44 protein-coding genes are annotated in these 51,237 nt (G+C 67.4%); 23 read left to right on the forward strand and 21 right to left on the reverse strand.

Annotated elements, in window-relative coordinates; genetic code table 11:
• The 4 genes from VGV37_RS15980 to gcvA all read left to right on the forward strand — a co-directional run.
• Positions 1 to 690 (forward strand): FHIPEP family type III secretion protein (locus VGV37_RS15980; RefSeq protein WP_326880690.1); only part of this gene is annotated, 690 nt, incomplete at its 5' end.
• Between the two features lies 1 nt (position 691).
• Entirely contained in the window at positions 692 to 2,068 is a 1,377-nt protein-coding gene (locus VGV37_RS15985) for a type II and III secretion system protein family protein (protein WP_326880691.1), read from the forward strand.
• Positions 2,069 to 2,080: 12 nt separating this feature from the next.
• Entirely contained in the window at positions 2,081 to 2,719 is a 639-nt protein-coding gene (locus VGV37_RS15990; protein WP_326880692.1) for a hypothetical protein, read from the forward strand.
• A 260-nt stretch (positions 2,720 to 2,979) separates the two neighbouring features.
• A complete protein-coding gene (gcvA, locus tag VGV37_RS15995) occupies positions 2,980 to 3,879 on the forward strand; it encodes a transcriptional regulator GcvA (protein WP_326880693.1) in 900 nt (299 codons plus the stop codon).
• 18 nt (positions 3,880 to 3,897) lie between these two features.
• On the opposite strand, the gene VGV37_RS16000 is transcribed toward gcvA, so the two are convergent.
• Positions 3,898 to 6,084 carry a hybrid sensor histidine kinase/response regulator gene (locus VGV37_RS16000; RefSeq protein WP_326880694.1) on the reverse strand — a complete coding sequence of 729 codons (2,187 nt, stop codon included), beginning with the start codon at positions 6,082 to 6,084 and terminating at the stop codon, positions 3,898 to 3,900.
• A gap of 173 nt (positions 6,085 to 6,257) precedes the next feature.
• Here VGV37_RS16000 and VGV37_RS16005 point away from each other — a divergent pair, with 173 nt between their 5' ends.
• Positions 6,258 to 6,638 carry a tautomerase family protein gene (locus tag VGV37_RS16005; protein WP_326880695.1) on the forward strand — a complete coding sequence of 127 codons (381 nt, stop codon included), beginning with the start codon at positions 6,258 to 6,260 and terminating at the stop codon, positions 6,636 to 6,638.
• A 283-nt stretch (positions 6,639 to 6,921) separates the two neighbouring features.
• Positions 6,922 to 7,863: an NAD-dependent epimerase/dehydratase family protein gene (locus VGV37_RS16010; RefSeq protein ID WP_326880696.1), complete on the forward strand. Its 942-nt coding sequence runs from the start codon at positions 6,922 to 6,924 to the stop codon at positions 7,861 to 7,863.
• Positions 7,864 to 7,898: 35 nt separating this feature from the next.
• Here VGV37_RS16010 and VGV37_RS16015 read toward each other — a convergent pair whose 3' ends face one another.
• The 6 genes from VGV37_RS16015 to VGV37_RS16040 all read right to left on the reverse strand — a co-directional run bounded on the left by VGV37_RS16015 (position 7,899) and on the right by VGV37_RS16040 (position 16,195).
• Positions 7,899 to 8,918, reverse strand: a complete 1,020-nt coding sequence (locus VGV37_RS16015; protein ID WP_326880697.1) for a DUF2235 domain-containing protein — start codon at positions 8,916 to 8,918, stop codon at positions 7,899 to 7,901.
• A gap of 67 nt (positions 8,919 to 8,985) precedes the next feature.
• Positions 8,986 to 10,386, reverse strand: coding sequence for an MFS transporter (locus tag VGV37_RS16020; protein WP_326880698.1), 1,401 nt, complete (start codon positions 10,384 to 10,386; stop codon positions 8,986 to 8,988).
• A 129-nt stretch (positions 10,387 to 10,515) separates the two neighbouring features.
• Positions 10,516 to 12,852 (reverse strand): xanthine dehydrogenase family protein molybdopterin-binding subunit, encoded by a 2,337-nt coding sequence (locus VGV37_RS16025; protein WP_326880699.1) that lies wholly within the window; start codon positions 12,850 to 12,852, stop codon positions 10,516 to 10,518.
• A gap of 39 nt (positions 12,853 to 12,891) precedes the next feature.
• A complete protein-coding gene (maiA, locus tag VGV37_RS16030) occupies positions 12,892 to 13,545 on the reverse strand; it encodes a maleylacetoacetate isomerase (RefSeq protein ID WP_326880700.1) in 654 nt (217 codons plus the stop codon).
• 140 nt (positions 13,546 to 13,685) lie between these two features.
• Positions 13,686 to 14,888: an ABC transporter substrate-binding protein gene (locus VGV37_RS16035; RefSeq protein WP_326880701.1), complete on the reverse strand. Its 1,203-nt coding sequence runs from the start codon at positions 14,886 to 14,888 to the stop codon at positions 13,686 to 13,688.
• Between the two features lie 35 nt (positions 14,889 to 14,923).
• The gene (locus VGV37_RS16040; protein WP_326880702.1) at positions 14,924 to 16,195 is read right to left on the reverse strand and encodes a hydroxymethylglutaryl-CoA reductase, degradative; all 1,272 of its coding nucleotides are present in this window, start codon (positions 16,193 to 16,195) and stop codon (positions 14,924 to 14,926) included.
• Positions 16,196 to 16,410: 215 nt separating this feature from the next.
• Here VGV37_RS16040 and VGV37_RS16045 point away from each other — a divergent pair, with 215 nt between their 5' ends.
• Positions 16,411 to 17,802: a PLP-dependent aminotransferase family protein gene (locus VGV37_RS16045; protein WP_326880703.1), complete on the forward strand. Its 1,392-nt coding sequence runs from the start codon at positions 16,411 to 16,413 to the stop codon at positions 17,800 to 17,802.
• A gap of 1 nt (position 17,803) precedes the next feature.
• On the opposite strand, the gene VGV37_RS16050 is transcribed toward VGV37_RS16045, so the two are convergent.
• Positions 17,804 to 18,388: a TetR/AcrR family transcriptional regulator gene (locus VGV37_RS16050; protein ID WP_326880704.1), complete on the reverse strand. Its 585-nt coding sequence runs from the start codon at positions 18,386 to 18,388 to the stop codon at positions 17,804 to 17,806.
• Positions 18,389 to 18,745: 357 nt separating this feature from the next.
• Between VGV37_RS16050 and VGV37_RS16055 the strand changes: the two genes are divergently transcribed.
• The 4 genes from VGV37_RS16055 (at position 18,746) to VGV37_RS16070 (ending at position 25,088) form a co-directional block, all read left to right on the forward strand.
• On the forward strand, positions 18,746 to 19,879 hold the full coding sequence (locus tag VGV37_RS16055; protein WP_326880705.1) for an efflux RND transporter periplasmic adaptor subunit: 1,134 nt from the start codon (positions 18,746 to 18,748) through the stop codon (positions 19,877 to 19,879).
• Positions 19,880 to 19,950: 71 nt separating this feature from the next.
• Complete coding sequence (locus tag VGV37_RS16060) at positions 19,951 to 23,139, forward strand: multidrug efflux RND transporter permease subunit (protein WP_326880706.1); 3,189 nt, start codon at positions 19,951 to 19,953, stop codon at positions 23,137 to 23,139.
• 8 nt (positions 23,140 to 23,147) lie between these two features.
• On the forward strand, positions 23,148 to 24,542 hold the full coding sequence (locus tag VGV37_RS16065; RefSeq protein WP_326880707.1) for an efflux transporter outer membrane subunit: 1,395 nt from the start codon (positions 23,148 to 23,150) through the stop codon (positions 24,540 to 24,542).
• Between the two features lie 39 nt (positions 24,543 to 24,581).
• Positions 24,582 to 25,088, forward strand: a complete 507-nt coding sequence (locus VGV37_RS16070; protein WP_326880708.1) for a DUF1993 domain-containing protein — start codon at positions 24,582 to 24,584, stop codon at positions 25,086 to 25,088.
• A gap of 106 nt (positions 25,089 to 25,194) precedes the next feature.
• On the opposite strand, the gene VGV37_RS16075 is transcribed toward VGV37_RS16070, so the two are convergent.
• The 4 genes from VGV37_RS16075 to VGV37_RS16090 form a co-directional block, all read right to left on the reverse strand.
• Positions 25,195 to 25,968 carry an anti-sigma factor gene (locus tag VGV37_RS16075; protein WP_326880709.1) on the reverse strand — a complete coding sequence of 258 codons (774 nt, stop codon included), beginning with the start codon at positions 25,966 to 25,968 and terminating at the stop codon, positions 25,195 to 25,197.
• Positions 25,965 to 26,489, reverse strand: a complete 525-nt coding sequence (locus VGV37_RS16080; RefSeq protein ID WP_326880710.1) for a sigma-70 family RNA polymerase sigma factor — start codon at positions 26,487 to 26,489, stop codon at positions 25,965 to 25,967. Before VGV37_RS16080 ends, VGV37_RS16075 begins: the two co-directional genes overlap by 4 nt.
• Before the next feature lie 93 nt (positions 26,490 to 26,582).
• Positions 26,583 to 28,037: a YncE family protein gene (locus VGV37_RS16085; RefSeq protein ID WP_326880711.1), complete on the reverse strand. Its 1,455-nt coding sequence runs from the start codon at positions 28,035 to 28,037 to the stop codon at positions 26,583 to 26,585.
• Between the two features lies 1 nt (position 28,038).
• On the reverse strand, positions 28,039 to 28,431 hold the full coding sequence (locus VGV37_RS16090; RefSeq protein ID WP_326880712.1) for a DUF305 domain-containing protein: 393 nt from the start codon (positions 28,429 to 28,431) through the stop codon (positions 28,039 to 28,041).
• A 34-nt stretch (positions 28,432 to 28,465) separates the two neighbouring features.
• Here VGV37_RS16090 and VGV37_RS16095 point away from each other — a divergent pair, with 34 nt between their 5' ends.
• Together VGV37_RS16095 and VGV37_RS16100 are read left to right on the forward strand one after the other, a co-directional pair.
• Positions 28,466 to 28,807 (forward strand): hypothetical protein, encoded by a 342-nt coding sequence (locus tag VGV37_RS16095; protein ID WP_326880713.1) that lies wholly within the window; start codon positions 28,466 to 28,468, stop codon positions 28,805 to 28,807.
• The gene (locus VGV37_RS16100) at positions 28,807 to 29,211 is read left to right on the forward strand and encodes a type II toxin-antitoxin system VapC family toxin (RefSeq protein ID WP_326880715.1); all 405 of its coding nucleotides are present in this window, start codon (positions 28,807 to 28,809) and stop codon (positions 29,209 to 29,211) included. Before VGV37_RS16095 ends, VGV37_RS16100 begins: the two co-directional genes overlap by 1 nt.
• Before the next feature lie 4 nt (positions 29,212 to 29,215).
• On the opposite strand, the gene lpdA is transcribed toward VGV37_RS16100, so the two are convergent.
• From lpdA to VGV37_RS16120, 4 genes are read right to left on the reverse strand one after another with little or no spacing between them, the layout of a single operon-like run.
• Positions 29,216 to 30,622, reverse strand: coding sequence for a dihydrolipoyl dehydrogenase (lpdA, locus tag VGV37_RS16105; RefSeq protein WP_326880716.1), 1,407 nt, complete (start codon positions 30,620 to 30,622; stop codon positions 29,216 to 29,218).
• Between the two features lie 4 nt (positions 30,623 to 30,626).
• Positions 30,627 to 31,919 (reverse strand): dihydrolipoamide acetyltransferase family protein, encoded by a 1,293-nt coding sequence (locus VGV37_RS16110; RefSeq protein ID WP_326880718.1) that lies wholly within the window; start codon positions 31,917 to 31,919, stop codon positions 30,627 to 30,629.
• A 2-nt stretch (positions 31,920 to 31,921) separates the two neighbouring features.
• Entirely contained in the window at positions 31,922 to 32,935 is a 1,014-nt protein-coding gene (locus tag VGV37_RS16115) for an alpha-ketoacid dehydrogenase subunit beta (RefSeq protein ID WP_326880719.1), read from the reverse strand.
• Positions 32,936 to 32,938: 3 nt separating this feature from the next.
• Positions 32,939 to 34,171 (reverse strand): 3-methyl-2-oxobutanoate dehydrogenase (2-methylpropanoyl-transferring) subunit alpha, encoded by a 1,233-nt coding sequence (locus VGV37_RS16120; RefSeq protein WP_326880720.1) that lies wholly within the window; start codon positions 34,169 to 34,171, stop codon positions 32,939 to 32,941.
• A gap of 196 nt (positions 34,172 to 34,367) precedes the next feature.
• Between VGV37_RS16120 and VGV37_RS16125 the strand changes: the two genes are divergently transcribed.
• Entirely contained in the window at positions 34,368 to 34,835 is a 468-nt protein-coding gene (locus tag VGV37_RS16125) for an Lrp/AsnC family transcriptional regulator (RefSeq protein WP_326880721.1), read from the forward strand.
• 40 nt (positions 34,836 to 34,875) lie between these two features.
• Here VGV37_RS16125 and VGV37_RS16130 read toward each other — a convergent pair whose 3' ends face one another.
• Positions 34,876 to 35,277, reverse strand: coding sequence for a VOC family protein (locus tag VGV37_RS16130; protein WP_326880722.1), 402 nt, complete (start codon positions 35,275 to 35,277; stop codon positions 34,876 to 34,878).
• Between the two features lie 418 nt (positions 35,278 to 35,695).
• Between VGV37_RS16130 and VGV37_RS16135 the strand changes: the two genes are divergently transcribed.
• Positions 35,696 to 36,103, forward strand: coding sequence for a DUF6481 family protein (locus VGV37_RS16135; RefSeq protein WP_326880723.1), 408 nt, complete (start codon positions 35,696 to 35,698; stop codon positions 36,101 to 36,103).
• A gap of 3 nt (positions 36,104 to 36,106) precedes the next feature.
• Here VGV37_RS16135 and VGV37_RS16140 read toward each other — a convergent pair whose 3' ends face one another.
• Positions 36,107 to 37,795, reverse strand: a complete 1,689-nt coding sequence (locus tag VGV37_RS16140; RefSeq protein WP_326880724.1) for a methyl-accepting chemotaxis protein — start codon at positions 37,793 to 37,795, stop codon at positions 36,107 to 36,109.
• A gap of 229 nt (positions 37,796 to 38,024) precedes the next feature.
• On the opposite strand from VGV37_RS16140, the gene VGV37_RS16145 reads away from it, so the two are divergent.
• The 5 genes from VGV37_RS16145 (at position 38,025) to VGV37_RS16165 (ending at position 43,196) form a co-directional block, all read left to right on the forward strand.
• Positions 38,025 to 38,375 (forward strand): response regulator, encoded by a 351-nt coding sequence (locus VGV37_RS16145; protein ID WP_326880725.1) that lies wholly within the window; start codon positions 38,025 to 38,027, stop codon positions 38,373 to 38,375.
• Positions 38,376 to 38,387: 12 nt separating this feature from the next.
• A complete protein-coding gene (locus VGV37_RS16150; RefSeq protein ID WP_326880726.1) occupies positions 38,388 to 38,996 on the forward strand; it encodes a chemotaxis protein CheC in 609 nt (202 codons plus the stop codon).
• 10 nt (positions 38,997 to 39,006) lie between these two features.
• Entirely contained in the window at positions 39,007 to 41,010 is a 2,004-nt protein-coding gene (locus VGV37_RS16155) for a response regulator (protein ID WP_326880727.1), read from the forward strand.
• Positions 41,007 to 41,873, forward strand: coding sequence for a helix-turn-helix domain-containing protein (locus tag VGV37_RS16160; RefSeq protein WP_326880728.1), 867 nt, complete (start codon positions 41,007 to 41,009; stop codon positions 41,871 to 41,873). The genes VGV37_RS16155 and VGV37_RS16160 overlap by 4 nt, the downstream gene beginning before the upstream one ends.
• A 78-nt stretch (positions 41,874 to 41,951) precedes the next feature.
• A complete protein-coding gene (locus VGV37_RS16165; RefSeq protein WP_326880729.1) occupies positions 41,952 to 43,196 on the forward strand; it encodes a TCR/Tet family MFS transporter in 1,245 nt (414 codons plus the stop codon).
• Here VGV37_RS16165 and VGV37_RS16170 read toward each other — a convergent pair.
• The 3 genes from VGV37_RS16170 to VGV37_RS16180 all read right to left on the reverse strand — a co-directional run bounded on the left by VGV37_RS16170 (position 43,189) and on the right by VGV37_RS16180 (position 47,124).
• Positions 43,189 to 45,051 (reverse strand): TRAP transporter large permease subunit, encoded by a 1,863-nt coding sequence (locus VGV37_RS16170; protein WP_326880730.1) that lies wholly within the window; start codon positions 45,049 to 45,051, stop codon positions 43,189 to 43,191. The genes VGV37_RS16165 and VGV37_RS16170 overlap by 8 nt on opposite strands.
• A gap of 51 nt (positions 45,052 to 45,102) precedes the next feature.
• The gene (locus VGV37_RS16175; RefSeq protein WP_326880731.1) at positions 45,103 to 46,122 is read right to left on the reverse strand and encodes a TRAP transporter substrate-binding protein; all 1,020 of its coding nucleotides are present in this window, start codon (positions 46,120 to 46,122) and stop codon (positions 45,103 to 45,105) included.
• Positions 46,123 to 46,230: 108 nt separating this feature from the next.
• Positions 46,231 to 47,124 carry an SMP-30/gluconolactonase/LRE family protein gene (locus VGV37_RS16180; RefSeq protein WP_326880732.1) on the reverse strand — a complete coding sequence of 298 codons (894 nt, stop codon included), beginning with the start codon at positions 47,122 to 47,124 and terminating at the stop codon, positions 46,231 to 46,233.
• Between the two features lie 162 nt (positions 47,125 to 47,286).
• On the opposite strand from VGV37_RS16180, the gene VGV37_RS16185 reads away from it, so the two are divergent.
• The 3 genes from VGV37_RS16185 to VGV37_RS16195 form a co-directional block, all read left to right on the forward strand.
• Positions 47,287 to 47,988, forward strand: coding sequence for a FadR/GntR family transcriptional regulator (locus tag VGV37_RS16185; protein ID WP_326880736.1), 702 nt, complete (start codon positions 47,287 to 47,289; stop codon positions 47,986 to 47,988).
• 24 nt (positions 47,989 to 48,012) lie between these two features.
• Positions 48,013 to 48,810: a shikimate dehydrogenase gene (locus VGV37_RS16190; protein ID WP_326880733.1), complete on the forward strand. Its 798-nt coding sequence runs from the start codon at positions 48,013 to 48,015 to the stop codon at positions 48,808 to 48,810.
• 287 nt (positions 48,811 to 49,097) lie between these two features.
• On the forward strand, positions 49,098 to 51,237 hold a 2,140-nt coding region (locus tag VGV37_RS16195; RefSeq protein ID WP_326880734.1), incomplete at its 3' end, for a HAMP domain-containing methyl-accepting chemotaxis protein.

Genomic DNA, 51,237 nt, shown 5'->3' on the forward strand with positions numbered 1-51,237 from the left:
GCGCTGGGTCTCTGCCTGGAGCGGATCATCGGAGGGGCGCTCGGCCATTTCATGGGCATCCAGGAGGCGCGCCAGCTCCTGACCGGCGCCGAGGCGGACTATCGCGACCTCGTCCAGGAAGCCCAGCGCATCGTGCCGGCACAGACCATCGCCGACGTGTTCCGCCGCCTGGTCGACGAGCGGGTCGCCCTGAAACCGATCCGCCTCATCCTCGGCGCGCTGGTCGAGGCCGGCCCGCGCGAACAGGATCCGGGCCTGCTGACCGAACATGTGCGCGCGGCCCTGCGCCGGCAGATCTCCCACAGCCACGCCGTCGCAGGGCGCCTGCTGCCGGTCCTCGTCGTCGAGCGCGAGGCCGAGGACCTGATCCGCGCCTCGGTCCGCGAAACCCCGATCGGCCCCTATCTCTCCCTGCCCGAGGACGCGCTCGCCATGCTGCTCGACGATATCCGCCGACCGCTGCAGGACGGCGCCCACCCGGCCCTCCTCACCTCGTTCGACGTCCGGCGCCTGCTGCGCGGCCTGCTCGTCCGCCACGAAATCGACCTGCCGGTGCTGTCCTACCAGGACCTCTCCTCCGAAATCTCGGTGCAGCCCATGGGCTCGATCAATTGCGTGGCCCGCCCCCCCGGCGCCAAGCCACTCCATCTCGTCACCGGGGCCGCAGACAGCTCCAATGCCGCAGAATAGGATGGGCCTGACACCCGTCCGGCGCCGCCCGGCAGCGCGGCGGCTCGCCGCTCTCGCGATCCTTTGTCTGTCCCTGCTAGGCGGAGCCGTTCCCGTACCGGCCGGCGCCCAGACGGTCGATCCACCGTCGCCGGCCAGCCAGGGCACCGTCATGCTCGGCCTCGGCCATGGCCGGATCTTCCGCTTCGCCGAACCGGTCGAGACCGCGATCATCGGCGATCCCCATATCGCCGACCTGCGCATCGTCTCGCCCCAGCTCATCTACGTCTTCGGCAGCGCGGTCGGCACCACCAACCTGCTCGCCGTCGGCGCCGGCAACAAGCAACTGGGCTCGATCGACCTGCAGGTCGCCCGCGATGCCGCGACCGCCAAGACCGCGATGCAGGGGCTGCAACCGCGATCGACGGTCGATCTCCGCTTCCTGGGCGACCATCTGGTCGTCACCGGCGCCGCCCACAGCGTCGGCGAGGCGATCGACGACAGCATGGTCGCCGCCAATGCCGTGCCCGACGCGAAGGAGCCGATCGACCGCTCCTCCCTCGCGGCCGCGACCCAGATCAATCTCAGGGTCCGGTTTGCGGAAGTGTCGCGCACCAGCATCCGCAATCTTGGCATCAACTGGCAGGCCATGCTCAATCCCGGCAACTTCCTGGTCGGCCTCACGACCGGCAGCTTCCTGCCGGGCGGCGCCAACACCACGACCAATACCTTCGGCACCGTCACCGGCGGCTTCCATGCCGGCTCGACCAATATCGACGTGCTGCTCGACGCCCTGCAGCGCGAACAGGCGCTGACCATGCTGGCGGAACCCAACCTCACGACGGTCAGCGGACAGACCGCGAGCTTCCTCGCCGGCGGCGAGGTGCCGATCCCGGTGCCGCAGGGCAACCAGGTGGTGAGCATCGAATACAAGCCGTTCGGCATCTCGCTCGCCTTCACCCCGACCCTGCTCGACCACGACCGCATCGGCATCCGGGTGAAGCCCGAGGTGAGCTCGATCGTCCAGAACAGCACGGTGACCGTGAACGGCTTCAACGCGCCCACCTTCTCGGTCCGGCGCGCCGAGACCACGGTCGAGCTCGGCAGCGGCCAGAGCTTCGCGATCGCCGGCCTGTTCCAGCACAATGTCAGCGACAATCTCGACAAGCTGCCGGGCGTCGGCGACCTGCCGGTGCTGGGCGCGCTGTTCCGCTCCTCGCAATACCAGCGCGACGAAAGCGAACTCGTCATCCTGATCACCGCCTACCTGGTCCACCCCGTGGCGGAGCCGCGACTGGCGGAACCGACCGACCGGATCGATCCGCTCGCCGATGCGACGCTCAATCCGCGCCAGCAGAGCCTGCCGGGCGCCGGGCTCGCCGGCTTCATCATCAACTGAGCGAGACTCCCGATGCCGCGGCTTTCCTTCATCGTCGGACTGATGCCGCTCGTGGCCCTGCTCGGCGCCTGCGTGCCGGTGGCTGAGGCGCCGCCCGACGACGCGTTCCATGCCGAACGGATCGAGGTGCGCCATCAGGCCATCCTGGCGGACGGAGGCGCGGCGCTGGCCCCGGGCGAAGACGCGGCCCTCGCCACTTTCCTCGCGCACAACGGCGCGAGCGATGCCGCGATCCGCGTCGATGCGACCGGGCCGTCGGCCGCGGCCGCCCAGGCGACCATGCTCCGCGCTGTCAAGCGCACCGGCGCCATCGCCGTGCCGGGGGACTTGGCCGCCGGCCCGATCGACCAAGCCGTCGTGATCGTTGCGCGCAAGGCCTACGTCTCGGCCGCCTGCGCCGTCGACGCAGCACCCATGCTCGGCGGCCTGCGCCCGGCAGGCTGCAGCAACGCCCTCAATCTGCGGGCAATGGTCGATGCCCCCGGCGACCTGGTTCACGGCCGCGCCCCGGGACCCGCCCCGGCCGGCCCGATCGGCCACGCAGCGCTCCGCTACCTGAAAGACGGCGGCGAGGCGACCATGAGCCCCGATGCCGCCGCCAACCTCGCCACCAACACATCCCAAACCGCGGCCCCGACAACCCCGCATTGACATCCCAGGCGAGATGGGCGGGGCGAACCGTAACGACCAGCCCACCGTGAAACAGCCGATCCGGCGATGACGTCGAACCCATGGACACCCCCGTCGCCCATGGATGGCAGCTTTATGCCTTCGACTAAGGCCAGCTAATTCGATCCGTGTCGGCCGGGCACCGACATCTTGGGTCTCCGCGGCCGCTCCGGTTCGAAATGATGTTGCAAACCGGTCGACGGCACCACAGATCTTCCAAGGAACCAGCGTCAGGAAAACTAATGTCCGGCCACAAGCTGCCGCCACTGAACGCGCTCCGCGCCTTCGAAGCCACGGCGCGGCATCTTTCCGTGAAGAACGCTGCGGAAGAATTATGCGTCACGCCGGGTGCCGTCAGCCAGATGCTGAAGACCCTCGAGCTGCATTTCGGCGTCGCCCTGTTCCGGCGGGTCAACCGGGGCATTCTCCTGACCGACGCCGGCCAGAACTACCTGCCGCCGGTGCGCAACGCTTTCCGGCAGATCGTCGAGGCCAGCCGACGCGTGACCCCGGCGGCCGACACCGGGATCCTGACCGTCAGCGTCACGCCGTTCTTCGCCACCGCCTGGCTGGTGCCTCGCCTGACGACGTTCCAGGACGCCCACCCCGACATCGATCTGCAGCTGGTCACGGGGCCGGCGCTCGTGGATTTTTCACGAGACGGGGTCGATCTCGCGGTTCGCCATGGCCTCGGTCGTTACCCGGGCCTGCGCAGTGAGCGCGTTTTGACGGTCGAAGTGGTGCCGGTCGCCGCCCCGGGGCTGGTGGCGCGCCATGGCCATCCGGAACGCCCCGCCGACTTGGTGCGCTGGCCCCATGTCCATGACGCGGATCGCAAGGGCTGGCACCTGTGGTTCCAGGCGCAGGATGTGGACGAGATCGGGGCGCCGCGCGGACCCGCATTCGACGATCCGGGCCTGTTGCTGCAGGCCGTGCTCGGCGGCCAGGGGGCCGGCATGCTGCCCGCCGCGATGGTGGCGCTCGAACTCGCGGAGGGACGGCTGGTCAAGCTGGCCGATGCGGCGTGGCTCGAGGATTTCGCCTATTACCTTGTCTATCCGGAAGGCAATCGCCGCCAATCCAAGGTCGCTGCCTTCCGCAGCTGGATCCTGGACGCCGCGAATGGTCCGGTCCCGGCGTGAGCGATTGCGGATCGCCGGTCAGGATCGGGCGGCGTCGGCGACCTGGCCTGGCAAAGCGAGGCGCAGCTTCGCGGCGAGCCCGTCCCGGCGAAAGGGCTTTTGCAGGACCCAGGCCTCGCCCCGCAGGCTTTCGACATCCGCGAAGCCGGTGACGAAGATGATCGGCAGGCCGGGCCGCATGTGACGGGCGCACCGCGCGACTTCCGCGCCGTTCAGCTCGGGCATGGCAAAATCGGTGATGACGAGGTCGATCGACCGGTCGGCCGCGAGATGGTCGAGCGCCTGATGGCCATTCTCCGCCGACAGGACCGAAAATCCCAGGCTGTCGACCATTTCCGCCACGGTCTCCCGGACGCTCGGATCGTCGTCGACGACCAGGATCCTGGTCGGCCTGGGATCCATGGACGCCGTCGGGGCCGGGGTGACGATGGGCGCCTCGGCCGTCGCCGCCACGATGCGCGGCAGGTAGATCCGGACGATCGTGCCCTGGTCGACCGCCGTTTCGATGCGGATGCCGCCGCTCGACTGCTGGACCATGCCGTAGACCTGGCTGAGGCCGAGCCCGGTGCCCTTGCCCGGCGGCTTGGTCGTGAAGAACGGGTCGAACGCGCGCGCCAGTACGTCGTCGGTCATGCCGGTGCCGGTGTCGCCCACGGAGATCAGCACATATTCGCCTGCCGGCAGATCGTCGTGCCGCACGGGCTCGCCGATCGCCGCATTGTCGGTCGCGATGGTCAGCACGCCGCCGGCGGGCATGGCGTCGCGGGCATTGATCGCCAGATTGAGCACGACCAGTTCGATCTGCACCGGATCGACCAGGGCGCGCCACAGGTCCGCACGCAGCGCCAGCTCGACCCGGATCGTGCCGCCCAGCGTGCTGCGCAGCATCTCGGTCATGTTGCCGATCAGCCCGTTCAAGTCGACCGCTTCGGGCGATAAATGCTGCTTGCGGGAAAAGGCCAGCAACTGGCCGGTCAGCGTGGCGGCCCGATCGACCGCCTTCTGGATCGCCGCGAGCGACCGTTCGGTTCGCGCGCTCTGCTTCTCGAAATTCAGGAATTCGAGATTGCCCATGATCGCGGTCAGCAGGTTGTTGAAATCATGGGCGATGCCCGTGGTCAACTGACCGACCGCATCGAGCTTCTGCGACTGGTAGAGCTGGCCCTCGGCGCGTTCGCGAGCGAGCACGGCTTCGGCCTTCTCGCCCAACGCGCGGCTCAGGCTCTCGTAGGTGCCGAATTGGCGGGCCAGCGCCCAGGCGACCAGGGCGACGGCGAGGGCGCACAGGATGCCGGCGACGCCGATGACGCTCGACGTTTGCCGCCAGTCGGCCAGGATATCGTCGAGCGAACGGGTGACGTTCACGACCATCGGATAGTCCCGCAAGGCGCGAGTCGCCACGATCCGGCTGTAGCCGTCGATCGAGGCAGCGGTCTCGTAGACGCCGACGTCGCTGTGCAACAATGTCTCGGTGAAGGATTTGATCTGAAAGATCTTGCCGATGCCCTCGATCGAGGGGTAGCGCGCCAGCAGGATGCCGTCCCGACGCCACAAGCTGATGCCGCTGCCCGGTCCCAGCTGCAGAGCCTTATACAGATCCTCGAAATAGCTGAGGTTGATCGCCCCCAGCACCAGGCCGACGAACCGGCCCGAGGGATCGCTGATCCGGCGCGCGACATAGAGCGTCCAGGTCCCCGTGCCGCGATTCTCGACCGGTGCGCTCAGGTAGGGGCGGGATGTCGCCGTGTCGCGCAACGCCTGGAAATAATCGCGGTCGGCCACGTTGACCGTGGGGATGGGGTAGTAACGGGAAAAATTGATCAGATGGCCGTCGGCCGCGATCATGGTCACCGCGTCGAGCTGCGGCACGTCGGCCGCCCGGGCCTTCAACTGCCGATAGGTCATGGAGCCCGCTTCGACCCGTTCGAAATCCTCGGCCGACTCCACGCCGTCAGCCTTCACCTGATCGACGATGCCGCCGAGGATGAGGTCGACCCCCTGGATCGCCCGCGCCGTCTGTTCGGCCAGCGACAGGTTGAGCGTCATCAATTCGCGCTTGGAGTCGGCGATCTCCTTGGCGCGGGTTTCCAGGATGACGAACAGGGTGGTCGCCAGGACCAGCATCGCCAGAAAGGCGCCGCCTGCGATCGCCCAGCGGGTCGGCCGGCTGTCGCGCCATTGACGAGCCCAGTCGCGGCCCGTCATCGGCACGATCCCCGTCTTTCCATTCCCGTCTTCATCCGAGGCCGCTCCAGATCGGGCATGGCCATATCATACCGATACAGGGCAGACCCTGTCTCGGTACGCGTTTCGCGATCATGGCGGCTGGCTTATGATCCGCTACCTCGATCCATCGTTTCGTTTCTCAGGAGAAGCCCATGCCCCTCGTCCGCATCGACCTTCCGGCCGGCAGACCGGCGGAATATCACGCCGCCGTCGGGGACGTGATCTATACGGCCATGCTCGAGACCATCAACGTGCCGAAGAACGACCGTTTCCAGATCATCACTGAACATGCCGTGGGCGATCTCGTCATCGATCCGACCTACCTGGACATTCAGCGCTCGAAGGACGCGATCATCATCCAGGTGACGCTCAACGAGGGGCGCACCCTCGAAATGAAGAAAGCGTTCTACAAGGCGGTCGCCGACGGGCTGCACCAGCGCATCGGCCTGCGCCGTGAGGACGTCTTCATCGGTCTGGTCGAGGTGAAAAAGGAAAACTGGTCGTTCGGCAACGGCGAGGCGCAATACGCCTGAACCCGGTCAACCCGGCGGCCCGTCCAGCTTCAGATGATCGGCCGCCTGCCCGACCGCGCTCGAGATCAGCGATGCCGCGGTCGCGGTCCGCGGGAGGTGGAATTGGGGGCCGTCGCGCAGGCGGCAAGACCGGCGGATACGACCGCGGCCGTTAAGAATTTTCGCACCGACCCCTCGCTATAAGGCTGGGCGGGCGCACTGCCGCGGGGAAGCGTTCCTTGGCGCAGACGTCGCAGCCCGTGGCATTCCGGTACCGCCGGCGATCGGCCAGAGGAGAATTCGCATGGGGAAATATCTGGTTACCGGAGGCTGCGGCTTCATCGGATCCCACCTGATCGAAAGCCTGGAGCGGGACGGCCATACGGTCCGGGTGCTCGACGACCTGTCAACGGGCAAGCGCGAGAACCTGCCGCCGACGGCCGAACTCGTCGTCGGCGACGTCGCCAACGCCACGCTCGTGCGCCAGGCGATGGTGGGGGTCGACGGCTGCTTCCATCTGGCGGCGATCGCGTCGGTCGAGCGTGGCAACCTCGATTGGCTGGGGACCCACGCGGCGAACCTGACCGGCGCCATCGCCGTGTTCGATGCGGCACGGGTGCCGGGCGGCACGGGTATCCCGGTGGTCTATGCTTCGTCGGCCGCGGTCTATGGCGACGAGCCGGCCATGCCGCTGACCGAGCAGTCGCCGACCCGCCCGCTGTCGGCGTATGGCGCCGACAAGTTCGGGTGCGAGCTGCATGCCCGGGTCGCCGGCGTGGTCCATGGCGTGCCGACCGCCGGCATGCGCTTCTTCAACGTCTATGGCCCGCGCCAGGACCCGAAGTCGCCCTATTCCGGCGTCATCTCGATCTTCTGCGACCGGCTGGGCGCGCACCGGCCGATCACGATCTTCGGCGACGGTCAACAGACGCGCGACTTCGTCTATGTGCTCGATGTCGTGGCGAGCCTGCGCGCCGCCATGACGGGCATCGCGGGTAAACCCGGCGTCGCGACCGGCGTCTACAACGTCTGCACCGGCCGATCGACTTCGGTCGTCGACCTGGCCCGGACCATTGCCGGCCTGTGCGGCATCGACGCCGAGATCACGTTCGCGACGCCGCGCGCCGGCGAGATCCGGGTCTCGCTGGGCGCGCCCGACAAGCTTCGCTCGGAACTCGGCATCGACTGTCGCACCGAGATCGCCGATGGTTTGCGCGCGACGCTCGACAGCCTCAAGAATCGATAGCGGGACGAGGGCGGTACCCCCGCCCTCGTCCCGCATCAGGGTGTGGGAAAGTTCGGCGGCAGGTTGGACGGCCGATAGGTCGTATCGCCTTGCCAGCGCGCCACCACATGGGTCGAGATCACCGCCCCCGGGGGAATCGGCCGGGTTGCCGGCGGACCCCAGACGACCGTCCAGGCGTCATGGATCGGCCCCAGCGCAAGTTTGGGGTCGAGCGTCGTGTAGCGCTGGTACATCGCGGGATCGATCAGCACGCCCTGCGACTGCGCGCGCTCCATCATCCAGCCGAGGGTCAGGTCCGACAGACCACTGTCGGGCCAGCCGCCGCCGACATCGCCGTGGTTGCCGGCAAACCATTGCTGGTCGATCGTCTGCCCGGGTGCGGGCGCCGATGTCCACAGGGTCGCCGGAAACTCGAACCGGCGCTCGTTGATCGATACGGCGTGGTAGGCGGCCTTGACGTCCGGATGCAGCGAGGTGTCGAGAAAGCCGTAGAACTGGGCGTTGAAGCCCTGGAAGATGTCGCCCGGAATGCCCAGCGCCCCGACCGTGTCCCAGACGCCGACGACGGCAATGTCGATGTTTCCGGCGGTACCGCCGATTCTGTTGCCGTATTTGGCCCCGAGTGCCTCGAGCAGGGCTCGCCGGTTCGTGCCTGCCCGATAGGCGTCGAATGCATCCTCGGTCGTCTGGTCGACGAATTTGTCCGGATCGGGCAGGCCACAGACGGCGACCATGCCGGCCAGGCTGCGCGCGGTATAGGCGCCGCGGCTGAAGCCGAAGATGAAGATCTGGTCGCCGTCCTGGTAGCTATGGGCGATCTTGGTGTAGCCGTCCTTGATCTTGCCGAACAACCCGTCGCCGATCGCGCCACCGGCCAAACGCTCGAAGGCCGTTCCGTCGACGCCGACGCCATCGTCGTAGAACGGCAGCTGGTTCGAGCTGGTGACGAGGCTCTTGTAGAGCTTGTAGACGTTGGTATCGGCCGGTTGACCATCCGCCGTCTGGTCTGGATGGTTCCAGGTGCCATCCAAGCAAACGACGATATTCTTCGCCATCAACGCCTCCCCCGCAGGTTTATCCTACGATAGTACGCGGAAAGTGCGCATCTTCAATGACGGCGATCTATCGGGTCGGCACCGGCTCGGACGGCACCAGGCGCAGGAAGCTGGCGATGCTGGCGGCACCGGCGAATCCGGCGCCCAGCGCCAAGGCCAGGGCGGCACCCTGAGTGGACGAAAGGCCGAAGCACAGTGCCACCAGGGCGGCGCCCGTGCTCTGGCCCAGCAGCCGGGCGGTGGCGACGATGCCGCTCGCCCCGCCGCTGCGGCCGGGCGGCGCGCTCGCCATCAGCGCCTTGAGGTTGGGCGACTGGAAAAAGCCGAAGCCGAAGCCGCAGATCGCCATGCGCCAGCCGATGTCGAGCACGGTCGGATGGACCGGCAAGAGCGCCAGCAGCGCCATGCCCAGGCACAGCATCGCCAGGCCGAAGCCGCCGAGGATAGCCGGCGAATAGCGGTCGGACATCCGCCCGGCGATCGGCACGACGATGGCGACGACCACGGGCCAGGGCGTCATCAGCAACCCGGTCTCGACCTGGGTGCGGCCGAGCGCACCCTGGAAATAGAACGGCAAGGAGACGAATGCCAGGCCCTGGGCCGCGAAGGAACAGACGGCGGTCACGGCCGAAAGCGCGAACACCGGCCGGCGGAACAGGTCGACCGGCAGCATCGGCGCCGGATGGGCAGCCTGCCGGCGCAGCAGGAACAGGCCGAACAGGCCGGCGCCCAGGAATTCCGCCACGATCGAAGTCGGCGAGGCCTGATGGCCGGCCTCGCCGATCGCGACGATCAGCAGGCCGAAGGTGCCGGCGTTCAGGACTGCGCTCGCGATGTCGAACCGGTAGGTCGCCCGGTCGGAATGGGGCAGGGCCGGGATGGCGAGTGCGATCGCGAACAGGCCCAGTGGCACGTTGACCGCGAACAGCCATTGCCACGATGCGACCGACAGGATGGCCGAGGCGACCGTGGGACCGATGGCGAAGGACACGGCGACGACGAGCGCATTGAAGCCCACGCCGCGACCGAGCGATCGGGACGGGTAGATGAAGCGGATCAGCGCCGTGTTGACGCTCATGATGCCGCTGGCGCCGAAACCCTGGAACACGCGTGCGGCGGCCAGGGTCGGCAGCGACCAGGAGGCGGCGCAGACCAGCGAGGCGAGCGTGAAGACGGCGAGCCCGGCGATATAGATCCGCCGATAGCCGAGGATGTCGCCGAGCGAGGCCAGCGGCAGCAGGGAGACCATCAGGGCCAGCTGATAGGCATTGACCACCCAGATCGAGGCGGCGGGGCTCGCATTCAGATCGGCGGCGATGGTCGGCAGCGCGGTATTGGCGATCGCCGTGTCCAGCGTCGCCATGCCGACCGCGATGACCAGGGTCGTAACCGCCCAGCGCCGCCGCGCCGGTGGCAGACCGTCCGCCGCGACAGGCGGCGCGGCGGGCGTCTCGTCCAGTTCGTCCATCGATCACCGTGCGGGCCCAAGCGGCGGAAACTTGCATTTGCATTGATCCATGGGGCCCCACCGATGGCGAGATCGAAAAACGCAACGCTGGGTGCGGGTTGCCGGTTTTCGAGTGGCGTGAACGAACGGTTACGTGTGCTGCCGTATTGCCTGCCACACCCTTTCCGGCGTCGCCGGCATGTCGAAATGTCGGACGCCGAAGGGCGCCAGCGCGTCGACCAGAGCGTTCATCACGGCCGGCAGCGCCCCGGCGCAGCCGGCCTCGCCGCAGCCCTTTACGCCCAGCGGGTTGGTCGTGGCGGGCACCGGGTGGCTGGCGAAACGGAACGGCGGCGCGTGGATCGCACGCGGCATGGCGTAGTCCATGAACGAGCCGGTCAGCAACTGGCCCTGCTCGTCATAGACAGTGTGCTCCAGCAGCGCCTGGCCGATGCCCTGCAGCACGCCGCCATGGAGCTGGCCTTCGACCAGCAGCGGGTTGATGACCGTGCCGAAATCATTGACCATGGCATAGGCCGCGACCTCGACCACGCCGGTCTCCGGATCGATCTCGACCTCCGCCACGTGGCAACCGTTCGGGAAGGCGGAGGGTGGGTTGTCGGAGACATGGGCGACGTCGAGCGTCTCTGGCAGTTCCGGCGGCGCCTTGCCGGCCGCGACCAGCGTGCGGACCTGGCGCGCCAGCTCGATCAGCCCGATGCGCCGGTCGGTTCCGACGATGCCGAAGCCGCCGTCGGCGAATTCGATGTCGACGCTCGCCGCCTCCAGCACGAAGGCGGCGGCCTCGCGGCCCTTCTCGATCACCAGTTCGGCCGCTTCGAGCAGCGCTGTGCCGCTGGCGTTGGTCGAGCGTGAGCCGCCGGTGCCGCCGCCGGCGAGCAACTGGTCGCTGTCGCCCTGCATCAGGCGCAGCGTCTCGAACGGCACGCCAAGGTGCTCGACGACGATCTGGGCGAAGGTCGCGGCATGGCCCTGGCCATAGTCGAGCGTGCCGGTGACCATGGTGATGGTGCCGTCTTCTTCGAAGCGAAGGCCGCCCATCTCCTTGGACGGCGGCGCATTGACCTCGAGATAGCTGCCCAGGCCCCGCCCGCGCAGCCGCCCCCGGGCGGCGCTGTCCCGCCGACGCGCCTCGAACCCGTCCCAATCGGCAAGCTCCAGCGCCTGGTCGAGCAGGGCGCCGAATTCACCCGTGTCATAGGCCATGCCGGAGGGCGAGCTGTAAGGCATGGCCTCGGGTGCTATATGGTTGCGTCGACGCAGCTCGATCCGGTCGATACCCATCTCGGCAGCCGCCGTGTCGATCAGGCGCTCCATGTAGTAGTTGCCCTCGGGCCGGCCGGCGCCGCGATAGGGGCCGACCGTCGAGGTGTTGGTGAAGACGCTCTTTGAAGAGACCTCGATCAGCGGCGTGCGGTAGACGCCGAGGATGTTCTTGACCGCGTTCATGGTGATCGGCAGCGGCAGGCCCGGATAGGCCCCGGCATTGCCGTAGCCGGTCATCCGAACCGCGAGGAATCGGCCGTCGGCATCGAGCGCCAGCTCCGCATCGATGTCGTGGGCCCGGCCGTGATTGTCGGACATGAAGCTTTCCGACCGTTCGTCGGTCCATTTCACCGGCCGGCCCAGCGCACGCGCCGCATGCAGGATGCAGACATATTCCGGATAGACCCCGGCCTTCATGCCGAACGACCCGCCGACCTGGCCGGTCAGCACCCGGACCTGGGACGGCGGCACGCCCAGCACGTCGGCGGCCAGCGAATTGCGCAAGCCGAACACGCCCTGGCATCCGACGTTGAGGACCCAGCGGCCGTCCTCGATCTGGTATCGTCCGATCGCCGAGCGCGGCTCCATCGCGTTGACGATGACGCGATTGTTGACGAGGCCGAGCCGCGTCACGTGGGCGGCACGACCGAACGCAGCGGCGACGGCATCGGTATCGCCGAAATGGAAATCGAGCGCCAGGTTGCCGGGCACCTCGTCATGGACCAGCGGCGCGCCGGGCTCGCTCGCCGCGCGTGCATCGGTGACGGCGGGCAGGGGAGCGATGTCGAGCATGACCCGCTCGGCCGCGTCCTTGGCCTGCATCCTGGTCTCCGCGATCACGACCGCGACGGCCTCGCCCGCGAAGCGGACCCGCTCGGTCGGCAGTGCCGGGCGCCGCGGCGCCAGCATCGGCTTGCCGTGGCGGTCGATCGGGGTGACCGGGCACCTGAGCCCGCCATAGCCGGCGGCCGCCAGATCGGCGCCGATATAGACCGCCAGCACACCCGGCATGGCGAGCGCCTCGCTGGCGTCGATGCCGCTCAGCTGGCCATGGGCATGGGGGCTGCGCACCATGACCGCATAGGCTTGGCCGTCCAGGTTGATGTCATCGGTATAGCGGCCTGCGCCGCGCAACAGCTGGGGATCTTCGGTGCGGGTGACCCGCTGGCCGATGCCGAACGGAGACGGGGACGAAAGCATCGGATCGCTGTCAGGGGGCATTGGTTCCGTCCGGATCGATCAATGTTGGGCCGGCGCGCCGGGCTGGCGCAGCGGATGGGCGCGGGCGAATTCGTCCAGCGCCAGGCAATTCTCGACGATGCGGCTTACCGTCGGCAAGTCGCTGAAATCGACTTTGAAGCCGCGCGCGCCAGCCGCCTGGCTGACCAGGCACAGATCGGCGAAGGTCAGAGTGTCGCCATGGCAGAACAGGCCGGTCGCGGCATCGCCGGCCAGCCGCGCCTCGCCGACCGCCAGGCCTTCACGGAACCAGTGCCGGATCCAGGCGGTGCGCGCGGCCTCGTCCTGGCCCATTTCGTCGGCCAGGTAGCGGCGGATGCGCGGGGTGATCAACGGATGATGGTCGGCGGCCCAGATCAGCGACAATGCGCGTACCCGCGACCGGCCGCGCGCGTCGGCGGGCAGCAAGGGCGGGGTCGGATGGGTCTCTTCCAGATATTCCAGGATGGCAAGCGACTGGGTCAGCGGCGGCCCGTCGTCGATCCGGATCGACGGCACGGCAGCCGCCGGGTTCAGCGCCAGATAGTCCGGCGTGTGCTGCACGCCGGCGTCGATGTCGATCATCTCCTCCTCGAAGGCAAGGCCTTTGAGGTTGAGCGCCACGCGCACCCGGAACGACGCGGCGGAACGCCAAAAGCCGTACATCCTGATCATCGGCCGAGGTCTCCGGCCGTCATGCGCTGAAATCGCGCCGGCCAGTCTCCAGGCTGCAGCGTTTCCGATGATCCGTCGAGGGGCAGCCAGGACCGGTACCGCGACAAAATGGCCGCGGTACCGGGTCCGTCTCCCGGGCGTCAGCTTGCGAGCGGGCAATGGCCCTGGTTCAGGGGTCGGAAGGCCTCGGCCGCCGGGATGGTCTGGATCAGCTGGTAATAGTCCCATGGCGCCTTCGAAGCCGCCGGTGTCTTGACCTGGAACAGGTACATGTCATGGACGGCGCGACCATCGATCCGCAGGGTCGTCGTGCCGAACAGCGGATCTTCCATCGGGGCGGCGCGCATCCTGGCCAGGATCGGCCCCACCTCCTCGGTATCGGCGGCCGCCATCGCCTTCAGGTATTGCAGCACGGACGAATAGACGCCGGCCTGGTTGCCAGTCGGCATGCGGCCCTCGCGCTTGGCGCCGAAGCGCTTGGCGAAGGCACGGGTCTTGTCGTTCAGGTCCCAATAGAACGGTTCGGTCAGATAGAGGCCCTGGGCTGCCGGCAGGCCGACCGCGTTCACGTCGGTCAGCTGCATCAGCAGCGCCGCCAGCGTCTGATGTTGGGTCAGGCCGAACTCGGCCGCCTGCTTGACGGAATTGATCGTGTCGCCGACCGCGTTCGCCAGCCCGACGATCTTGGCATTCGAGGCCTGGGCCTGCAGCAGGTAGGATGAAAAATCCTGCGTGCTCGGGGGATGGCGCACGCTGCCCACGACCTTGCCGCCCGACGCGATGACCGTCGCCGCGGCGTCGCGTTCCAGCGCCTGGCCGAAGGCATAGTCGGCCGTGACGAAGAACCAGCTGTCGCCGCCCTTCTGGACCACGGCCTTGGCGGTGCCGTTCGCCAGCGCCCAGGTGTCGTAGGTCCAATGCACCGTGTTGGGCGAGCATTTCTCGCCCGTGAGGTCGGCGGTGCCGGGGCCCGACGCCAGGAACGCGGTATGCGGCGCGTTGCGCACCGCCTCGTTCACCGACAGCGCCACCGAGGAGAACGGCACGTCGACGACCGCGTCGACCTTGCCTTCCTCGACCCAGCGGCGGGCGGTGGCCGCCCCGATGTCGGCCTTGTTCTGGTGGTCGGCGACGATGACCTTGACGGGGATGCCGTTGACCTTGCCGCCGACGTCCTCGACCGCGAGCTCGGCGGCCGCTACCGAGCCGGCGCCCGTCGAGTCGCTGGCGAAGCCGGACATGTCGGTCAGCACGCCGATGGTGATCGCGTCCGATTTGATGGCGGCCTCGGCACTGCCGCTCGCCAGCAGGGCCGCACAGGCAAAGGCTGAAAACAGTTTCATGGAATCCTCCCTAAAGCGCTTCTTGGTTCGTTCGTTCATTTGCCGCGCAGGCGTTTGAGTTCGGCCGCGGCACGGTCGACCCGGACCGTGCCCTGGGCGACCAGGACACGGGCGACCTGTTCGATCTCGGCCCCCACGGCGCCCGCCATCATCGCGATGTTCTGGGCGTGCAGCGCCATATGACCCTTCTGGATGCCGGTCGTGGCCAGGGCCTTGAGCGCGCCGAAATTCTGGGCGAGGCCCACGGCCGCGATGATCCGCGCCAGTTCCTCGGCGCTATGCACGCCGAGCAGCTTCAGGCAGGCCTTGGCTGTCGGGTGCAGCTTGGTGGCGCCGCCGATCAGGCCGACGGCGAGCGGCAGCTCGATCGTGCCGCTGAGATGTCCCTCACGCGTCACCTCCCAGCGGGTCAGGCTGCCATAGTGGCCGTCGCGGGCGGCATAGGCATGGGCGCCGGCCTCGACCGCGCGCGTGTCGTTGCCGGTGGCCAGCACCACCGCGCTGACGCCGTTCATGATGCCCTTGTTGTGGGTGGCGGCGCGGTAGGGATCGGCGGCGGCGAATTGATAGGCGCTGATCATGCCGTCGCGCACGGCCTCGCCGCCGATCGCCTCGCAGGTCCAGGTCGCCCGCGCCCGTGCCAGGCGCCGGTCGGCGAGGTTGGACAGGATGCGCAGGTAGACCCGGCCGCCGGTCCAGGCGCTGATCTCCGGCGCCAGCTTTTCCGCCATGGTATTGACCGCGTTCGCGCCCATGGCGTCCCGCGTGTCGACGATCAGGTGAGTGATGACCATGGGGCCGCCCAGGGTGTCGATGACCCGCACCTCGACGTCCCGGAAGCCGCCGCCCAGTTGCAGCAGGATCGGATCGCAGGCGTCGCAGATCGCCTTGATCTCGTCGCGCCGCTCCAGGATCTTGATACGGCTGGCGAACGGGTCGCTCAAACCGACCAGCTGGATCTGCGCGATCATCAGCGCGCCCGACATGGACCCGACGAAGCCGCCGGTGTCGTAGCATTGGCGGGCCGAGTTGCAGACGGCGGCCACGACCGAGGATTCCTCCGTCGCCATCGGCACCAGCACGTCGCGGCCGTCGACCTTCATGTTCGTGGCGATGCCGATGGGAATGCTGATGGCGGAGATCGCATTCTCGATCAGATGGTCGATCAGATGCGGGTCGACCTGGCCCAGGCCGCGCAGATGGGCGACCGTGTCGGCGTCCAGATCCGCGAAACGGGCGACCGTGTCCAGCCGCTCGCCCAGCGACTGCTTGTGAAATCCGGAAATGCGGGAACTGGGACCGGTCATGGGCGCGTCTTGTCCTTCCACGGGGTGGCTCGGCCGGGAAGCGACGGGACGGGCCGCGCGAGGCGACGCCCGATGATCCTCCCAGAGTACCGCATTGGTGCGGCTGTTACGGCGCGGAGTGTCGCGTTCATCCGAGGCATCCGGAAGGGACAGTTTCCAGAAGTAGCGCAATCAGTGTACCAGTGAGATCACTGGTACAATCGCGAGCTGGAGCCATGTCGATCGAGAAGACGCCGGGGCGCTGCGCCCGGATCGTCGAGAGCGTCATCGGCCTGATCGAGGGCGGCACGCTCAAGACCGGCGAGCGGCTGCCGGCGATCCGCCGCGCAGCGGAAAATCACGGCGTGTCGAAGAACACGCTGGCCGACGCGTACGACCGGCTGGTCGCGCTCGGCTACCTGGAGGCGCGGCGGGGCTCGGGCTACTATGTCCGGCCGATCCGCCTGAAGCCGATGGCGGCCCGGCCGCCCCATGTCGCCGAGGCGCTGGACCTGGTCTCGCTGCTGCGCGAGCAGCTGGAGCAGCATTACGCGGTCCGGGTCGGCGACGGCCGGCCGCCGCCGTCCTGGATGGAGGATTCCGAGGTCGGCCGGCATCTGAACGCCGTCGGCAGCCGGCAGGGTGGCGAGGTCAGTCATGGCTACGGCCATCCGCGCGGCTTCCGACCGCTGCGCGAACGGATCGCGCTGACCTTGGCGGAGCGGTCGATCACGGCGTCGCCGGACCAGATCCTGCTGACCCAGGGTGCCAACCATGCGCTCGACCTGATCGTCCGCAACCTGGTGGCGCCGGGCGACGCGGTACTGGTCGACAGCCCGGGCTATTATCCGCTGTTCGGCAAGCTGAAGCTGGCCAAGGCCGAAATGGTCGGCATCCGGCGCCTGGCCGACGGGCCCGATCTGGCGGACCTAGCCGCCAAGGCCGCGACCACCCATGCCAAAGTCTTCTTCACCCAGTCGCTCGCGCATAATCCCACGGGCGGGTCGCTCACCCTGCCGATCGCTCATCGGATGCTGCAGATCGCCCAGCGCCATGGGTTGCACATCGTCGAAGACGATCCGTTCGCCGACGTGCTGCCACCCTCGAGCCCGCGTCTCGCAGCGCTCGACCAGCTGGAACGGGTGACCTATGTCGGCACTTTCTCCAAGACCCTGTCGGCCAGCCTGCGCGTCGGCTATATCGCGGCAGGCCAGCCGCTGGCCGACGCGCTGGCCGATCTCAAGATCCTGACCATCGTCAGCACGAGCGACCATATCGAACGGATCATCCACAACCTGATCGTCAGCGGCCAGTATCGCCGGCACCTGCAGCGCCTGCGTGCGCGCATCGAGGAGTCGACCGTCGGCGCGCTGCGGCAGCTCGATCGCCTGGGCGTCCGGATCTTCGGGGTGCCGTCGGGCGGATTCTATCTGTGGGCGCTGTTGCCGGATACGGTCGACGAGGCCGATCTGACGCGCCGTGCGGTCGAGCACGGCATCTTCATGGCGCCTGGCGCCGTCTTCATGCCGGATCGGCTGGCCGCCGGCCCGGCCATCCGCATCAACGTCGCCTATGCCAGCGACCAGCGGTTCCTGGATTTCCTGAAGATCTATCTGGCCGGAAAGTAAATCAGGCCGACGGCCAGGCCCTGAGCGTCATGGCGACGATGCTGTAGAGCGCTTCGCGGCCGGCGCCGGAGGTCGCCTGGACCGCCATGCCATGCGCCAGGGTCATGACATAGCGCGCCAGTTCGGCCGGATCGCAGTCGGCGGGCAGGTCGCCGCTGGCACGTGCCTCTTCCAGCCTGCGGCCCAGCACGGCCTCGCCGGCGACCCGGCGGCCGACCAGTTCCTGCTTGATCGGCTCCGCCTCTTCGGAGCAGGCGAGCGCGCCGTTCATGCCCATGCAGCCGGACGGATGGACCGGATCGGTCTGCGCGTCGGCAAATCCATAAAGCAGGTGGCTGACGACGGCGCGCGCGGTCGGCTGCTTCATCGCTTCGCGGGTGAAGGCCATGCAGGTACTGTCGTACCGGTCCAACGCCTTGCGGAACAGTTCTTCCTTATTGCCGAAAGTCGCATAGAGGCTGGGCCGCGTGATGCCCATGGCCTGCGTCAGGTCGGACAGCGACGTGCCCTCGTAGCCCTTGCGCCAGAACAGGTCCAAGGCGCCGTCGAGCGCGTCGTCGATGTCGAATTCGCGAGGGCGTCCCATCGCCGATCGGTCCTTATTATTTCCTACCGATCGATATGTAATGCGCTTGACAGGGGACGTCCAGTCATCCCAGCATGGCGCGTCGATCGGTCCTGTACCGGATCGGCAGGCTCCTCGCACCTGTTCGAACCGCTCGTTCGCAGTTGCAAAATAAATTCATACCAAATGGTAGGGAACCCGTTGACGTCGTCCGGTTCCCTCCCTACCTAGACGGTACTGTACCGATCGGTACGATTCGGAATCGAGCAGTTCCGATCCGCCGGCCTCCCTTTCGGTGTTCCGCGTCACGCTCCAGCGAGCGGACCCATCTGCCCTTCTCGCACCCGCCCCGCCTTGGGGGTGCCACAGGAATTCGCCATGCGCCTTTCGTTCGCCGCCGCCTTCTCCACTCTCCTGCTCGCCGGCACCGTCCTCTCCGGTTGCGGCGAGGAAGCCAAGTCCCAGCCGGCACCGCCGGCGGCGCCGACCAAGGTCGACGTGACCGGCGTCGTGTTCCGCGACCTGCATCAATGGGACGACGTCACCGGCCATCTGGAAGCGATCGATTCGGTCGAGGTGCGCGCCCGGGTCGGCGGCTTCATCGACGAGGTCAAATTCAAGGACGGCGCCAAGGTCAAGAAGGGCGAGGTGCTGTTCCAGATCGATCCCCGGCCGTTCCAGGCCGAGGTCGACCGGCTGGCGGCCGAGGTCGATCGCGCCAAGGCGAAATCGGTCGTGGCCGTCGCGGATGGCGAACGCGGCCAGCGGCTGATCGCGCAGAACGCGGTCGCCCGCAGCGAGTTCGAGCGGCTGCAGGCCGAAGCGGCGTCGGCCAAGGCCGATCTCGGTGCCGCCCAGGCCGCGCTGCGCATGGCCCAACTCAATCTGGAATTCACCCATGTGGTCTCGCCGATCGACGGCCGGGTCTCCAAGGCGATCATCACCCACGGCAATTTGGTGACGACCGCGGACCTGCTGACCCGGGTGGTGTCCGACGGCAAGCTCTACGCCTCGTTCAATACGGACGAGCAGACCTACCTGAAATATGCCGCCGCCGAGCGCGATCGCGGCGCGCCGGTCGAACTGGGCCTGATGACCGAGGATGGCTACCCTCATCACGGCACCCTGGCGTTCCTCGACAATGCGCTCGATTCCAAGAGCGGCACGATCAACGGTCGCGCCATCTTCGAGAACGAAGACGGCAGCCTGACCCCAGGCCTGTTCGCCCGCATCCGGCTGATGAGCGTCGGTACCGAAAAGGTGGCGCTGGCGCCGGAACGCGCGCTCGGCACCGATCTCGGCCGCCGCTTCGTGCTCGTGGTCGATGCCCAGCACGCGGTGCAATACCGGCCGGTGGCCCTTGGGCCTGCCGTCGGCGAGATGCGCGTCATCCGCTCCGGCCTGCAACCCGGCGACGTCGTCGTGGTGAGCGGCCTGCAGAAGGTGAAGTCCGGCGACATCGTCGATCCGGTCACGACGCCGGCTCCGCAGGTCGCAGCGCTCTACCAGTAGTTTTCGGGATCGGCAGCGGGCCCTGACGGGCCCGCACGCCCCCTTCACGTTCTCTCGCGGAAAGCGCGATCATGAATTTCTCCCGATTCTTCGTGAACCGGCCGCGCTTCGCGGCCGTGCTCTCCATGGTCATCTTCATTGCCGGCCTGGTGGCCTTGCCCCAGCTGCCGATCGGTGAATATCCGGAAGTCGTGCCGCCGACGGTCATCGTGAAGACGACCTATGCCGGCGCCGAGCCCTCGACCATCGCCGAAACCGTCGCCTCGCCGCTCGAGCAATCGATCAACGGCGTCGAAGGCATGCTCTACCAGTCGTCGCAGTCGACCGCCGACGGCGTCATGACCCTCACCATCACCTTCGCGCTGGGCACCGACGGCGACAAGGCGCAGGTCCTGGTGCAGAACCGGGTCGCCCAGGTGCTGGCCCGCCTGCCGCAGGAAGTGCAGCGCGTCGGCGTCACCACGACCAAGGCGTCGCCCAGCCTGATCCTGGTCGTGCATCTGACCTCGCCCAACAACCGCTACGACATGCTGTACCTGTCGAGCTATGCCCAGCTCCACGTCAAGGATCCGCTGGCCCGTGCCTATGGCGTCGGCGACGTGCAGACCTTCGGTTCGGGCCCCTATTCCATGCGGGTCTGGCTCGATCCGGAGAAGCTCGCCTCCCGCGGCATGACCGCCGGCGACATCGTGGCGGCGCTCAAGGAGCAGAACGTTCAGGTCGCGGCCGGCCAGCTCGGCGCGCCGCCGGTCGACGGCAAGGCGGATTTCCAGATCTCGATCAACGCCCAGGGCCGCCTGACCAGCGAGGACGAATTCGGCAACATCATCATCCGGGCCGGCAACGATGGCGAGATCAGCCATCTGCGCGACGTCGCCCGCATCGAACTGGGTGCCGACAGCTACGCGCTCCGCTCGCTGCTCGACGGCAAGCAGGCGGTCGCCATTCCGGTGTTCCAGCGGCCGGGCTCCAACGCCCTTCAGATGGCCGCCGACGTCAAGTCGACCATGGAGAAGCTGAAGCAGGACTTCCCCGAGGGCGTCGATTACGACATCGCCTATGACACGACCGGCTTCGTGACCGAATCGATCCACGCCGTCGTCCACACCTTGTTCGAGGCCATCCTGCTGGTCGTGCTCGTGGTCGTGGTGTTCCTGCAGGGCTGGCGCGCCTCGATCATCCCGCTGATCGCGGTGCCGGTGTCGCTCATCGGCACCTTCGCAATCATGCTGATGCTGGGCTTCGGCCTCAACGCGCTCACTCTGTTCGGTCTCGTGCTGGCCATCGGCATCGTGGTCGACGACGCGATCGTCGTGGTCGAGAACGTCGAGCGCAACATCGCGCTGGGCCTGGCGCCGGCGGCGGCGGCCCGCAAGGCCATGACCGAAGTGACCGGCCCCATCGTCTCGACCGCGCTCGTGCTGTGCGCCGTGTTCGTGCCGACGGCCTTCATCAGCGGCCTGACCGGCCTGTTCTACCGGCAGTTCGCGCTGACCATCGCGATCAGCACGGTGATCTCGGCCTTCAATTCGTTGACCCTGTCGCCGGCGCTCGCCGCCGTGCTGCTGAAGTCGCACCATGCGCCCAAGGACCGGTTCGAGCGCTTGCTCGACGCGGTATTGGGCTGGTTCTTCCGGCCGTTCAACCGTGTGTTCGCGCGGGCGTCGGCCGGCTATGTCGGCGGCGTCTCTCGGCTGGTCGGCCGCTCGGTGCCGGCGCTCGTGCTCTATGTCGGCCTGCTGGGATTGACCGCCTTCAGCTTCATGCGCACACCGACCGGCTTCGTGCCGCAGCAGGACAAGCTTTACCTCGTCTCAGCCGTGCAACTGCCCGACGCCTCCTCGCTCGACCGGACCGAGGCGGTGATCCGGCGGATGGACGACATTGCCAAGCACACACCGGGCATCGTCCACACCGTCTCGTTCCCCGGCTTGTCGATCAACGGCTTCGTCAACAGCCCCAATTCCGGCATCGTGTTCGCCGTGCTGGACGGGTTCGACAAGCGGCGTGATCCCTCCATGTCGGCGGCGGCACTGGCGGCCAAGCTGAACCAGGAATTCTCCGTCATCTCAGAAGGGCGGATCCTGGTGTTCCCGCCGCCCTCGGTGCAGGGCCTGGGCACGATCGGCGGCTTCCGCATGCAGATCGAGGATCATGCGGGCCTCGGCCCCGACGCGCTCTTCAAGGCGACGCAGAATCTGATCGCCAAGGCGCGCAAGGACCCGAGCCTCGCCGGCATCTTCTCGAGCTACCAGATCGGCGTGCCCAAGATCCGTGCCGACGTGAATCGCGAGAAGGCCCGTGCCCAGGGCGTGGCGCTGGGCGACCTGTTCGAGACCATGCAGGTCTATCTGGGCTCGCTCTACGTCAACGACTTCAACCGGTTCGGCCGCACTTACCAGGTCAACGTCCAGGCCGACCAGCGTTTCCGCCTGCAGCCCGAGGACGTGCTGAAGCTGCAGACGCGCAACCAGGCGGGTCAGATGATCCCGTTGGGTGCCTTCGTCACGGTCAACGAGACGACCGGGCCGGAATCGACCAACCACTATAACGGCAACCTGACGGCCGAGATCAACGGCGGCCCGGCCCCGGGCTACAGCACGGGCCAGGCGCAGGCGGCGATCGAGGCGTTGGCCAAGCAGGAACTGCCCAACGGCATGAGCTTCGAATGGACCGAGCTCACCTACCAGCAGATCCTGGCCGGCAACACGGCGGTCTACATCTTCCCGATCTGCGTGCTGCTCGCCTTCCTGGTGCTGGTGGCGCAGTACGAAAGCTGGTCGCTGCCGCTCGTCGTCATCCTGATCGTGCCGATGTGCCTGCTCTCGGCCCTGGCCGGCGTGCAGATCACCGGGGGCGACAACAACGTCTTCACCCAGATCGGCCTGATCGTGCTGGTTGGCCTCGCCTGCAAGAACGCGATCCTGATCGTCGAGTTTGCCCGCGAGCGCGAGATGGAAGGCGACACCACGCTCCATGCGGTGCTCGAGGCCTGCCGCCTGCGGTTGCGGCCGATCCTGATGACCTCGATCGCCTTCATCATGGGCGTGGCGCCGCTCGTCCTCTCCGAAGGCGCCGGGTCGGAAATGCGGCGCGCCATGGGCATCGCCGTCTTCTCCGGCATGTTGGGCGTCACCTTGTTCGGCCTGGTGCTGACGCCGGTCTTCTACTGGACGATCCGGCGGCTGAGCGGGCGACCGCTGACCAAGCACGTGGAAGAGCCCGATGTGGCGCTTCCTTCACCTTCCTTGCCGGTTTGAGGCGCGTCATGAAACTTCTCCGTTCGGCCTTGCTCGGCAGCGTCTCGCTGCTGGCGGCCGCCTGTGCCGTGGGCCCCGACTACAAGGCCCCGGAACCCGCCCCGGTCGTCGTCCAGCACGCCGATCCGGTCAGCTTCATCCAGTCCGACGCGGACGCCGACTGGTGGCACGCGTTCGAGGATGCGGAACTCGACGGCCTGGTCAAACGGGCGCTCGCGGGCAATCTCGACCTGCGCGCCTCGGTCGACCGGGTCCGCCAGGCCCGTGCCCTGTTCGACGATCGGCGGCTCGACCAGTTCCCGCGCGTCACCAGTTCCGGCGGCTACAATCGCAGCTACGAGCAGGTGCCGGGCTTCGGCACGAAGCGGGCGAACGTGCAGAGCGCGGACCTGGGCTTCGATGCCGGTTGGGAAATCGACCTGTTCGGCCATGTCCAGCGCAGCGTCGAGGCGGCCGATGCCGATGCCGGCACGACCGAGGCCGAGGCGCGCGACGCCCAGGTCACCGTCGCGGCCGAGGTCGCGCGCAACTACTTCGAACTGCGCGGCGCGCAGAACCGCCGGGTCGTGGCCGAGCATAACGCCCAGACCCAGCGCGAGACGCTGAAGTTGACCCAGACCCGGGTCGAGGTCGGCCGGGGCGATCCGACCGACATCGAGAGCGCCAAGGCGCGGCTCGCCGGCATCGAGGCGACCATCCCGGCCTTCACGGCCGACGAGACGCGGGCCACCCAGCGCCTGGCCGTCTTGGTGGGTGAGCGGCCGGGCACGCTCGATGCCGAACTGGCGCCGCTCGCCACACCGGCGAAGCCCCTGGTCAAGGCTCTGCCGATCGGCGACGCCAGCGGCTTCCTGCGCCGCCGGCCTGACGTGCAGGCGGCCGAACGGCGGCTCGCGGCCGAAACCGCGCGTGTCGGCGTCGCGACCGCCGACCTGTTTCCCCGGGTCACGGTGACCGGCTTCATCGGCCTGCTGTCGGGCGACGTCTCGCAGCTGTTCACCCATGGCGCCGGCGCCTATTCGGTGGCGCCGGCCGTGACCTGGCCGGCGCTCGACCTGGGCGGTGCCCATGCCCGTTTGCGTGCCCAGGAAGCGAAGTCGGACGAGAGCCTGGCCAACTACGACCAGACCGTTCTGCGCGCGATCGAGGATCTCGAGACCGCGCTCGACTCCTATCACCAGCAGCAGGCCCAGATCGGCAAGCTGTCGGATCAGGTCGCGGCCTCGCGCCGGGCGGCCGAGCTGGCGCGGATCCGCTACCAGGAAGGCACGACCGATTTCCTGGTCCTGCTCGACGCCCAGCGGACCCAGCTTCAGGCCGAAGACGCGCTCACCGCCGCGGAGACCAGTGCAAACACCGACATCGTCGCCATCTACAAGGCGCTCGGCGGCAGCTGGGCCTGAGCCCGGTTGGCGCCCCATCCTCTTTCCAGGAGTCTTCCCATGTCCTTCACGCTCTACGACGCTTCGATCCCGGTCTTCCTGCGCGCGCTCGGCCAGCTGTCGTCCATCCTGGACAAAGCGGTCGCCCACGCCGAGGCCAGGAAGATCGACCCGGCGATCTTCATCAACGCGCGCCTGGCGCCGGACATGTACTCGCTGGCCCGCCAGGTCCAGTCCGCCAGCGACGCGGCCAAGTTCGGCGCCGCCCGCCTGTCCGGCGTCGAGGCGCCCAGCTTTCCGGATACCGAGGCGACCTTCGTCGAGTTGCAGGAGCGTATCGCCAAGACCGTCACTTTCCTGAAGAGCGTCGATCCCGCCGCGATCCAGGGCCAGGAGGGCCGCGAGATCGTCCTGAAGCGGCCCGGCGGTGACGTGCACCTGACCGGCGCCTCGTACCTCCAGGGCCTGGCGCTGCCGAATTTCTATTTCCACGTGGTCACGGCCTACGCGATCCTGCGCCACAATGGCCTGGCGGTCGGCAAGCTGGACTATCTCGGCAATCCGTAGAGCGATTCTCGATCACCTCGTGATCGAAGATCGCCGAGACGTTATTGATCTGGAGCGATTTCTCGTCGTTCAGATGAGTTCATCCGAACGATAAGCGCTCTGGGCGTCAGCTCGCGGTCTGGCGCTTCGCCTCGACCGCGAGGGACTGCAGGTCCTTGGCCGAGGCCGAGGCGACCAGGCTGTAGCCGAGGCCCCGGTCGGACCAGGCGAAGCCGTTGATGGCGCCATGGGAATGCTCGGCCAACGGCATGTCGCGCTCGATCGTCATGGGCCGGACCAGCATGGCGAGCCTGACGCCGTGATCGTCGTCGTAGAGGAACAGGGCGGCCGGGCCATGCGGCGTCGGCACCAGCCGCCCGCCCATGAAGCGATAGCCGGAGGACGCCAGGTCGGGGACGGCGACCGGGTGCTGCAACCGCTCGGATACCCAATGCACCAGTTCGCCGCGATCGTCGGCGCGCAGCTCGACCGGTCGCAGATGGTCGGGCGCATAGACCATGTAGCTTTCGGCCGCCTCCTGGGCCAGTGAGGCGATGCCGCCGGGCGCCGGTCCGTCCTCGTGGGACAGCGTCCAGCCGCCGAGGCCGCCCAGCATCAGGAGGACGGCCGCCGCCGCGGCGGTGCGCCACGATTGACGCTGGGGTGCCCGGCGCGCTTCGATCATGTGGCCGAGGTTCAATTCCGGCGGTATCGGCTCTTCGGCGAAGGGAGCGAGTGCTGCGCGCAGCACGTCGCGATCGCGGCCATAACCGGCGATCCGGCCGGCCTCGATCGGATGCTGGGTCAGGTATTCGTCGACCTCGGTCACCCGCGCCGCATCGAGTTGCCGATCTATGTAGGCTTGCAGGTCCTCCTCGGTGATCGGGCGGCCGGCGCTCATTTCACTCTCCGCAGCGTCGGGCGCTGGGTCGGGGCCGAAGCCTCCGAAAGGGCGCGCGACAGTTTTTCCCGGGCGCGGGACAGGCGCGACATCACGGTGCCGACCGGAATGTCCAACACCTGTGCCGCCTCGGCGTAGGACAGGTCCTCGACCGTGACGAGCAACAGCACGCTGCGCTGCTCTTCCGGCAGGGTCTCGAGCGCCCGCAGTACTTCGCGATGCCGCAGACCGTCCTCCTGGGTCGCCGGCCGGGCGGTGACATCTTCGTCGGCCTGGTCGAGGCCGACGTGATGGCCGCGCCGGGCCAACTGGCGCAGGCGGCTGATCGCCAGATTATGCAGGATGGTGAACAGCCAGGTCCGCGCGTCGCCGTCGTTGCGCCGCTGATGCCAGCGGGTGATCGCCCGTTCCAGGCAATCCTGCAGCAGATCGTCGGCCGCGGACCGGTCGCGCAGCAACGACCGCGCGTAACGCCGCAGCGCCGGAATCATCGGCTCGACCAGCAGCATCATGTCTTTCATGGCTCGCTCACCCCCCGCGATGCCTTTCCCAGCGAGCATAGTGCGACGAAGGCCGTCCGGCGGGACAATTCTTTTCCGCCGGACGGCCTGTCATTATTGTGCCTGGACCTGGACCGGCGCGCCTGTCTGGGCGGCGGTGCCGGACGCGATCACCAGATAGCGGCGCTCGCTCTTGACCTCGCTCTGCACGATCTGCCGGATCGGGCCGATCGCATCGACGATGGCGCCGCCAGCCGGGTTGGTCATGAAGGCCTGCAACGACTGCAGCTTGCCGCGGCCATCCGGCCTGGTCGCGAGCGCCAGCACATAGGGCTGCTTCGGCTGCAGCCCGGTCACCGAGGCCTGCAGCACCTGGGTCAGGCCCTGGTCGAACAGCGAGACGCTGGTCGGTGCCTCGGCCGGCGCCTTGCCCCTGGCCGTCGGCACGAGCGTCAGATGCACCGCCTGGCCGGAAACGCCCAGCGACACCAGGTTCTGCAACCCGTCGCCCTCGGGCACGGCATTGGAGAGATAGGCGACGGCCTGCGGTGCCTGGCCGACCGGGACTGTGGCGACGACCTTGTTGGTCAAGGTGTCGATTGCGACGAAGGCGTCGTCGTTCTCCAGCCCGACATAGACCCTGCTGCCGTCGCCCGATGGCCAAATGCCGTGGGGCAGCTTGCCCACGGGTATGGTCGCGACCAGGGAGAAATCATCGGTCTTGAACACTTTGACCTCGTTCAGCCCGCCGATGGTCACGTAGGCGAACGTGCCACTGGCGTTGTGGACGATGTTGACGTGGTTGGTGATCGGGCCCGTGTCGATCGAGGTCAGCACGTTGAACGGCGGCTTGGCGTTGAACACTTCGGTCCGGCCGATGTCTTTCAGCGTGAACCAGACCTGGTTCCCGTCGGGCGTCGCCGCGATGTTCGGGCAGAACGGGCTGTCCTGCTTCACCTGCGCCACGATCTGGTGGTCGGCGACCGTGACGACATCGACCTCGGGATTGAACGAGGAGCAGACGTAGCCGTATTTTCCGTCGGGCGAGAAGATCTGCATGCCCGGACCTGCCGGCGTCACGATGCGCGTCTTTTCCTCGTAGGTCGTGCCGTCGAGCACGGCGACATAGTTCTCGCCGCGCACGGTGACCCAAACTTCCTTGCCGTCGGGCGTGAAGAATGCCTCGTGCGGGGCGCGGCCGACATAGGTCGTGTGCTTGACCGCGTTGGTCGCCGTGTCGATGAAGGTGACCGAGTTCGAGCCGATCGAGACCACGGCCAAGGTGTGATGATCGGGCGAGAAGCCCATGCCATGGACCAGGACCTGGCCCTTGTAGAGCGGGCTGAAATTGCCCGGCGATGGGTCGCCCAGCTTGATCACGCCCAGGGTCTTGTTGTCGACCGGATCGACGACCGAGACCGTGTTGGAGAATTGCTCCGCCGCATAGACCCGGTCGCGGTGGCTGACCGCCACGTCGGGATCGGATGCCGCACCCGGCGCCTGGCCGGCGAACGCGGGCGACAGGGCGGTGGCGGCGAGCAAGGTCGCCAGGAAAAGCGCTGGTTTCACGTCAATGATCCTTGTGCATGGTCGTTGCGGCCGCCTGGTCGGGCGAGGCGACAGAGGGGGGCAGCGGCTGGCCGAGGGCGAGGCGCATGGCCGCGATCTCCTGCTGCTGCTCGACGATGATTTCCTGGGCGATGCGGCGCAGTTGCTCGTTATGGCCGTGGCGCAATTCGGCCTGGGCCATATCGATGGCGCCCTGGTGATGGGGTACCATCATGGCGACGAAATCCTTGTCGACGTCGCCCGACGGCTTCGGCGCCATGCCGTCCATCATCTTGCCCATGGCCGCGGCATTCTCGGCCAGGAACGGCTTCTCAGCAGGATCGGCGGCATAGGCCGGTGCGGCAATGCCCGCCAGGATGAGGGCGAGGAGTGTTTTCGGGGGAAGGTTCCACATGATGCCTCCATGATGGCGAGGTCGCCGTCATGGGGTGGACGCCGGTCTGGCGGCTTTATTCCGCAGCTTTGGAAAATCTTTCCGGGATCTGGAAATTCATGTCCAAACGGCATATGTTATGGCATATGCCGAGGAGATCGCGATGTATCCCGAGCGCCAAGTCAAACTGTTCAAGAACGGTCGAAATCAGGCGGTCCGGATTCCGCGTGAATTCGAGCTGCCGGGCGAGGACGCCATCATGCGCAAGGAAGGCAATCGGCTGATCATCGAGCCCGTTCCACCGAAGTCGCTGTTGGCCTTGTTGGCCACGCTTGAACCCATCGATGAAGAGTTTCCAGAGATTGAGGATCTGCCGCCCGATCCGGTCGACCTCTGATGCGCTACCTGCTCGACACGAACATCATTTCCGATCTCGTCCGCAATCCGGCTGGTCGCATCGCGCAGCAGATCGAATTGATTGGGGAGGCGCAGGTTTGCACCAGCATCATCGTGGCGTCCGAGTTGCGCTATGGAACAACAAGGAAAGCTTCGCCAAAGCTTATGGCCCAGCTTGAGATCGTGCTGAGCGGATTTGAAATCCTACCGCTGGAGGCGCCGGCCGACGCGATCTATGGAGCGATTCGAACCCAGCTTGAGCGGAGCGGCACCCCCGTCGGCGGCAACGACATGTTCATCGCCGCGCATGCGATGGCGCTCGGCTATACCGTCGTGACCGACAACGAGCGGGAATTTTCGCGGATCGAGGGCCTGAACCACGAGAATTGGCTCAGGCCCGACTGACCGCTCAGATGTGGATCGCGTGCCCCAGCGCCTTCAGCGCCGCTTCGTGGAACGCCTCGCTCAGGGTCGGATGGGCATGGATCGTGCCGGCCAGATCCTCCAGAACGGCGCCCATCTCCAGGGCCAGCGCAAATTCACCGGACAGTTCCGAGACGTGGGAGCCCACGGCCTGGATGCCGATGATGCGATGGTCCGACTTGCGCGCGACCACGCGGACGAAGCCGCCTTCCTTGTCGCCCTCCAGGGTCAGGGCGCGGCCGTTCGCCATGTAGGGGAACTGGCCGACGACGGTCTCGAGCCCATGCGCCTCGGCCTCGGCCGGCGACAGGCCGATGCTGACGATCTCCGGCTGGGTGAAGCAGACCGCGGGAATGCCGGCGGGTTGGAAATGTCGGCGATGGCCGGCAATGATCTCCGCCACCATCTCGCCCTGGGCAGACGCCTTGTGGGCCAGCATCGGCTCGCCGACCAGGTCGCCGATCGCCCAGACGTCGCGCATCGAAGTGCGGCACTGGTCGTCGACCTTGACGAAGCGACCGTCGAGATCGACCGCCATGGCCTCGACGCCCCAGCCCTGGGTCCTGGGCTTGCGGCCGACCGTGACCAGCACCTTGTCGGCGGCGAGGGTGAATTCCTGGCCGTCCTTGCCCTTGACCCGTACGGCGCCGCCGGCGTCGAGCCCGAGCGCGCTCGCCCCCAGGTGCAGGGTGACGCCGGCCTTGTCGAGCCACTGGCGCACGGGGGCGGCCAGCGCGTCGTCATAGAGCGGCAGGATGCGATCCTGCGCCTCCAGCACCGTGACCTCTACGCCCAGCTTGCGGAAGGCCGAGCCCAGCTCCAGGCCGATATAGCCGGCGCCGATCACGACCAGCGACTTCGGCAGGGTCTCGAGCGACAGCGCCTCGGTCGAGGAGATGACGTTGCCGCCGAACGGCAGCATGGGCAATTCGACCGGCACCGAACCCTGGGCCAGGATGACGTGGTCGGCCTTGATCGTGACCGGACCTTCGGCGGTCTCGACCGTGCAGGTCTTGCCGTCCGAGAAGGTCGCCCAGCCGGCCACGGTCTTGACCTTGGCCTTCTTCAGCAGGGCCGCGACGCCGCTGTTGAGCTTGGCGGTGATGCCGTCCTTCCAGCGCACCGTCTCGGCGAAATCGATCGAGGGGGCGGTGGCGAGATGGATGCCCAGCGCGCCTTTTTCCACGCTGGCGGCGACCATCCCCTCGAACTTCTCGGCGACGTGGATCAACGCTTTCGACGGGATGCATCCCCGGATCAGGCAGGTGCCGCCCAGCTTGTCGCCCTCGACCAGGATGGTATCGAGGCCGAGCTGGCCGGCACGGATCGCGGCGACGTAGCCGCCCGGCCCGCCGCCCACGACCAGGACGTGGGTCTTCAACGCTTCGCTCATATCGTCAGTCCATGAACAGGGTGGCGGGCTGCTCGAGCAGCGCCCGGACCCGCTGGATGAATTCGGCGGCGTCCCAGCCGTCGACGATCCGGTGATCGAACGAGGCCGACAGGTTCATCATCTTGCGGACGACGATCTGGCCGTCCCGCACCATCGGCCGGTCGATCATCTTGTTGACGCCGACGATCGCGACTTCCGGCCGGTTGATGACCGGCGTGCTGGCAAGCCCGCCCATGGCACCCAGGCTGGTGATGGTGATGGTCGAACCGGACATTTCCTCGCGCGTCGCCTTGCCGTCGCGCGCGGCGGCGGCGAGACGTGCGACCTCGGTCGCCGATTGCCAGACGTCCAGCGCCTCGGCATGGGCCACGACCGTGACGACCAGGCCGGTCGGCGTCTGGGTCGCGATGCCCATGTGGACTCCGGCATGGCGATGGACCACGCCCGCGTCGTCGTCGAACCGCGCATTGATCTGTGGATAGTCGGGCAGCACCCTGGTCATCGCCCGCATCAGGAACGGCAGGATGGTCAGTTTCGGCCGATCCGCCTTCTTCGTGGCGTTGAGGTGCTGGCGCAACTCTTCCAGCGCCGTGACGTCGATTTCTTCGATATAGGAGAAATGCGGGATGCGCCGCTTCGCCTCCTGCATCTTTTCGGCGATCTTGCGGCGAAGGCCGATGATCTTGATCTCTTCGACACCCTCGCGCTTCACGTCCCGGGCAGGGCCTGCCAGCTTGGCGGTGCTGCCGCCGGCCGCGATGAAGCCGTCCAGGTCGTCATGGCCGATGCGGCCGGCCGGGCCGGTGCCGGGCACGAATTGCAGCTCGATGCCCAGGTCCCAGGCGCGCTTGCGCACGGCTGGCGAGGCGAGCGGCTTGTCGCCGGCCTCGCGCGTTGCGAACGCCGGCTTGGCCGCTTCGCGCGCGACCGGCGCCGGGGCGATGGGCGCCGGCTTCGCTTCGACCGGTTTAGGCACGGGCGCCTTGGCGACGACCGGCGCAGACGTGGCGTCAGCTTCCGCTGGCTTCGCCGGGGCGGGCTTGGCATTGCCGGCGCCCTCGACCTCGAACTCGATCAGCGCGCCGCCGACCGCGCGCATCTCGCCGGCGGCACCGTGCAACGCCACGATCCTGCCGGCGACCGGCGAAGGGATCTCGACCACGGCCTTGTCGGTCATGATGTCGACCAGATGCTGGTCCTCGGTCACCGTATCGCCGACGGAAACGTGCCAGGCGGCGATCTCGGCCTCGGCGGTGCCTTCGCCCACGTCGGGCAGCTTGAAGACGTACTGTCCCATCTCTAGGCCTCCATCGCCTGGCGCAGCGCTTCGGCGACGCGCTTGGGCCCCGGGAAATACTCCCACTCGAACGCATGCGGATAGGGCGTATCCCAACCGGTGACGCGCGCGACCGGCGCTTCCAGGTGATGGAAGCAATGCTCCTGTACCAGCGCCGACAATTCGCCGCCGAAGCCGCCGGTACGCGTCGCCTCATGGACGATGACGCAGCGGCCGGTCTTCTTGACCGAGGCCACGATCGTCTCGATGTCGAGCGGGTTCAGCGTACGCAGGTCGATCACCTCGGCATCGACCTCGGCCAGTTCGGCCGAGGCGAGCGCCACATGGACCATGGTGCCATAGGCCAGCACGGTCACCGCCTCGCCCGGGCGGACGATCGCGGCCTTGCCGAGCGGGATCGAGTAATAGCCTTCCGGCACCTCGCTCGCCGGATGCTTCGCCCAGGGCGTCACCGGCCGGTCGTGATGGCCGTCGAACGGGCCGTTGTAGATGCGCTTCGGCTCGAAGAAGATGACCGGGTCGTCGTCCTCGATCGCGGCGATCAGCAGGCCCTTGGCGTCGTAGGGCGTGGAGGGGATCACCGTCTTCAGGCCGGCGACATGGGTAAAGATCGCCTCCGGGCTCTGGCTGTGGGTCTGGCCGCCGAAGATGCCGCCACCATAGGGCGAGCGCACGGTCAAGGGTGCCGTGAAATCGCCGGCCGAGCGGTAGCGCAGGCGCGCCGCCTCGGAAATCAGCTGGTCGGTCGCCGGATAGATATAGTCGGCGAACTGGATCTCGACGACGGGGCGCAGGCCATAGGCGCCCATGCCGACCGCGGTCGCGACGATGCCCGCTTCCGCGATCGGCGCATCGAACACGCGCCGCTTGCCGTATTTCTTCTGCAGCCCTTCGGTGCAGCGGAACACGCCGCCGAAGAAGCCGACGTCCTCGCCGAACACCAGGACGTCAGGGTCGCGCTCGAGCATCACGTCCATGGCGGACCGGAGCGCTTGGATCATGTTCATGGCCGGCATGGCTCAGATTCCCAACTGCTGGCGTTGCTGCCGCAGATGCCACGGCATTTCCTTGAAGACGTCGTCGAACATGGTGCTGGCGCTGACCGTCGGACCGGTGCCGAGCGTGCCGTAGCTCTCGGCCTCCTTGCCGGCGGCGCGGACCATCTCCGTCAGCTCCATGGTCAGCGCCTCATGGTCCGCCTCGGACCAGATGCCCAGCCCGACCAGATGCTGCTTCAGCCGTTCCAGCGGGTCGCCGAGCGGCCAGGACTTGCCCTCGTTGGCCGGCCGATAGCGGTCCGGGTCGTCGCTGGTCGAATGGGCGGCGGCGCGATAGGTGAACAGTTCGATCACCGTCGGCCCCAGGTTGGCGCGCGCGCGCTCGGCCGCCCATTGGGTCGCGGCATAGACCGCCAGGAAATCATTGCCGTCGACGCGCAGGCCGGGCAGGCCGAAGCCCACGGCGCGCGCGGCGAAGGTGGTGAGTTCGCCGCCGGCGAAGCCCTGGTAGCTGGAGATCGCCCACTGATTGTTGACGATGTTCAACAGCACCGGCGCCCGATAGACCGCGCCGAAGGTCAGCGCGTGGTGGAAATCGCCCTCCGAGGTCGAGCCGTCGCCGACCCAGGCCGCCGCGATCCGCGTGTCGCCCTTGTACGCCGACGCCATGGCCCAGCCGACCGCCTGGGGAAACTGAGTACCGAGATTGCCGGAGATCGAGAAGAAACCGGCTTCCTTCGACGAATACATCACCGGCAGCTGCCGGCCCTTGAGCCGGTCGCGCGAGTTCGAATAGATCTGGCACATCATGTCGACCAGCGACCAGTCGCGGGCGATCAGCAGGCCCTGCTGGCGGTACGTCGGAAAGCACATGTCGCCGCGATCGAGCGCCATGGCCTGGGCGACGGCGACCGCCTCCTCGCCGGTGCAGGTCATGTAGAACGAGGTCTTGCCGGTGCGCTGGGCGCGCTGCATGCGATCGTCGTAGATGCGCGTCAGCAGCATGTAGCGCAGGCCGCGCTTCAGCGTCTCCGGGTCGAGCTTCGGATTCCACGGGCCGACCGCCTTGCCCTCGTCGTCGAGCACGCGGATCAGGTCGTAGACCAGGTGATGGGTGTCGCGCGCCTCGGCATGGGTGTCGGGCCGGGGGGCGGCACCGGCCGCGGGCAGGTGCATGTCGCTGAAATCCGGGCTGTCGCCGGGGCGCAGCTTCGGTTCAGGAATATGCAGCGCCAGCGGCATCTCGTTCTTCATCGACATTCTCCTACGAGCGCGACGGCCATCGCGCACCGCAACTGCGAAAGCGGAAATTCTACCTCAAGGCTTCCAGCCGAACGTTCTTTTATCGACCGGTAGACAGAGTGCTTCCAGATTTCTGTCCTGGAATAACCGCAGTGGTCCAGAATATAATTCTGCTGCATTGCAGCGTATCGAAACCGGAGCCGGCAGCATGGACAAACGAGGCATCGACGAAACCGATCGAAAGATCCTGCGTGTGCTGCGCGACGATGCCCGCCTGACCACGGCGCAGCTGGCCGATGCGGTCGGACTGTCGACCACGCCCTGCTGGAACCGGGTGAAGCGTCTCGAACGCGAGGGCTTTATCGAAGGCTATGTCGCCGTGCTGAACCAGGAGAAACTGGGCTATCCCGACATTGCCATCGTCGAAGTGACGCTCGACCATCACGACGAGGAAACGCTCGATCATTTCGGAACGCTGCTGACCGCCTACCCCGAGGTGCTGGAGGCCTATCTGACCACCGGGGAGTACGACTATCTGATCAAGGTCGCGGTCGAGGGCACGTCGGGCTACGAGAAATTCCTGCGCGAGCGGCTCTATCGCCTGCCCGGCATCCGCCACAGCCGCACGTCCTTTACCTTGCGGTGCCTGAAACGGATGGTGTCGGTATTGCCGTAAGGAAAGCGTGCCGGCCTCCCAGGGAAGCCGGCACTCGCCTTCAATTGTCGAACGTGCCGCGATAGGGCGCTTCTGCATCGGCGCGGGTGTTGATCTCCAGCAGGAACCCGCCCGGTGCGCGGCAGAAGAAGCGGGAGCCGCGCGGATGCTTGAAGAAATCCTGCTGCATCTCGATCCCGTCGGCCTTGAGACGTCCGCACAGGGTCTCGACCTCCGCCACGCTCGGCAACTCGAACCCGAGATGGAAATTCGGCGGCCAGTCCACGGCGTGCTGCGCCGCGTCCTCGATCACGATGTCGAAGCCGGGGCGCTTCAGGATGCAGCCCCAATCGCCGCGGGAAGCGATGGTGCAGCCCAGGTGCTTTTCGAAGAACGCCGCGGTTGCGGCAAGGTCGGACGAAGGGAAGCTCAGATGATTGAGCTTCATGGTCGTGTCGGTCATCGGTAGTTTCCTTTGAAGGATGTGGCGCTCGGATCGAGCCGGCGGGGGTATGGCCGCGCATGCAAGTGTCCTCCGGCCCGGCGGAAGCCGGCAGGAACGGCTTGATGTGCTCGTCGGGCGCGCCTAGGGCGGACGGACTCGCCGCGCGAACGCGGCAGAGGGCAGGCAAGGGAGGGGGAGCGGTTTCAACATCAATCCAGCGCATAGGATCGACGATGCGGAGTCGTGCATCGACCGATCGATTTGCGCGTTGGTTGACGTAAACGCTTACGATCGCCGGTCTACCAGCGACGGAATTCTGCTAACACGCTTCCAAAGCGCGGATCAAGGCCTAAGCCGCCGGCAGACCTGGAAGGTACCCTCACGGCTGAGACGCGGGCCGGCCCTGCGACCGAGCCGGCTTGTCGCCGACCCGAAAGTGAGTCATCTGAATGGCTCAGATTACGACGAGGCAGTGGGTATGGCTCCGTTTAAGCCGCAAAATTTCGGCGACCGGTTGAACAAGGCGGCTATCGCGAAGAAGGCCGCGCTCGAAAAATTCGAAGCGAAGACTGCGGCATTGGCTTCCGTCTCCGCCGAAAAGCAGGCGGAGCGTGCTGCGCTGGTGGCCGCCCGCGAGGCCCGCGCCGCGGAGCGCGAGCTGGCCAAGCAGGCAAAAGCCGTCGAGGACGCCAAGGCCAAGGCCGAGAAGGAAGCGGCGCAGGCCGCCGCCCGCATCGCCGACGAGGCCCGCCTCGCCGAGGAGTCGGAGCGCGAGGCCAATGCGGAACTCGAACGCAAGGCAGCGCGGGATGCGCGCTACGCCGCGCGCAAGGCCCGCAAGTAAGCGCTAGGCGGCGCGCACCCGCGCCACGAATTGCTCGATCTCGTGGCGTAGCCGGTCGCTTTCCCGGCTGAGCGTCGTGGCTTTGCCCAGCACGCTCGCGGCCGACCGTCCGGTTTCACCGACGGCGTCGGCGACCTGGGTCGCATCCTGCGACACGGTCGCGGTGTCGGATGCTGCCTGGGCGACGTTGCGGGCGATCTCATGGGTCGCTGCCTGCTGTTGCTCGACCGCGGCGGCGATCGCGGCCGAAATTGCGTCGACCCGCGCGATCGTTTCGACGATGCCGCGCACGGCGCCGACCGTGCTTTGGGTTTCCGCCTGCATCGCCTGGATCTGCTTGGTGATCTCCTGGGTCGCGTTCGCGGTCTGGATCGCCAGGTTCTTGACCTCGCCGGCCACGACCGCGAAGCCCTTGCCCGCTTCGCCGGCGCGGGCAGCCTCGATCGTGGCGTTCAAAGCCAGAAGGTTGGTCTGGCTCGCGATCTCGCTGATCAGGCGGACGATGCCGCCGACCGTGTCGGCCAGGTGGGCCAGGCTTTCGACCGAGCTGCTGGCGCCGCGCGCCGCCGTGCTCGCCTGCGCCGCGATCCGGCTGGCATCGTCGACCTGACGGGCGATCTCGCCGAACGATGCCGACAATTCCTCGGACGCCGCGGCGACCGCCTGGACGCTGCCGGTGGCGCTGTCCCCGGCATGGGCCACACCGCTCGCCTGCAGGGTCGCCTGTTCGGCCACGCCGCTCATGCGCTCGGAATTGTCGCGGAGTTCCGTCGCTGCCGAGGCGACCGTCTCGACCACGGTCTTGACGCTGGCCTCGAACGACGAAGCGAGCGTTCCCAGCATTTCCCGCCGCTCGGTTTCGGCGCGTTCGCGCGCGGTCTCCTGGTCCAGGCGCAGGCGCCGGCGTTCGAGGGCGTTTTCCTTGAAGACCTGGACGGTCTGGGCCATCTCGCCGATCTCGTCAGATCGGTCGAGCTCCGGTACCTTGCCGTCGAGATCGCCGTCCGCCAGGCGCCGCATGCCCTGGCCCAGCCGGTTCAGCGCCTGGGCGACGCGCCGGCCGACCAGCAGGCTGATCGCCCCGGTCACCAAGGCCAGGATGACGACGATGATGCCCAGCTGCCAGGCGAAGGCCCGGAAGTCCCGCTGGAAATCGTCGAGGTAGATGCCGGTGCCGATGAACACGCCCCAGGGCTCGAACAGCTTGATGTAGCCCAGCTTGGGCACCGGCTGGTCGCTGCCGGCTTTCGGCCAGAGATATTCCAGCGAGCCCTGGCCGTCACGGCGCGCGATGTCGATGAAGGCGGCGAAGATCTTCAGCCCGCTCGGATCCTGGAACCCAATCATGTTCTTGCCCTCGAGCTCGGGCTTGACGCCATGGGCGACCATGGTGCCGGTCAGGTCGACCACGAACAGATATTCGTTGCCGTCGTAGCGGATCGCGTCGTTGATCTCGCGCAGACGCTTCAGGGCGTCGTCCTTGCTGAGGGTGCCGGCCCTGACCTGCTTGTCGAGCGCCATGAGCGAGGAATGCTCGGTCTCGACGATGGCGCGGACCTTCGACAGCCGGTCCTGCAGCATGGAGCCTCGGACGATCCACAGCGCCGCAGCCAGCATGATCGCCAGCGCCACCGCGCCCAGGATGCTTTGCAAGCCGAGCTTGCGGCCGATGGTCAGTTTTCCGAGTTGCACGATATATCCCCAATCGAAGGTCGCCCGACGATGATCGGCCGAAATCTTTAACGATCCGCTGAAATAGGGGCGGCGGCGGCGCTGTTGTCCGATCGGGAACGAGGGCCTAGAATTGGTCCCGGCGGACATGTTCGGCCTCATCTCAATCGTTCGTTCATCTTGGCCGGGCGAAGCTCGCGTTTTCGATCGTCCGTCCCGACGCTCGACGTTCCAGGATTCTGGTCAGGCCATGCCGGTAAACATTCTTCTGCTCGACGACAGCAAGGTCGCCCGCATGGCGGCGCGACGGATCATCGCCGAGGCGCTGCCCGACGCGATCGTGACCGATACGGGTGAGATCCCGCGCGTGTTCGAACTGGTCGCCGAGACGGCGTTCGATCTTGTGCTGATCGACTACAACATGCCGGAGGAAAACGGCCTGAGCCTGGCCGAACGCCTGCGTGTCGCCCATCCGCAATTGCGCATGGCGCTCTTGACCGCGAACATCCAGGACAGCGTGGTCCAGCGGGCCCATGCGCTGGGCATGATCTTCCTGCCAAAACCGCTCCGGCCGGACGCGATCCGCGATGCCGTGAAGTAACGGAGGGCGGCCATGTTCGTCCAACTGTCAGCGCTGGAGCAGGATGCCGTCACAGAGATCATGAACGTCGGCGTCGGCCGGGCCGCCGCCTCGCTCAGCCTCATGGTCAAGGAAGAGATCCAGCTGTCGGTTCCCGCGGCGGAGCTGCTGTATGGCGAGGCCGCCCACGAACGGCTCACCCTGTCGTCCGACCGGATGGTCGCCGTGCGCGAAACCTTCAACGGCCTGCTGTCCGGCTCGGCCGCCCTGCTGTTCCCCCAATCCAAGAGCCTGGATCTGGTCCGCATGGTGCTGGACGAGAACCTGACGGCCGAAGAGGTGACCGAACTCGAGCAGGAGGCGCTGGTCGAGATCGGCAACATCATCCTGAACGGCTGCCTATCCAGCATCGCCGATTCGCTCGTGGGCGAGATCGAGACCTCGATCCCGGTCCTGCTGCATGCGAACCTCGCGACCATCCTGCCGCAGACGACCGGCGACGAACCGGTGCTCCTGGTCCTGACCATCGATTTCACCATCCGGTCGCGCGACATCCAGGGACATATCGTGTTCCTGATGGATATGCAGGCGGCCAGCATGTTCCAGCAATTGGTCGCCGACTACATCGCGTCGATCATCTGAAGCCGTCGCGATGGCCGCCGAGATTTCCGATCTTACGCCGCTCGTCGATCTGGTCGATCTCGGCGTCGTCCTGATCGACCGGGGCCGGCAGATCGTGGCCTGGAACGATTGGCTCGCGATCCGGTCCGGGTTGACGGCCGACGCGGTGCGCGGCAAGGCTTTGGGCTCGCTGTTCCCCGAGATCGCCGGCTCCCGGCTCGAAACCGTCATCGATGCCGCGCTGAAATCGGGCCAGGCGGCCGTGCTGTCGCGCCAGCTCAATCCTTCGCTCCTGCCGCTCAGGAACGCGGTCGGCCAGCCGATCGTCCAGGCGGTGGTCGTGCGGCCCGTCGTCCTCGCCGGCCAACCGCTCTGCCTGATCCAGATCCGGGACGAGACGGCCGCCGCGATGCGGGAACGGCTGTTGCGCGAAAACCAGCGACAATTGTCCGAAGCCCGCGAGGGGGCGGACCGGGCGAACCGCGCCAAGAGCGAGTTCCTGGCCAACATGAGCCACGAGATCCGCACGCCGATGAACGCGGTCATCGGCCTCACCCACCTGCTGCTCGACAGCAAGACCGGGCCGATCCAGCGCGATTATCTCGACAAGATCCGCAACTCCGCCGAATCCCTACTGGCGATCATCAACGAGATCCTGGATTTCTCGAAGGTCGAGGCCGGGCAGCTGGTGCTCGATCGCGCGCCGGTCGAAATCGACCAGATCGTGGCGCTGGTCCTCGATCTGGCTGCGGTGCGCGCCGACGAGAAGGGCCTGGAACTGCTGGTCGAGACGCGGGCCGACGTGCCGCGGATCCTGCTCGGCGACGGCCTGCGCCTCGGCCAGATCCTGAACAACCTGCTGAGCAACGCCACGAAATTCACCAGCAGCGGCGAGATTCTGCTGACCGTCGAACGGATCGCCGCGCCAGATGACCGGGTTCGCCTGCGTTTCGGGGTCGAGGATACCGGCATCGGCCTCGACGAAGCGGCGCAAGCCCGGCTGTTCCGGCCGTTCGTCCAGGCCGACGGCTCGACGACCCGCCGCTTCGGCGGCACCGGCTTGGGTCTCGCGATCAGCAAGCGCCTGGTCGACCTGATGGGCGGCGAGATCGGCGTCGAGAGCGTGCCCGGGCGTGGCAGCCTGTTTTGGTTCACCGCCGATTTCGATCGAAGCGAAGAGGAGCCGGCAGCGAGGCCGAAGCAGACGGCGCGCGTCCTGTTGGCCGTGGCCCAGCCGACGGCCCGCCGCATCCTCGCGTCGTCGCTCGCAGCGCTGGGACTGACCGTCACCTGCGTCGAGGATGGTTTCACCGCGGTCGAGACGCTGGTCGAAGCCGCCGCGGGCGGTGAACCCCAGGACCTGTTGCTGATCGACGGGCTGGCACCGCGGATCGATGGCCTCGAAGCGGCGCGCTGGGTCCGCGGGCGGCCGGAGGTCGCCGGCACGAAGATCCTGCTGCTGGCCGGGGTCCGCGAGCGGGAACGCTACCAGGAGGCGCTGACGATGCGGACGATCGACGGCCTGCTGGTCAAGCCGGTCGACCGCGCGGCGCTGGGCCTGCTGGTCGCCCAGGCCTTGACCCGGCGCCAGGTCGCGGCGCCCATGGCCTGGCCGGTCCCGGAGCCGCCGCCGTTACCCGTGCCCGATCTCGGCTGCGTCCTGTTGGCGGAAGACAATGAAATCAACCAGCTGGTCGCGGGCGAAACCCTGCGCCGCGCCGGTTTCACCGTCGAGATCGCCGCTAACGGATACGAAGCCGTCGCGGCCGCGACCCGCGAGGGTGCCGCCTTCATCGCCGTGCTGATGGACCTGCAGATGCCGATCATGGACGGGTACGAGGCGACCCGCCGCATCCGTGCCCATGGCGCTGCGGCGGGCCTGCCGATCATTGCGGTGACGGCCCATGCACTGGCCGACGAGCGGCGCAAATGCCTCGAGGCGGGCATGACCGGCTTCCTGTCGAAGCCGTTCGATCCCCAGGATCTGATCGCGATCGTCCATGGCGCGCGCGAGGGCGAGGCGGGTGCCGTGTGACGGCGACGATCCGCCATGTCCGGCATAGCTCCGTCCTCGGGACCTGGGAGCGCTGGATCCGAGCACCCGATCCGCGGCTCGCGGGCCACCTCTCGGGTGCCTACGAGGGCTGGGCCGAGGTCGGCACCAGCTTCGTCCGCCGGCGCGAGTTGCCATCCGGCGTCATCCCGCTGATCCTCAACCTGGGCATGCCTTACCTGATGCCCGATCCCCGTCACCCGGACCGGGCGCCCGACCGGTTCGGCTCGTTCATGGCCGGCTTGCACGAGCGCTTCGTGCTGGTCCAGGCGACCGGATCATCCCTTGGGGTCCAAGTGAATTTCACGCCGCTCGGTGCCCATGCCATCCTGCGGCGGCCGATGGCCGATCTGACCGACCGGGTGGTGGATCTGGGCGACCTGCTGGGACCGGCCGGCCTGCGGTTGGAGCTGCGCCTGCGCGAAGCGCGGTCGTGGTCCGACCGATTTTCCCTGATCGACGATTTCCTTCTCGACCGGCTTGCCGCCGCGCCCGCGTCTTCGCCCGGCATTGCCTGGGCCTGGGGGCAACTGGAACTGTCCGGCGGCCTGATCCCGATCGGCGTGCTCGCCCGCACCCTCGAATGCTCGCCGCGCCACCTGATCGCGCAGTTCCGCCAGCGGATCGGGTTGCCGCCGAAATCGATCGCCCGGGTCTTGCGCTTCAGCCGGGCGGTCGCGCTGTTCAGCCGCGACGACGGCCGGCGCTGGGCCGATATCGCGCTCGATTGCGGTTATTTCGATCAGGCCCATCTCAATCGCGAATTCCGCGAATTCGCCGGCAGCACGCCGGGCGATTTCATTGGCCGGCTGCTGCCCGACCAAGGCGGCGTGATCGGCGATTGAGCGGTAAATTCCATACAAGACAGCGCCGCCGACGCCGACTTACGCTCCGCGCCACAATAGCGAAAGGCGAATGGCATCGTGGCGGACGGACAGCATCAGACGGCGGCGCGGGCACCGGCGCTCGCGTTCATTCTCATCACGGTAACGCTCGATATCCTGGCACTCGGCCTCATCATTCCCGTATTGCCCAAGCTGGTGGTCGATTTCCTGCATGGCGACACGGCCCATGGAGCCGAGATTCTAGGCCTGTTCGGCACGGTCTGGGCCTTCATGCAGTTCCTGGCCGGGCCGATCCTGGGGTCCCTGTCCGACCGGGTTGGCCGGCGACCGGTCATCCTGCTGTCGAACCTCGGCCTCGGTCTCGATTACGTGCTGATGGCCTTGGCGCCCAACATCCTCTGGCTGTTCGTCGGCCGGGTGATTTCCGGTGTGACGGCCGCCAGCATCACCACGGCTTTCGCCTATATCGCGGACGTGACGCCGCCGGAAAAGCGGGCGAAGGCGTTCGGCATGATCGGTGCCGCCTTCGGCATCGGCTTCATCGTCGGGCCGGCGATCGGCGGGCTGCTGGGCAATCTCGATCCGCGCCTGCCGTTCTGGTTCGCCGCCGGCTTCAGCCTGCTGAACGCCGCCTATGGCTTCTTCGTGCTGCCGGAATCCCTGCCGCGCGACCGGCGCAGCGCCTTTTCCTGGCGCCGGGCCAACCCGATCGGCGCGCTGACCCTGCTGCGCAGCCATCCGGAGCTCTTGGGTCTGGCCGCGGTCAGCTTCCTGTTCAATCTGGCCCACGAGTCGCTGCCGGCCGCTTTCGTGATCTATGCCGGCTACCGCTACCATTGGGATCAGGGAATGCTCGGCTTGACCTTGGCCGGCGTCGGTGTCTGCAGCGCCGTGGTCCAGGGCGGCCTGATCGGCCCGATCGTGGCACGCCTGGGCGAGCGGCGCGCCCTGATGTTCGGCCTGACCGCCGGTGCCATCGGCTTCGCGATCTATGGTTTGGCCCGGACGGGGACGATATTCTGGATCGGCATACCGGTCATGGCGTTGTGGGGCGTTGCCGGGGCCGCTGCCCAGGGGCTGACCAGCAGCAGGGTCGGGCCGGGCGAACAGGGTCAGCTGCAGGGCGCGTTGCAGGGCGTGCGCGGCATCGCCGGCCTGATCGGCCCGGGGCTCTACACCCTGTCCTTCGCCTATGCCATCGGGCCGGGCGTGTCATGGGGCCAGCCGGGATTGCCCTATTTGATCGCGTCGCTCTGCCTGATCGCCGCCCTGGCCATGGCCGTGGTGGTGACCCGCCGGCACGCGGTGCCGGCGGCTACTTGATGAAACCCATCGCCCGCGGCACGGCCAGGGTCATCTCCGGCACGAAAGCCAGGACCAGCAGGCAGGCCAGCATCAGCAGCAGGTATTTTGCGATCGGTTTGGCGGTCTGTTCGATCGGCACGCCGCCGACCGCGCAGCTGGTGTAGAGGCCGAGGCCGAGCGGCGGGGCGAACAGGCCGATGCCCATGGCGACGATCAGCACGATGCCGTAGTGCAGCGGATCGAAGCCGAACTGTTGGGCGACCGGCAGCAGCAGCGGCCCGAAGATGATCAGCGCCGGAGCGCCTTCGAGGGCCGCACCCATGATGATCAGCAGTGCGATCGAGACCAGCATGAAGATCCAGCTGCCCCCGCCATGGCTATGGCTGAGCGCGATCAGCGCATGGGCCAGGCCCTGGGGTACCTGGTCGATGGTCAGCACGAAGGCGACGGTCTGCGAGGCGGCGACGACGAACAGGATCATGCCGCTCAAGGTCGCGGCACCGACGAACAGCTTGGCCGTCTTGGCGATCGTCAGCTCGCGGAACACCAGGGCACCGACCGCGATCGCATAGAACACGGCGAAGGCGGCGACTTCGGTCGCCGTCGCGAAACCGGATCGGTAGCCGCCGAAGATGATGACGATGACGCCCAGGCTGACGATGCCGCTCCAGATCAGCTGCTTCAGCGTGCGGCCGGTCGGCTCGAGGGCCGCCGGTTTCGCCTTGGACGACATCAGCAGGACGCCGCCGATCAGCACCAGGGCCATGAAACCCGCCGGCACCAGGCCGGCTGCGAACAGCCCGCCGATCGAGATGTTGGCGACATAGCCCAGGATGATCATGTTGATGCAGGGCGGAATGGTCTCGGCCATGATGGCGCTCGCCGCCAGCAATGCCACGCCATCGGCCGGGTCCTGGCCGGACCGCCGCATGGCCGGGATCATGACCGTGCCGACTGCGGTGACGTCGGCCAGCTTCGAGCCGGAGATGCCCGAGAACAGCACCATGCTGAGCACGGTGACGATGCCGAGCCCGCCAGGCCGTTCGCCGACCATGCGGCGCAGCAGCTCGATCAACCGCACCGACATGCCGTTCACTTCCATGGCGAGGCCGGTCAGCACGAAGAAGGGAATGGCGAGCAGCACGAAATTATCGATGCCGGCCGCGGCCTGCTGGGCGAACACGGCCAGCGGAATGTCGCCGTCGGTCGCAAGGAACGCCAGCGCACCCAGGCACAGCGCGAAGGCGATCGGCACGCCGCCCGCCAGGCACAGAGCAAAGCCGATCAGCAGCATGGCGAGCGGGCTGGGGGCGAAATCCGGCAGGTAGAGCTGCCAGGCCAGGAGCACGGCCACGATCAGGCACAGGCCGGCGAGCGCCAGTGCCCGCGGCCGGCCCGGGCATTCGAGCAGGTGCCCGGCGGCGAACAGGCTCATCGCGGCGCCGCCGAGCACCATGGGGTAGATGAACAGATTCTGGGGCAGACCATAGGACGTGATCTGTTCCGAAGCGGTCCTGCTATAGTCCCAGGCGTACCAGGTCAGTGACAGGGCCACCGCGAAGACGACCCACAGGCCGGCGGCCTCGACCAGGGCGCGCCGGTCTGGACTGAGCCGGCTCAGCAGCGCCTGGATGCCGACATGGCGGCGTTCGGCCAGCGCCGCCGCCCCGCCGGTGAAGGCGAGGAGGACGAGCAGGCCGCGCGCCACCTCGTCGCTCCATTGCAGCGGGTCATGGAACACGTACCGATAGATGACCGACAGGCAGACCACGATCAGGTCGGCCAGCAGCGTCAGGGCCGCGACGGTCTCGACGGTCCGGCGCAGCACCAGGATGCCGCCATGGGCGACCCGGGCCGCCAAGGGACGCGGCATCGACGGCGCCATCCGCCGATCGGTTTCCACGAGCATGTGTCCAGACCCGTCCTAGCCGTGGCCGATGGCGTCGAGCACCGGCTTGGTGTTCGGGTATTGCTTGGCGAACTCGTCCCACAGCGGCAGCACCAGCGCCTTGTAGGCGGCGCGATCGGCCTCGACCGTGGTCACGCCGTTGCCCTTCAGCGTCGCGAAGGCCGCGGCTTCCACCTCGGCCGCCTTGCCGCGTTGATACTTGGTCGCTTCGGCCGCCGCTTCCTTGAACGGGCCCTGCAGGTCCGCCGGGATCTTCTTCAGGGCGCGCTGGCTGATGATCGCGGTCTGCGGATTGTAGATATGCTTGGTCAAGGTGATGTGCTTGGCGACCTCGTACCATTTGAGCGCCAGCACGGTCGGCGCGTCATGCTCGGCGCCGTCGATCACGCCGGTCTGCAGGCCGGTATAGACCTCGCCCAGCGACATCGGCGTCGGTGCGGCACCCATCGCCTTGAGCGTCGCCACGAAATTCGGGACAGGCAGCACGCGCAGCTTCATGCCCTTGATCTCGGCCGGTGTCGGTGCCGGCGCGCGCGCCGTCACGTTGCGGCCGCCGAAGCTGACGCCCCAGGCGAGCACTTCGACGCCGGCCTTGTCGGCGAAGATCTTGTTGAGCGTCTGGCCGGCCACGCCGTCGAGCATCGTGCCGCTCGCTTCGAGCGTCGGGAACAGGAAGCCCAGGTCGAGCACGCCGACCTCGGGCGCCACGGTCGCCCAGATCGACGAGCCGGAGATCATCATGTCGACGATGCCCAGCTTCACCTGACCGACGATGTCGGATTCCTTGCCCAGCTGATTGTCCGGGAAATAATTGACGGTGACCTGGTCGCCGACCTTGGCCTTCAGGTTCTTGGAGAACTGGTCGTACCAGACCCAATGGGCCGAATTCGGATCGGACGGCAGAGACGAAGACATGCGCAAGGCCACTGGTGCGGCAAAGGCGCTCCGTGACAGCATGGGCATGGCGAGGCTGGTACCGGCGACGGCGGCGGCGCCGAGCCCGAAGGTGCGGCGCGTGAAGCGCGAATCACTCATTCAAAATCCTCCCAGGATCTCGTCCCGATCATTGGCGCGGGACTTGTATGGTTATCGTACAAATATTCAGCACAAAGCGGACTGGGGCGTCAATGGTTTCCGGCGGTTCTAGCCGCCGAAACGATTCGCCTTCAGGCCCTTGACGCCGAGCGGCAGCGCGAACAATCCACCGGCTTCCGGAGCGTCGCCGTTGTCCTGCCAATTGTTGCCGCCGAGCGAGGTGACGAAGCCGGTCGTGAGGTCGGCCCCGCCGAACGCGAGCTTGGTCGGTCGCTTGACCGGCATCGGCACGATACGGTCGACCGCGCCCTCCGGCGTGAAGCGCACCAGTTCGCCGCCGGTGATGCCGGCCATCCAATAGAATCCTTCGGCATCCACGGCGCCGCCGTCGGGGCGGCCGGCCAGGTCCCTGGTGTCGAAGAACACCCGGCGCTCGCCCATCGTGCCACTGTCCGGGTCGTAGTCGGCGACCCAGATGGTGCGGATCTTGGCGGTCGAGTCGGAAAAATAGAATCGGGTGCCATCGGGGCTGAATGCCATGCCGTTGATCGTCCAGAACCCGCCCATCTGTTTGGTGCAGCGGCCGTCGGGATCCAGCCGATAGACCGCACCGGTCGGCTGGATGCCGTGCTTGTGCATGCGCATGGTGCCGGCCCAGAACCGGCCTCTCGTGTCGCAAGCGCCGTCGTTGAAGCGGTTGCACGGCTCATCGGCCTCCGGATCGACCAGTCGCTCGACGGCGCCGGTCGCCGGGTCGAACAGGGCGAAGCCGGTCTTGAGTGCCAGCACCAGGCCGCCCTGCTCGCGCAGCGCCAGGCAACCGATCTCCTCGCCCAAGGCCCAGGTTCGATCCGTGCCGGTCGCCGGATCGAACCGATGCAGCAGGAATCCGTCGATGTCGACCCACCACAGGACCTGCTCGCGCTCGCACCAGACCGGGCCTTCGCCGACCAGGGCATGGGCGTCGAGCACCAGGCGGGCTTCGGATCGGGTGTCGGACATGGTCAGGGGTCCATCATGCGGATGTGATCAGCCGTTAGATAACAGGACTGGACGAGCGATGGCAATTTGCCATGTTATCAGACAAGATACATTTTCCGTTCCGCTTGCTGGAACAATGGTGATGCGATGGCCAGAAGTCCGACCGCTTTTTCTCCCTTGACCGTGCCCCTGAGCCGCACCGCCCAATTGGTCGAGCATCTGGGTTCCGAGATCCGCGCCGGTCGCTACAAGCCGACCGAGCGCCTGCCGACCGAACAGGAGCTGATGGCCCGGTTCGACGTCAGCCGCACCGTCGTCCGCGAGGCGGTGGCGAGCCTGAAGGCCGAGGGGCTGGTCGTGACCCGCCAGGGCTCCGGCGCCTTCGTGGCGCAGAATCCGACCGGCAAGCCGTTCCGCATCGTGTCCGACGACCTGAAGTCGATCGCCGAGGTACTGAACGTGCTGCAGCTCCGCCTCGCGGTCGAGGTCGAGGCTGCAGGCCTGGCGGCGATCGAGCGCGACGACCACGGCCTGGAAGAGATCGGCCTCTGCCTCGACCGGATCGACGCGGCGGTGCGGGCTGGCGACGCGGCGATCGAGGCAGACTACGAGTTCCACCTGTCGATCGCGCGGGCGACCGGCAATCCCTATTTCGAGCGTTTCATGCGCTTCCTCGGCACCGTGCTGATCCCTCGTCAGACCGTGCGGGCCGGTATCGAGAACCCGCGCGTCCGGCGCGACTATCTCGACCAGGTCCAGGCCGAGCATCGCGCGATCCACGCTGCGATCGTGGCCTCCGACCCGGACGCAGCGCGGCAAACCACCCGGGCCCATCTCGAAGCGGGTCGCGTGCGCTATCTGGCGATCGCCCGCGAGACCGCCTGATCGACTATCTGCTGGAGTTGAGAATTGCCGGAAATCACAGGACAGACGCGGCTCTATGCCATCATGGGCGAGCCGATCGCGCAGGTTCGCGCGCCCATGGTGTTCAACCGGCTGTTCGCCGAGGCCGGGCTCGATGCCTGCATGACGGCCTTCCAGGTCGCTCCGGAAAACCTCAAGACGGCGCTCGACGGCTTCTATCGCCTGGCCAATCTCGACGGGCTGATCGTCACGGTGCCGCATAAGATGGCGATCCTGCCGCTGTTGGCCGAACTGGCGCCGATGGCGGCACGTTCCGGCGCGGTGAACGTCATCAGGCGCCGGCCGCAGGGCGGCTGGATCGGCGAGATGGTCGACGGCCTGGGCTTCGCCGAAGGGGTCCGCACCGCCGGCCATGACGTCGCCGGTCGCCGCGTGCTGCTGGTCGGTGCCGGCGGGGCGGGCGCCGCCATCGCCTTCGCGCTGGTCGAGCATCGCTGCGGCGAGATCGCGGTCTTCGACGCGGACCCCGTTCGCGCCGCGGCCCTGGTGGACCGGCTGCGCACGGACGGCAAGGCGGCGACCGTGGCGCCCTCGTCTGATCCGGCCGGCTTCCCGATCGTCATCAACGCCACGCCGCTCGGCATGCGGGCGGACGATCCGCTGCCGCTCGACGTGGCCCGTGTCGATCCGGGCGCGGTCGTGGCCGAAGTGATCATGAAGCCCCGCGAAACGCGCCTCCTCAGCCTGGCGCGCGCCCAAGGCAATCCGGTCGTGCTCGGCGAGCGGATGCTCGACTACCAGGCGCCCTTCGTGCTGGATTTCTTCGGGATCCCCAGGCCCTGACACTCAGATCCGGCACTTCCGACGACCTGATCGGATGGGTGTCGTACAAATCCCGTGTGATAGGGCGGGTGGATGAACGTGATTATTGTGTTCGACGGGCGAGCTGAAACAAGCGGAACATAAAAATATAAGCAAACACAATATAATAGAGGATTTCACGAGAAGTCGATCGGCAGTCATCAACGGGTAGATATTTGACAGTTGTACGATGACCATGCAACTCTGACTCTCAAGCGTCATTGGTGATCGCCTCAGTGCGAGCCGGAACGCGGCGGGGTGGAGGCGGCATGGTCGGTGTGGGTTTCGCGGCGCTGCGGCGCATTCAGGTTCGTCTCTGGTTGGCATTCGCGGCCGTTGCGGTCATCAGCGTCGCCGGTACCGCGGCCTCGGTCCTGTCGAACCGCAGCGTATCGGCGACGATCGGGCGGTTCGGCGACGCGACCTTGCCGGAACTGCTCATCGCCCAGACCATGCTCGACACCAGCAACGGGCTGGTCGGCGCCACGCGGTCCCTGGCGCAGGCAAACGACCAGGCCGTCTTCACCGACCTGGTCAAGAAGGCCGACACCGCTCTCGCCAACCTGCGGTCGCTCGCGACCGAGCGGCTCGCGGCGGTGGGCGCCGGCGATGCCTCCGTGACGCTCAATCGATTGATCGACCGGTTCGCGGCCGGCCTGCAGGCGGTCGAGGCAGGCGCCACGCAACGGCTCCAGGCCCGCGCCCACCGAGAAGGCATGGCGACCGACATGGCCCTGACCGGCCAGGCGACGATTTCGACGACCGGCCCGCTCGTCACCCAGTTGCGCAGTCAACTCGCCGGGCACATCGCGGGCCTGGGTGGGGCCGGCGATCCCAAGAAACTGCAATCGGCGCTCGATGATCTCGACAAGATCGACGTGGGCGCCCTGCTGACGGCGCAGAAGCTGACCGCCGACGCGACCACGCTCTCGGGCCTGCTGGCCGCGGCGGCCGCCGCCCCGAACGAGGATGTCCTGCGCGGCATCGAGGCGCAGATCGGCGTCGCCACTTCGACCCTGGGGGCGGTGAAAGGGCTGCCGGACAGCGACCTGACCCAGGCGTTCGGGGCGGCGAGCGAGGCGCTGCTCGAATTCGCGGCACCGGCAAATGGCATCGTCGCGGCCCGGCGCGACGAGCTGCAGCGCGAGGCGGCAGTCGGCCAAGCGGTGGCTTCCAGCACCGCCGTCAGCGACGAACTGGCCCAGGCGCTCGGCCAATTCGCCGAATTGCAGTCCCATACCGCCCAGGACGCGATCAAGGCGGCGGGGGCCCAGATCCGCCTGTCGCTGAATCTCCAATTGCTGCTGGCCGCGATCGGCATCGCGGCGGCCGTCCTCATCGGCTGGCGCTACGTCAGCCGAAGCCTGATCCGGCGCATGCTCAAGCTGCGCGACGCCATGCATGCGGTCGCCGGCGGCGATCTCGGTCCCGAAATCGCCATCGACGGGGCCGACGAACTGACCGCCATGGCCGAGGCGCTGGCCGTGTTCCGGACCAATGCCCAGGAAGTCGACCGGCTGCGCCGGGCGCAGGAGGCGGCGAAGGCGCTGGCTGAGGGCGAGCGCCGGGCGGCGCTGGCGGTACTGGCCGACGGGTTCGAGGAGAGTGTGAAGGGCGTGGTGACGGCGGTATCGGCCGCCTCGGTCGAGCTGCAGGCGTCGGCCGAGACCTTGAGCGAGACGGCGAGCCGGGCGTCCGCGCAATCGACCGAGGTGGCGGAAGCGACCCAGGGCGCGCTGGAAGACGTGCAGACCGTGGCATCAGCCTCGGCGGAACTGGCGGCCTCGATCCGCGAGATCGGCAGCCAGGTCAGCCGCTCGGCGCGCATAGCGGGCCAGGCGGCGAGCCAGGCGGAGGCGACCGGCGGCACGGTCAATGCGCTGGCCGACAGCGCCCAGAAGATCGGCGAGGTCGTGGCACTGATCAGCCAGATCGCGAGCCAGACGAACCTCTTGGCGCTCAATGCCACGATCGAGGCGGCGCGCGCCGGCGATGCCGGCAAGGGCTTTGCCGTGGTGGCGTCCGAGGTCAAGAACCTGGCGGCGCAGACGGCGCGGGCGACCGACGAGATCGCCCAGCAGATCACGGCGATCCAGACCGCGACCGGGGCCGCGGTCGGCGCCATCAAGGGCATCGGCCAGACCATCGGCGAGATCAACGAGATCGCGACCGCGATCGCGGCGGCGGTCGAGGAGCAGAGTGCGGCGACCGAAGAGATCTCGCGCAACGTGACCCATGCGGCCGACGGCACCGGGGTGGTCGCCCAGAAGATCGGCGCGGTCACGCTCGCGGCCGGCGAGACCGGCTCCGCCGCCGGTCAGGTGCTGAACGCCGCCGGCGAACTGTCCCACCAGTCCGACACGCTCGAACGCAAGGTCGAGGACTTCCTTTCCCAGATCCGCGCGGCGT

The organism is Aliidongia sp., assembly GCF_035943795.1.
Taxonomy (GTDB): Bacteria; Pseudomonadota; Alphaproteobacteria; order ATCC43930; family CGMCC-115725; genus Aliidongia.

What these genes read in the sequence shown, in the direction of transcription:
- VGV37_RS15985 (WP_326880691.1), top strand. Translation starts at nt 692, where the DNA reads ATGGGCCTGACACCCGTCCGGCGCCGCCCGGCAGCGCGGCGGCTCGCC.
- VGV37_RS15990 (WP_326880692.1), top strand. Translation starts at nt 2,081, where the DNA reads ATGCCGCGGCTTTCCTTCATCGTCGGACTGATGCCGCTCGTGGCCCTG.
- gcvA (WP_326880693.1), top strand. Translation starts at nt 2,980, where the DNA reads ATGTCCGGCCACAAGCTGCCGCCACTGAACGCGCTCCGCGCCTTCGAA.
- VGV37_RS16000 (WP_326880694.1), bottom strand. Translation starts at nt 6,084, where the DNA reads ATGACGGGCCGCGACTGGGCTCGTCAATGGCGCGACAGCCGGCCGACC.
- VGV37_RS16005 (WP_326880695.1), top strand. Translation starts at nt 6,258, where the DNA reads ATGCCCCTCGTCCGCATCGACCTTCCGGCCGGCAGACCGGCGGAATAT.
- VGV37_RS16010 (WP_326880696.1), top strand. Translation starts at nt 6,922, where the DNA reads ATGGGGAAATATCTGGTTACCGGAGGCTGCGGCTTCATCGGATCCCAC.
- VGV37_RS16015 (WP_326880697.1), bottom strand. Translation starts at nt 8,918, where the DNA reads ATGGCGAAGAATATCGTCGTTTGCTTGGATGGCACCTGGAACCATCCA.
- VGV37_RS16020 (WP_326880698.1), bottom strand. Translation starts at nt 10,386, where the DNA reads ATGGACGAACTGGACGAGACGCCCGCCGCGCCGCCTGTCGCGGCGGAC.
- VGV37_RS16025 (WP_326880699.1), bottom strand. Translation starts at nt 12,852, where the DNA reads ATGCTTTCGTCCCCGTCTCCGTTCGGCATCGGCCAGCGGGTCACCCGC.
- maiA (WP_326880700.1), bottom strand. Translation starts at nt 13,545, where the DNA reads ATGATCAGGATGTACGGCTTTTGGCGTTCCGCCGCGTCGTTCCGGGTG.
- VGV37_RS16035 (WP_326880701.1), bottom strand. Translation starts at nt 14,888, where the DNA reads ATGAAACTGTTTTCAGCCTTTGCCTGTGCGGCCCTGCTGGCGAGCGGC.
- VGV37_RS16040 (WP_326880702.1), bottom strand. Translation starts at nt 16,195, where the DNA reads ATGACCGGTCCCAGTTCCCGCATTTCCGGATTTCACAAGCAGTCGCTG.
- VGV37_RS16045 (WP_326880703.1), top strand. Translation starts at nt 16,411, where the DNA reads ATGTCGATCGAGAAGACGCCGGGGCGCTGCGCCCGGATCGTCGAGAGC.
- VGV37_RS16050 (WP_326880704.1), bottom strand. Translation starts at nt 18,388, where the DNA reads ATGGGACGCCCTCGCGAATTCGACATCGACGACGCGCTCGACGGCGCC.
- VGV37_RS16055 (WP_326880705.1), top strand. Translation starts at nt 18,746, where the DNA reads ATGCGCCTTTCGTTCGCCGCCGCCTTCTCCACTCTCCTGCTCGCCGGC.
- VGV37_RS16060 (WP_326880706.1), top strand. Translation starts at nt 19,951, where the DNA reads ATGAATTTCTCCCGATTCTTCGTGAACCGGCCGCGCTTCGCGGCCGTG.
- VGV37_RS16065 (WP_326880707.1), top strand. Translation starts at nt 23,148, where the DNA reads ATGAAACTTCTCCGTTCGGCCTTGCTCGGCAGCGTCTCGCTGCTGGCG.
- VGV37_RS16070 (WP_326880708.1), top strand. Translation starts at nt 24,582, where the DNA reads ATGTCCTTCACGCTCTACGACGCTTCGATCCCGGTCTTCCTGCGCGCG.
- VGV37_RS16075 (WP_326880709.1), bottom strand. Translation starts at nt 25,968, where the DNA reads ATGAGCGCCGGCCGCCCGATCACCGAGGAGGACCTGCAAGCCTACATA.
- VGV37_RS16080 (WP_326880710.1), bottom strand. Translation starts at nt 26,489, where the DNA reads ATGAAAGACATGATGCTGCTGGTCGAGCCGATGATTCCGGCGCTGCGG.
- VGV37_RS16090 (WP_326880712.1), bottom strand. Translation starts at nt 28,431, where the DNA reads ATGTGGAACCTTCCCCCGAAAACACTCCTCGCCCTCATCCTGGCGGGC.
- VGV37_RS16100 (WP_326880715.1), top strand. Translation starts at nt 28,807, where the DNA reads ATGCGCTACCTGCTCGACACGAACATCATTTCCGATCTCGTCCGCAAT.
- lpdA (WP_326880716.1), bottom strand. Translation starts at nt 30,622, where the DNA reads ATGAGCGAAGCGTTGAAGACCCACGTCCTGGTCGTGGGCGGCGGGCCG.
- VGV37_RS16110 (WP_326880718.1), bottom strand. Translation starts at nt 31,919, where the DNA reads ATGGGACAGTACGTCTTCAAGCTGCCCGACGTGGGCGAAGGCACCGCC.
- VGV37_RS16115 (WP_326880719.1), bottom strand. Translation starts at nt 32,935, where the DNA reads ATGCCGGCCATGAACATGATCCAAGCGCTCCGGTCCGCCATGGACGTG.
- VGV37_RS16120 (WP_326880720.1), bottom strand. Translation starts at nt 34,171, where the DNA reads ATGAAGAACGAGATGCCGCTGGCGCTGCATATTCCTGAACCGAAGCTG.
- VGV37_RS16125 (WP_326880721.1), top strand. Translation starts at nt 34,368, where the DNA reads ATGGACAAACGAGGCATCGACGAAACCGATCGAAAGATCCTGCGTGTG.
- VGV37_RS16130 (WP_326880722.1), bottom strand. Translation starts at nt 35,277, where the DNA reads ATGACCGACACGACCATGAAGCTCAATCATCTGAGCTTCCCTTCGTCC.
- VGV37_RS16145 (WP_326880725.1), top strand. Translation starts at nt 38,025, where the DNA reads ATGCCGGTAAACATTCTTCTGCTCGACGACAGCAAGGTCGCCCGCATG.
- VGV37_RS16150 (WP_326880726.1), top strand. Translation starts at nt 38,388, where the DNA reads ATGTTCGTCCAACTGTCAGCGCTGGAGCAGGATGCCGTCACAGAGATC.
- VGV37_RS16155 (WP_326880727.1), top strand. Translation starts at nt 39,007, where the DNA reads ATGGCCGCCGAGATTTCCGATCTTACGCCGCTCGTCGATCTGGTCGAT.
- VGV37_RS16170 (WP_326880730.1), bottom strand. Translation starts at nt 45,051, where the DNA reads ATGCCGCGTCCCTTGGCGGCCCGGGTCGCCCATGGCGGCATCCTGGTG.
- VGV37_RS16175 (WP_326880731.1), bottom strand. Translation starts at nt 46,122, where the DNA reads ATGAGTGATTCGCGCTTCACGCGCCGCACCTTCGGGCTCGGCGCCGCC.
- VGV37_RS16180 (WP_326880732.1), bottom strand. Translation starts at nt 47,124, where the DNA reads ATGTCCGACACCCGATCCGAAGCCCGCCTGGTGCTCGACGCCCATGCC.